Genomic DNA, 56866 nt, shown 5'->3' with positions numbered 1-56866 from the left:
TAGGTCCGGTGCCGCGCGGTCATCAGCGCGGCACCGGAGACCACTAACGGACCGAGAATCCTTGTTCGTTGCCGTACTCGATGCTGCGCTGCTTCCAGGTCTCCAGAACCTCTGCCAGCGTCCCTTGCCGGCTGTCGTACAGGGGAGCGGATACGTCCTCATAGCCTGTGCGTGCCCAGCCAAAGAACGGCGGGTACTGCCAGCCTGTTGCCACGTTTTTTGATGCATCTGCCAAGACCTGGTTGTACTTCTGGTCACCGAAGAAGGGGTTCGTGGCGCTTAGGAACTTCTCGTTATTGAGATTCGAGAGGTTCGGGACGAACGCCCCTGCGTCAATGCGTGACTGCAGTCCATCTCCGTGCGTGAAGTATTCGAGGAAGGCGTAGGCTGCGGCCTTGTTCTGCGCTGCTGCGGGAATGGCCATGGCGCTGCCGCCGTTTTCGGCACCGGAAGTTTCGCCTGCCTCCCACTGGGGGAGCGGCGCCACGCGGAAGTTCCCGGCGGCCTGGGGTGCGCGTTCTGGAAGTGTTGAAGTGAACCAGCCGCCGATGAGTTGCGTGGCAAGGGTTCCCTCGTTCAGGCCGCGGTTCCAATCATCGGACCAGTTGGTGATTTTCGTGTTGACGAGGTCTTCGTCGAGGAGTTTCTGCCAAAAAGCAACGGCGCGGCTGCTGCCTGGGTCTTTGAAGTCAATGGTGACGTCGGTGCCGTTGACCTTGAAGGGACGGCCCCCGCCTTCCCACATCAGTGACATCAGCACGAAGATATCCGCGGAATCATTGGTGATGTAGTGGTCACCGCCCAGTGCGCGCACCTTCTTGGCGGCCTGGTAAAACTCGTCCCACGTTGTTGGTGGCGAGGCTACCCCGGCCTGGGTAAGTACCGACTGGTTGTAGAACATTGCTGCGGGTCCATAATCGGAGGGGAGCGCATAGGGCTTGTCGTCGATTGTTACGTTGCCCCAAGCGGCCTCAACGTAGTCCTTCGCCAGGTCTTTTGCCCCGAACTCGGACAGATCCGTGAGTTTTCCGGGGATGGCGAACAGCGGCAGGGAGAAGTACTCGAACATGGCGATGTCCGGCACACCTGATCCTGCCTGGATGGCATTGTCCAGGGCGGTGTACTGGTCCGTGGAGGACCCGGCATTGACCACGTTGACCGTGATGTTGGGATGGACCTTTTCAAATCCGGGAACGGCTTCCTTGACCGTGCCGTCCCAGCTCCAGACCGTGAGCGTGACGGGTTGGTCGGTGGGAACGTCGGTATTGGGCGACGTGTTTTCTCCGCTAGCGCAGCCGGCCAAGGCCACAATTGACGCCGCAATCGCTGCTGCGGCCCGCATTCTTCTCTTGGGCATTGCATACTCCTTCGTATCGATGTTTCGGTGGCCGGAATTCCTGCAGTCGGCCAGTGCAGCTCGGTGTGTACAACGTTGTACCTTTTGGGTGAAGGCAACCCGGGTAGGCGGCTTGGGTAGGTTTACCCGGCTAAGGCTGCGGCAGCGTTCTTGAATTTCGCAGGAGACCGTAAGCTGGGTACAACGTTGAACCTCATGCTAAAGCGGCCCTCTGTGGACCGTCAAGGAAAAGACACAAAGTTCCTCGGAGCTATGATCAAGGCAACGCCCTAGTCGGAGATGCTGCGGGGCGGGAAGGACGCGGATGAGTGTGAATCCGACGATTCATGACGTCGCACGGGCGGCAGGTGTCTCCATCAAGACGGTTTCCAATGTGCTTAACGACAACCCGAAGGTGGGACCCGAGACCCGGCTGAGGATACGGCGGCTCATGGATGAGATGGGGTACCGGCCCAACCTCTCGGCCCGCGGGCTCCGCTCGGGCAAGACCGGGGTGATCGGCCTTGCCGTCCCTTCTCTTCGTGAGACGTATTTTGCAGAGCTCGCTGATTCGGTGATTCGAGCGGCTGCCAAAAGAGGTCTGCGTGTGGTCATTGAGCAGACCAATGGGGACCGTGAACTGGAGATTGCCACGCTGTCAGGCGGGCAAATGCGATTCATCGACGGACTGCTTTTCAGTCCTGCCGCCATCGGCCAGCAGGACGTGGATGTCCTCACCACAACTGATCCATTGGTCCTCCTCGGCGAACGGATTTTCGGTGGGCCTACGGACCACGTGACCATGCACAACACGTCCTCAGCACGGGCAGCCGTGCAGCACCTGCTGGGTATTGGGCGGACGAAAATCGCCCTGATTGGGGCGCCGGAACAACCAGCTGACGAGGCAAGCTCGGCGAACCTGCGGGAGCGCGGTTACCGTCAGGCATTGGAAAACTCCGGCATCGGGATTGATTCCCGGCTTGTGATCAGGGGCGGGACCTGGCTTCGGGAAACAGGGGTGGACGCAATTCGACGGCTCCGTGCAAGCAACGTGGACTTCGACGCCGTGTTCGCCCTCAACGACACCCTTGCATTGGGTGCGCTGCGTGCACTTGCCCAGTACGGCTTGCGGGTTCCCGAGGACGTTGCCGTTATTGGGTTCGACAACCTTGACGAAGGCCGTTTTTCGCTGCCGTCCCTGACCAGCGTCGATCCCGGCAGGGACGAGATTGCGGAGACCGCTGTGGCTCTGCTCGTGAACAGGATCCAGGAGAAGGATGCCAAGGCGGCACCCATAACCGTGAAATCCGGTTTCAGGATTGTCCAACGGGAGTCCACAGGCTTCGCGGATGAGGATGGCAGGACGCTCCTTAGCACTTGAGGAAGAGTCGCGCCCCTAGCGGCAGGCCTCCAGGTCCTCCCCGTACCGCAACCAGTCCGGCAGGTCCTCAGCGAAGGCGTCACGAATGGCGGGTGATCCAGCGCTCCGCCAGTCGACGTCGTCGTTAATTTCGATCTCGTACTTCTTCCACTCGAACCAGTTGATCATCTTCAGCTGCGGGTACTTTTGATGGGTTTCGTTGGAGAAGACCTGCCGCCACCAGGCCTGCTTGACGTCCAGCTCGGACGCCCCGCCTCGGGCAGGGGTGAAGATGGCCGCCGTCTCCGGGATGGCTACGGGCTTACCATGATCAACGCCGTACACCTGGTAAAAATCCGGGACCGGGCCGTCGTCGCCGGCCGTGCCGCTGTAAGTGCCGGTCAGCATGGCCAGGAACTTCCCGGACTCGGAAATATCGTTGTTACCCCAAGGCCGCTGGTTGCCCCAGTGATACAGGGAAACTCCCACCCAATCCACGGCGTCGTCCCCCGGGTAGTAGGGCGCGTAGGTATCGTCGGCCATGGTGAGGAGGCCGTTGTGGTCTGTGTCCAGCGCGGCGAAATCCGGAGTGCCAGGACGTGCCGCGAACTGGCCGCCGGTAAACGGATAGCCGCCGCCATAGTTGGGGGCCCACATCATGGACGTGCCCGGCGCCCCGGCGTGAATGGCAGCGGCAACTTTGCGGAACACCTCCACATAACGCAGCGGCTGCTGGCCCCAGGAATACCAGGAACCGTTCATCTCATGCGCAAAACGTACGACGACGGGCGTCCCCTGATCGTTGACCGCCCGTAAGTCGGTGGCGAGTTTGGCGATCACTTCCTCACTCATGGTCTCCAAGCCACCATGCGGTTCCAGTGTCAGGAGCAACACGCCGCCGGTGGGACGGACCTGGGTGACGGCATTGGTGGTGTGTGCCCACGTTTCGTCGTCATAGGGGATGTCCGAGAACTGCACTACCACCGCCGGATCATGGCCCAGGTTTTCACGATGCTCGGCCAAGGTCTCCGAGTCCCAATCCAGGTTCACGCCCAGAAGTACACCGTCCTGGGGGATAAGGGTTGAAGCATCTCCGGCCCTGCAGAGGGACAGGGCTTGGACTACCGGCACCACTTCCTTGGAAGCAAAACTCAACCCCGTGGCAGCCAAGGCTGTCACCACCAAGGGGATGAGCAAGCTGGCCCGCCGACGTTTTCCATGTGGGTGCCCGCTGAAAACGGGAGGAGCCTGCGCCACGGTCAGCCCCACCCTATGGAGCGGCGCCGAAGCCTGAGCAGGCTGCGCCACCTGAAGCGAGGCGCAAGCCCGCGCGGCCGTGCGAGTGTTGCACCGCCGTCGATTGCTTCTTGGCGGTTTGCGTAGATACGGGCGATCTGGCCCAGATGGGCCTGGAGGCGGGTCTCCTGCAGGTGGCGGGAATCGCCGTAAAGCCGGAGATCGCCGCCCCGTGATCGGAGCACGTGGAGTACCTCAAGCAGGCCTACCACCCCTGATGCACCCACTGATGTCAGCTCGGCGACATCAAGCACAACAAGGATGGGACCGTCCGCGGCGGCCATTGCGGATGCTTGGCGAATAGCGAGGACGGTAGCGGCGTCCAAGGCGCCGGTCATGGTCAGATCCACGGTACTCAAGGCTGTGGAGGTGGGATTCGGGGCATGGGAAAGCATGTACATGGGGAGTCGCTCCTTGCTGGGGGATGGAACGGCGTTTGGTTGCTGTGCTGTTTTTGGTTGCTGTGCTGTTAAGGCACAGGTTTTGGTGGAGCACCAAGGGCGCTGGTGAGCTCCTTCGGAGCGGGCATCGGTTCCACGAGGTCCTCGCCCGGACCCGCATACCTTGCCGCGCCGATCACCACGCTCAACAGCGCCAGGTCCAGGGCAACCCAGGCCAGCGTGATGAGTGTGGGATACAGTGGCGCATGCCCGGAAGCCACCCGCGCAATGCCGATGAGCGAGGACACAACCAGCAACGCCATGGCTGCCACTTGCAGCCGGACGTGGTGAAACCCGCGTCCCGTGGCCTGCTTGCTCTTGGCCGTCACTGAGAACGTGAGGTGCCTGCCAAGAAAAACCGCGGCCGCACCGGAACACGTGGCAGCAATCCAAGTGGGGAACAGCGCAAAGCACCATTGCTGGCCGCGCCACAGTCCCTTCGACCCGTTGCCCGCCACTTGGAAGAGTACTTGGCACGACAAGAAAAAGGGCAGGAAGAGGCAGAAGAACACCACGGGGCTTGCAGTCAGCGGGTACGTTCCAGCCACAAGGAAGACCACAGGCGCTGCAATGTAGCTCAATGCAGCGAAACCGTTCAGGTAACTGGTCATGGTGCCCAGATACATGAGGCGCTGGGCCAAGGTGAGGCCCCTCAGCCACAGCGGATTGTCGCTGAAAAACACCTGCATGGTGCCCGCCGCCCACCGATGCCGCTGCGAGAGCATGGTGGATACGTCCTCGGGTGCGAGCCCATGGACCAGCACCTCATGGTGATAGACGCTGCCCCACCCCATCGCATGGAGGTGCATTGCCGTTGCCATGTCCTCGGTGATGGTGGTGGTGTCCATGGGATGGATGGCCAGCGCTTGGTCCGTGTGCGCCACATCCACGGACTCCAGCACAGCGTCCAGCTCCGGCATCACGTCATCCATCGCATCGGGGACCTCGAGGGCGGCTGTTTGGAAGGCGACCCGAAGCTCGAACGTGAGCTCGGCCAGGACATCGCCCCTGCGCAGCTGATGCTCCGCACGCGCCACCGCCTCCAACGCCTTCTCTGCGATGATCATCGCGGCGGGATGACGCCTGCCCAGTTCACCATGTAGATCCTGCAAGCGTGAACGGCCCCTGCGCAAGGCCCGCCAGGTCTGTTCAGTGGCAGTCCGCGTATAGCGGGTCAAACCCAGGGCCATGAGGGCTTCCCTGCGAAGGACAGCATTCGAGCCGCAGAAGAAAGCTGCGTCCCAGCCGTCCTTGCCCTGCTGGATGGGGCCGTAAAAAAGTTCCGCCTGGCTTCCCAAGGGATCCCGTTCCGGAACGTTCCAAAAGTGCTGGGGAGTTTGGACGAAGGCCACTTCCTCCGCATCAAAATAGCCCAGAACGCGGTCAAGGAAGCGGGGCTCCGGGACCTGGTCCGCGTCAAAAATGGCTACAAACTCGCCCGTCGTCATGGACAGGGCGTTGTTGACGTTCCCTGCTTTGGCGAACCGTTGCCGGCCGTCCCACTCCGGACCGCGGGTGATGTACCCGACGCCGATCTGCCGGGCTGCGGCGGCAAACCCGGCCCTGTCGCCGTCATCAAGGATCCAGGTTTCATGCGGGTACTCCATGTCCCGGGCCGCCACGGCCGTTGCGAGCACCAAGTCCAATGGCTCGTTGTAAGTGGCGATGAAAACGTCCACCGATCTGCCCGGCAGGGCAGGTGGGGGAGGCGGACGTCGTCGAGCGTTCCACATGGTTACGGCGTATAGCGCCGATTCGCCGAGGCTGTAAGTTTCTGCGACTACCAGGGGAAGCGAGATCCACCAGGCATCCCAGGCGACGGTGCTCGACCAGCGCCAACTGATATAGATCAATCCGAACGAAACCACCAGAACTGCAAGGATCCGTACGAGTATTTGTCGGTAAATGCCCATTTTTAGCCTCCGGTAACTGCTGGGGAAAAGGCCAAAGCGCGCCAGTATGTCCACACGCTCCTTGGAGCGAAATTGGGAGGACACGGCTGACGCGCCTGGAGCTGCATCTTCGATGCTCAAGGGAAGGAATTCGGCTGCGAACGGAATATCCTTGTTCCTGATTCCACTTTCTCCCGCCCACATTTCGTCCCCGTTACGGCATTGAAAAGTAAACTCGCGTTGATTATTTCCGGGGTGTGACGTTTTGGACGCCGCATCAAATAGGCTTGCGCGCAGCCGGGATGCCCCTTCAGAGTGGCATCATGAAGCGAAGACTCATGCCCCTGACGATGCTCGTCGCCGGCCTGACCGTCGCAGCTACGCTCATCGCCCCGGAGCCTTCCGCACTGGCGGCAGCGGGCATGCCGGCCCCGGGTGGGCTGGTGTGGAGTGACGAATTCAATAGCCCGGCCGGCACGGCACCGGACCCGGGAAAATGGACCCAGGACACCGGAGGATCCGGGTGGGGTAACGGAGAGCTTCAGTACTACACGGACGGCACGGCCAATGCTGCAGCAGATGGTCACGGAAACATGGCCATCACTGCCCGCAAGGAGAATCCTGCCGGATATCAGTGCCACTACGGGACGTGCCAGTACACGTCGGCCCGGTTGTTGACTGCAGGCAAGTTCAGCAGGACCCAAGGCCGTTTCGAAGCGCGCCTCAAGGTGCCCAAGGGCCAAGGCATGTGGCCCGCCTTCTGGATGCTCGGCCATAACGTCTTCACCGATGGTTGGCCCGCCAGCGGCGAACTCGACGTCATGGAAAACGTTGGCAAGGAACCCGGGACGATTTGGGGAAGCCTCCACGGACCCGGATACTCGGGCGCCAATGCCTCCAACGCCAGCTACACACTGCCCAGTGGCAAGTCGTTGGGGGACGCCTTCCACACGTTCACCGTGGACTGGGGGCCCGAATCCATCACTTGGAACCTCGACGGAATGGCCTACTCACAAAAGACCAAGGCCACAACTCCTGAACCGTGGGTGTTCGACCACGATTTCTTCCTGCTCCTGAACCTGGCTGTGGGCGGTCACTGGCCGGGAGCACCGGATGCCGGCACTACGTTTCCCCAGTCCCTGCTGGTGGATTACGTCCGTGTGTACGAGCTTGCTTCCGTTCCGGCCAAGCCTGTCTCTGCGTCAAGTACGCGCATACAGGGGTATTCCGGAAAATGCCTTGATGTGGCTGGCCGGCAGGCAGTTGACGGCGCCCCGCTGCAGCTGTGGGACTGCGACACTGCTGCCTCGGAGCAGTGGACGTTCGCTTCCAACGGGACCATCCGCGCATTGGGCAAGTGCATGGACGTGGCGTGGGGATCAACGGCCAACGGTGCACCAATCCAACTCACCAGCTGTAATGGCGGCCCGGCGCAGCAATTCGTCCTGAACAGTACCGGGGATCTGGTGAACCCGCAGGCCAATAAATGCGTGGACGTAACCGACTGGAATTCATCCAATGGCGCCAGGTTGCAGCTGTGGGATTGCGCCGGTTCCACCAACCAAAAGTGGTGGCGGATGGCGTAGAAAACGTCCGACGGCGGCGCGCAGCTTTGCGGGGTCCGGCGGCTATTGCTGGGGCGGCTGGGGAGCTTCCTGGAGTAGCGGGCCGGACCGGCGGTTGCGCGCAGCCGTTGCGGCGGCTGTTGGCCGGACCTGGCAGGAATACATGTGGCCGGGTCCGGCCGATTGTTCGGCTATCTGCAGGGCTCATTGCTGGGCTCTTTGTTGGGCTCTTTATCTGCCTAGGGGGCCGGCTGGCAGCGCGGACAGAAGTAGATGTCCCGTTCTTCTGTGCCGTCCGGTCCTGCCAGGAGGCCGCGGCGGATGGTGGCACCACAGCGCCTGCAGGGTTGGCGTTCCCGGCCATACACCCAATACCCGGGACGCAAGGCGCGCGGGCCCAGGGTGGTCCGCCGGCCGGGGCCCAGGTTTTCGCCGAGCAGGCGTTTTGCGTCCCTGACGGTCTTGGGAAGGTCAGGAACGTCACCAACTGGCATGGAAGGGTGGATACCGGACAGGAAACACGCCTCGCACCGGTAGATGTTGCCGATGCCTGCAAGCTTCCGCTGGTCCAACAGGGCAAATCCCACGGTGACGTCCGGATCGGCGCGAAGCCTGCGCAAGGCCTCTTCCTCGTCCCAGTCAGGGCCGAGGAGGTCGGGCCCAAGATGCCCCACAATCTTCTCTTCCTCAGCTGTGGGCACCACCTCCAGGATTCCCAGCGAGAACCCGACGGCGTCCGCGGAGTCCGTGCGGAGCACGCACCGTGCGGTGTGGCCGGGTTTCGTCCAGCGACCACCCGGCGGGTAGATCATCCAGTTCCCCTCCATCTTGAGGTGGGAGTGGATGGTCAGGGCGCGGGGTTTCCTGCTGGCGCCGGGTTCCTCGTCAACAGGTCCCGTCAGGCGCATGAGCAGGTGCTTGCCTCTGGGGACAACCTCGGTCAGGGTCCAACCTGCAAGGTTCAGGGTGGCAAAGCGGGGGACGCGGAAATCGGTGGCCTTGATGGTTTTCCCGGCCAACGCCTCGTTCAGGCGTGAGGCGGCCCGCCAGATGGAATCGCCTTCAGGCACGGATTCGGAGTCCCTTCGGAGTTGAGTAGGCCCCTGCCGCCGCGAGGGCAACAGCTATGGGAGTTTCCAGGAGATCGTGGCCATTGACCTTCTCCATGAAGAGTTTGTCCACAGCACCGCGGCGCACCACATCCACCAGTGCCTGTGCCGCAACACTCAGAACGGCGTCGTCCTGGCTGAAGGTGAGCAGGGTCTTGCCGCCGCGTTCGACGTAAAGGACCAACGCGCCGTCGACCATCACCACCAATGCTCCCGCCTTGCGCCCGGGACGGTGACCGGACCCGGCGTCGACGGAAAGCGCAGGCCACGGAAGGGCCGCACCGTAGGGGTTGGCCGGGTCAGTCGCGGCAAGGGCAAGCGCGGATGGCTCGGCTTTGGAGATGCGTGCGTCCTCGGTGAAGGACCTGAGGCGGTCCACCGTGGCGGGAACGGCGAACTGGGCAGCCCCCAAGTGCTCAATGAAGTAACCGCGGCGGCAACGGCCGGCCTCCTCCAAACGGGCAAGTACTTTGTACATGAGCCCGAACCCTCCGATGATGTTCTCTGCCATCACCGAGCCCCGGGTCACCACGCCGTATCGGTCCAGCAGGAGCTCAGCGGTGCCTCGGGCGTGGATGGTGGGGTCCAGCTCCGGCGCGGGGAGCGCGGACCAGCGGCCCACTGCCGACGGCGGCGCAGCAGCAATGCCGCCTGTCACCGAACCGTAGCGGCCACCCGTTAGCCCGGGGGAGCCCAACAATCCCGTCCCGTGGGAACGGCCCAGCCGGCTCATGCGAGGCGCCCGGGCCCTGGGAGCCTTGGCCACCTGCCGGTGCGCGGTCTTCCCGCCAGCGATCATGGCCCGCACGGGAGCGAAAGTATCGCCGGTCACGCGGCCGGCCCACACAAGGTCCCACAGTGCGGAGACCACGGCATCGTCACTCAACACCGCATCCATGCCGCCGGCCACGTCCGTGAGTTGCCGGAAGAAGTAGCCACCACCGGCGCTGAAGTGTTCCAGGAGCCGTTGCTGGGCATCGCCGGGCTCGAACTCGGGGTCCGGGTTGAGCGTCAGCTCGGCGGAATCGGCCACGTGGAGGCTGATCCACCCGTCGTTTCCGGGGAGGGACCCTGCCCCGGACCAGAGGAGTTCACCGGCTGCCATGAGTTCATCCAGCATGGCCGGTTTGTAGTCCGCGACTCTACTTGCAAGAACCAGGGGTTCCCATGCGGATGCCGGGATGGGCACGCCGGACAGCTGGTCCACTGCCGTGATGATGCCGTCCAGCCCCCGCAATGCCTGGCTTCGGGACTTGCCCGGCGCAGTCACGTTCTGCCAAGCAGGCAGGAACCGGCCATAGGCGGCCGTGTCCACGGGCTCCACTTCGGCGCGCAGTGCCGCGAGCGAACGACGCCTCAGTTTCCGGAGCACCTCGGCGTCGCACCACTCGCTGGAGGGCGGGGCGTCTACGGTCATGAGCTCTGCGTTGGCTGGTTCCGCGGGCTGCTCTGCCACGGCGTGGGGCCTGAATTCGCCTTCCACCACGCGACCGTCGTCTGCGAGTCGTTTCAAGGCCGTATTGACCACTGCGACACCAAGCCCCAGCCTGGCCGCGGCTTCAGCGGCCGTAAAGGGACCGTGGGTGCGGGCGTACCGGGAAACGAGGTCGCCCAAAGGATCGGTGACAGGCTCAATGAAAGCCAGGGGCACACCCATGGGCAGGGGAACGCCGATTGCGTCGCGGAGCCGGGCAGCGTCCTCAATGGCAGCAAAACGCTCGACGCCGCCGATGGTTACCTTCAATGCGCGGTTGGCTTTCTGCAATGCCGCGAGGTGGGCCCCGGCGTCGGCTGCGCTGCCATGAGAAGCAGGCGCGGTTTCCTCGAAGTGTTCCACATCCCCAGTTTGATCGAGGCCTTGCAGACGTTCCGCCACTTCCTCAACGTTGAGCGGGCCCAGCAGCCGCAGAAGATCCGCCACGCCTTCCATGCCACGGACACGTCGGTCCGGTCTAAGGCGCTGCAGCTCCAATTCCGTTGAGTCGATGACCTCGGCATCCAGAAGTTCGCGCAGTTCCACGCGGCCCAGGAGTTCGTTAAGGAGCGTGGAGTCCAGGGCCAACGCGGCAGCCCGGCGCTCCGCCAAGGGGGAGTCGCCCTCGTAAAGGAACTGAGCCACGTACCCGAACAGCAGCGACTTCGCAAAGGGGGAGGGCTGCTGCGTGGTGGTTTCCACGATCCTGAGCTCCCTGCGTTCCACGGATGCCGCAATGTCTTTGAGCGCGGGGAGATCGTAAACATCCTGCAAGCATTCGCGCACTGTTTCGAGCACGATGGGGAAGGAGGGATACTTCCGGGCGACATCCAGCAATTGGGCTGAGCGTTGGCGTTGCTGCCACAAAGGCTGACGCTTGGCAGGGTTCTGCCGGGGGAGAAGCAAAGCGCGGGCAGCACATTCGCGGAACCGCGAAGCGAACAGTGCGCTGCCGCCCACCTCAGCGGTGACGATTTGTTCGAGTTCCTCGGGGTCGAAGAGGAAAAGCTCGGCCCCGGGCGGCTCATCTTCCATCATGGGCACCCGCAGCACAATGCCGTCGTCGGCTGCCATGGCCGATCCGTCCAAACCATAACGCTGCTGCAGGCGTTGACCCACGGCAAGTGCCCACGGGGCGTGGACCGGCATGCCGAAGGGGCTGTGGAGGACTACGCGCCAGTCACCGAGTTCGTCGTGGAACCGTTCCACCACCAGGGTTCGATCGCTGGGAACAATCTCCGTGGCTTCCTTCTGCTCCCTGAGGTACTGGATCAGGTTGCTTGCGGCGAAGGCATCCAGCCCGCTGGCTTGGCAGCGTTCCATGGCCGGGGCTTCATCTGCGGCCGAGAGTTCACGGATGAAGGCACCCAGTGCGCGGCCCAGATCCACGGGCCTGCCGAGGGAGTCGCCCTTCCAAAAGGGAAGCTTGCCGGGTTGGCCAAACGCGGGGGAGACCAGGACTCGATCGTGGGTGATGTCCTCGATCTTCCAACTGGTGGCACCGAGCGCGAAAACGTCTCCCACCCGGGATTCATAAACCATCTCTTCGTCGAGCTCGCCAACGCGGCGTCCTCCCTTGGCCGCGCGCGCGGAAGCCGTGGGTTCGGAGCCGTCTGCGCTGGCAGGAGAAGCCGAACCCTCGACTTCCGTGCCGATGATGTACACGCCAAACAGGCCCCGGTCAGGGATGGTTCCACCGGAGGTGACGGCGAGGCGTTGGGCTCCGGGCCTGCCTTCAATGGTTCCGGCGTGCCGGTCCCAAATGATTCGGGGCCTCAGCTCGGCGAATTCGTCCGAAGGATATCTGCCGGCCAAGAGGTCAAGGGTGGCTTCGAATGCCGAGCGCGGCAAGCTCGCAAAGGGCGCTGACCTGCGGACAGTGCTGAACCAGTCCTCAACATCTATGCTGCCCAAAGCGGTAGCGGCCACTGTTTGCTGGGCAAGGATATCGAGCGGATTGGCCGGGATGCTCAGGCGCTCAATCTGCCCGCTCAGCATGCGTTCAACGGTGACACTGGTGTGGAGAAGATCAGCCCGGTGCTTGGGGAAGAGGACGCCCTCTGAGATCTCGCCAACCTGGTGCCCGGCACGCCCTACGCGCTGCAGGCCACTGGCCACCGATGGGGGAGACTCCACCTGGACCACCAGATCCACGGCACCCATATCAATGCCGAGTTCCAGGGATGATGTTGCCACCACGCAGCGGAGCCTGCCGGACTTGAGGTCGTCCTCGATCATGGCCCGTTGGTCTTTGGAAACCGAGCCGTGGTGGGCCCGGGCCAGCACGGGATCGGCGCCACTGGTACTGCCGGCTTGGGCCATCATGTGCGCCGGAGTGGCAGTGGAGGCCGGAATACCGGGATTCGCCCCGGGCGCGGACTCGGGACCAGCCCACTCGCTGCCGCCCACTGCCATCAGCTGGCGTTCGGCGTAGATCTCATTCAGCCGGGCTGTGAGGCGTTCAGCAAGCCGACGGGAATTGGCGAAGACAATGGTGGACTGCTTGGACAGGACCAGATCCACAATCTGCTCCTCCACATGCGGCCAAATGGACGCCTGGGGCTGAAGGCCGGATGCCGGCCCGGAGTCGAACGCGCCGGCAGCACCTTGCAGGTCCGACATGTCCTCCACAGGGACCGTGACTGTGAGGTTCCAGTTCTTCTTGGATGGCGGAGCCACGATTTCCACCGGAGCCTGGCCGGCCAGGAATTGGGCCACGAGCTCGCGCGGCTGGACGGTGGCGGAGAGCCCGATTCTCTGGGCAGGCTTCGGTAGCAGGGCATCCAGACGCTCCAAGGAGACGGCCAGGTGCGCCCCGCGCTTGGTGCCGGCTACAGCATGCACTTCATCGATGATGATGGTGTCCACTTCGCTGAGCGTTTCCCGGGCACGGGACGTCAGCATGAGGAACAGGGATTCCGGAGTGGTGATGAGGATGTCCGGCGGGTTGGTCAACAGCGTGCGGCGATCCGCCGCCGTCGTATCTCCTGAACGGACGCCCACCGTCACCAGTGGTGCGGGGAGCCCCAAACGTTTGGCAGTTTGGGTGATGCCGATCAGGGGTGCGCGGAGGTTCCGCTCCACATCCACACCCAGCGCCTTCAACGGCGAGATGTAGAGGACGCGCGTTTTGGTTTTGGGCCGCTTTGCCCGGCCCTTGCCGTTGGCCGGGACAGTCTCAAGACCTGGCAGGGTGTCGCTGGGCGTGGAATGCAAGCGGTCGAGGGCCCAAAGAAAAGCAGCGAGGGTTTTGCCCGAACCCGTAGGTGCAACTACCAGGGCATGGGAGCCTGAGGAGATCGCATTCCAGGCGCCATCCTGTGCTGGCGTGGGCTCGGAAAAAGCGCCGAGGAACCATTCCCTGGTTGCCTGGCTGAAACGGCTGATGGCGCCATCCGACGCCTGCGGCTCCTGCATCACTCCATCATGCCTCACGGCTCCGACAGAATAAGCCGGAGCCGTGGGACGACGGTCAGACCGCCTGGAAAGCCGTGATGGTCAGGAGCTTGATGCCGGCGTTACTGCACGCATCGTGGGGCTCCGGGATGAACAGTGACGCAGTATCGTTCGGCGGGTAGATCCGGAAACCAGCGGCGGGGGCTTTGGTGCAGTCGCCGTAGTTGCCGGCTTGGGTGTAACGGATTTCGGCCCACGCCGACTTCCCCGGAGCCAGCTCGATTTTGGTCACAGGAGTTGTGGTCTCGCGGGTAGCAGGTTCGCCGATCGGTTCACCGTTGGCGTCGGCCGTCAGGGAGACTCCCGCGAAGCCCTCCAGGATGCAGGGGGCGCTGCCGGAGTTGGTCAGGATCAACTTCTCATAGATGCTGCCGGCCGCACCGCCGCCGGTCGCGTCAGTTGCTGCAGTGAGGGAGGCCGCCTTGCACAGCGCCGGTGCTGCGGGCGCAGCGGACGTTGCTGTAGCTGAGGGGGATGGCGCCGAAGTCGCCGTTGGGGAAGGCGGGTTGGACGTCGCTGAGGCCGACGGAGTTGAGGCCGACGGCGTCGACGAGGTTGGCGGGGCACTGCTGGTTCCCGAGGGGCTGGGGCTCGGCCCGCAAGCAGCAAGAAGGAGCAGCGCAGCGGCTGCCGTCGTCGTCACAAGTCCGGTTTTGATGCGCTGAGTCCACATGGGCACCAGCCTTGCCCCGGCCAAGATCGGAGTCAATTCAGCCACGGCTAAGAGCTCGGATTGGCGCCCGGATTGTGATCTTCCGGGCGCCGATCCTGTGGCAAATTACTTGGTGTCAGCCTTGGCCACAGCAGGCTTGGAGGAGCGGCTGCGGAAGAACGCGGCGCCGCCCAGCCCCAAACCAGCAATGCCTGCGATCAGACCGGCCCAGCTACGCGCCTGCGAGCCGTCGTCGGTTACAGCGGAGGCCTGCTCGGTGGATTCTGTAGCTGCAGCATGGTGATCACCTTCAGCGTCGGCCGGAGTGATGGTGATCGACGGCGCCGGAGCCTTGAGATCGTGCGGGTCCTGGCCCTCCTTGGCGATCTCGGACCAGTCAGTCTGGCCCTGCTCGCACGTCTGCAGCGTGGGGAAGTAGATGGTCTTGCCCGCTGCGTCCGGCAGTTTGACTGACAGCACAAGGGCGTCACGCAGGTGCGGATCCAACGGCGCCTTGGCCGTGTACACAATCTGGCTTGTGCGTTTGGTGATGGTGGTTCCGTCGTCCAGTTTCTTGGGCTCTGCGAGGGTCTCGGTGACCTTCTCTACCGTCCAGTTGGGATTGACGGTGGGCTGGGCGTCATTCAGTTCCTCGGGCAGGGAGATGGCCACTTTGGTGGTGCCGAAAGTGTCGCAGCCGTGAGGAATGCCGAACGTCAACAGCGCGTAGGAGCTTGCTGCTGTCTTGTCCGGGGCGACGCCGACGTGGGCCGATGCTCCGGCGATACCAGCCATCATCAGGGCGGCTGTTCCACCAGCGACTGCGGTAGCGGAGAGGGTGCGGCGAATCGAGGATTTCATGGGAAGTGCCTTTCGGGGGCGCCGGTATTTTGCGGCGCGGGATACGGGTTTGAAGCCCGTCACCATGCAAATGCTGTGCTGTTGCAGCGCGTAAATTGTTGCGCGCAGAAGGTGCCGGGCGGAACTAGACAAGTACGACGACGGCGGGCGGGCCGCGTCGGCTGTCTTGCCTCAAGTTCCGCCAGGGGTGGGGGATGAAGACCTTGGGTGCGCCTGCTCCGACAGGCGAGGCGCCGGCGTCGGGCCTGAACACCAAGGTGGGCAGGGCGAGCAGCGGCCGCAGCCACGCAGCAAGTTGCCACAGGGCATCCTCGCCTTTGGCAAGCACAACCGCAGAAGCAAGGGTGGCGATCACGTGGCCAACAAACATCATGGCACCGAAGGTCGTACCGAGCTCATGGGTGTGCGACGCTGCGATATCCAACCCGGGGTTGAACGCTTCAGCGCCGAGGTGGTGGTTCGTTCCCTGCGCATTGGCCGTAATGGGGCTCAAAGCCGTGAAAGCTTCGTGGAGCGCCACCTGTCCTGCGCCCAAGAGCCCTGCCATAGTGACAAGGTTCAGCTTGAACCGTGTGGCGAGCGTGGCAGCCAGGGCAGTCAGTGCAACGAGAGCCAATAGAACGGGTGCAGTGGGAAGTTCTCCGCCACCTACAACGTGGGCTGCTGCAGCGAGCAGAACCACAACGAAGGAAATTAGGCCCGACCGCAACGCATGGAAGGGTGCCCGGGACTGCGATGTGCGCACGGGTCCTCCCTTACTTCTGTTGCTCTTGTTGGCGTCTTGATTCTATCGGGAGTTCGGTGCCATGCAGGACCCGGATGGGTGCTTATGTGGAAAGCTCGGTTTAGCCCCTTGGAGAGCGGACGAACGTTGGTTTTGGCGGCTCGGGGATGTTCGTGGCGGATCCGGAACGCCGACGGCGGAGCTCAAGTTTCAGGCTCTCCTCGCCGCGGGCCATGGCCCAGTGATGATTGGCGGAGAATGCTGGCTTAAGCAGCCAACTCAGGCGGCGAAGCAAGGGCTTGGAGGCACTGACCCGCCAGTCGTAGGTGATAACAACTTCGGGTCCGTCGGTCTCAAAGGTCCATCGGCCTGTGCCGTCGAGGTCCCCTTCAGCGGTGAGCGCGAAGCCGTCGAGGGTTACCGGTTCTGTGACGTTGAGCCGCCACTTGAGTGTGTAGGGGAGCCAGCCCTTGGTATGGAGATCGAAAGTGGCGCCCACGCCATCCGGGCCGCCTGGGGCTACTGGCGTCACTCGGAGGTAAACGGAGGGCCACCACCGCCTGAGAGTGCTTGCATCGCCGAGGATATCCAGCACCTCTTCGCGGGTGCCTGCCACACGCCAGATAGTGACGAACGCGTAGTCCGTGCTCTTGGCTTTTTGCTTGGCCATTGTTGCCTCCGCGGTCCAGCGGGTTTCGAGGATGTCTCACGGCACCCGGGATCAATCTACGCCTGCCTTCGCCGAAGGGTTAGCTCTCACATAAGAAAAGGCCCTGCTTCCCTCATAAACAAAGGGAGGCAGGGCCTTTCTCATTGGCGGTGACGGTGGGATTTGAACCCACGTTGGCTTTTACACCAAACAACATTTCGAGTGTTGCACCTTCGGCCGCTCGGACACGTCACCAACTGAAATAGGGTACCGGAGTTGAGCCCGGTTCCCCAAAACGAGGCCCCGCGGACCAACGGGAAGAACCAGCAAAAACACAGCCAACTTCCGTCCGCAGCGACCCAACGATAGATTCATAATTACCATGACGATTTCGCAGGAACACGAACAAGAACATGAAGCCCGGGCCTACTGGGTCACCGAGACCGGCGATGGGGAGCTGCGCCCGGAAGCCCTGCCACCAAGGCAAGAAGGCGAAGCCCTGGTCCGGACGCTCTACTCAGGTGTCAGCCGTGGCACGGAACGCGTGGTGCACGAGGGCCGCGTCCCGGAACGTGTGGCTGACCTGATGCAGGCCCCGCACCAGGAAGGCGACTTCCCGGGCCCGGTGAAGTACGGCTACCTGAACGTGGGGGTTGTGGAAGAAGGCCCGGAAGAATGGCTGGGGAAAACGGTCTTCAGCCTGCACCCGCATCAGGACTTCTACGTGATCCCCACGAGTCAGCTCACGGCGATCCCCGAAGATGTCCCTGCCCGTCGTGCCGTGCTCACGGGAATCGTTGAGGTTGCCATCAATGCGCTGTGGGAAGCCGGACCCAGGCTGGGTGACCGGGTCGCCGTCGTCGGTGGTGGTCTGGTGGGTGGCGTCCTGGCGACGCTCCTGCGGAAGTATCCGCTGGGCCGCCTGCAGCTGGTGGACGCGGATCCGGAGAAGCGAAAGCTGGCAGAAACCATCAACGTCGAATTCGCCAAACCAGAAGATGCAAAAAGCGATAACGACATCGTCTTCCACTGTTCCGCTTCCAACGAGGGCCTCAAGTTGAGCCTGCAATTGGCCGGTGACGACTCGGACGTTATAGAGCTTTCCTGGTTCGCGGACAAGGAAGTCACCCTGCCGCTCGGCGAAGACTTCCATGCCCGCCGCCTGAATATCCGCTCCAGCCAGGTGGGCGCCGTCGCCCTTCCGCGGCGGCACCGGCGAACCAATGCCCAACGCCTGGAGCAGGCGGCACACGAGCTGAAGGATCCGCTGTTCGACACGTTCCTCACCAGCGAATGCTTGTTCCGGAACCTGCCCACTACGCTTACAAAATTGTTCGAACGGCCCGGCGGTTTCTGCCACGTGGTCGCCTATCCCACCCCGGAGGATTAGTACATGTTCAGCTTGACCGTCCGACGCCACTTCATGATTGCCCACAGCCTGCCCCGCGAAGCTTTCGGGCCTGCGCAGGGTTTGCACGGAGCCACGTTCGTTGCCGAGGTCACCTTCCGACGGCCGAATGTTAACGACGACGCGATCGTTCTGGACATCGGTGCCGCCGGCGGCATTCTTGAGGAGGTGCTCGCCGATCTGAACTACAAGAACCTGGACGAACACCCCGCTTTCAAGGGCAAGCTCTCCACCACGGAGGTCCTTGCCAAGCACATTGCCGACGCCATGGCAGCCCAAATCCAGGACACCGCGGATGGCCCGGCCCTCACCGGCATTGACGTTATCCTCCGTGAAAACCCGGACGCCTGGGCTGGTTACTCGCTGGAGCTTCCGGTCAAGTAAATGCACATCCGCTTTCTGGTCCCGGGCAATGTCCGGCATGGCTCCGGCGGCAACAAGTACAACGCCAAGCTCGCTGAACACCTGACGGCTTTGGGTGCGGATGTTGAGATAGTAACGGTCGACGGCGACTGGCCGGTTGGGAGCCCAGCGGACAGGCAGCGCTTCGCTGACATGCTCGACGGCGGCACTACCGTGATTGCCGATGGGCTGGTGGCGAGTGGGGCGCCGGAGGAGGTCTCCGGTGCCGTGAGCAAAGGAACCCAGGTGTGGATCCTGTCCCACATGGCGTTGGCGGACCACCATGACCTTGAGGCGAAAGCGTTGGCGGCGGCAACCGGGGTCATTTGCCCGAGTGCCCACGCGGCCGAGGAACTGCGAGCAAAGCACGGCCCGCAGAACATCGTCATTGCTAGGCCCGGGGCCGACAAAGCAGACCCCGCCAACGGATCGCAGCAACCGCACATAGTGGCCGTGGCTGCGTTGCTGCCCAACAAGAGCCAGACACTGTTGGTGGAGGCCCTAGCCAGTATGACGGACTTGAAGTGGACCGCCGCCCTGGTCGGCTCGGACGACGCTGACCCGGCGTACGCAGCCGAGGTGAGGGCCGCCGTCGAGCATCACGGGCTCGAAAACCGCATCAACGTCACTGGTGAGTTGACGGGACAGGAGTTCGAGGCCCAGTGGCAAAAAGCCGACCTCAGCATCCTCCTATCGGAGTCCGAATCGTTCGGCATGGTGGTCACGGAGTCGTTGGCCCACGGCGTCCCGGTGATTGTCCGGCAGGGGACCGGGGCAGTCGAAGCCCTCGGCGACACAGGAGCGGGCGCGGCGCTGGACCTCAGCGACCCCCACACCCTGACAACGGCACTCCGGAGTTGGCTCACCAACCCCGAGCTGCAACATCAATGGCACAGGGCAGCCCTCACAGCCCGGGATGGCCTTCAGCGCTGGGACACCACTGCGGCGACCGTCCTTGAGGCAGTCCAACGCCCACCGACATGACATTTAATGACACTCCGGAGCACCCGGACTGTCATCAACTGCCATCTCGCGGGAGAGAAAGAGGCGGCCGGTGAGAGACGAAGAACTCCCTGAGCAGGGCAGCGCACTCCTCCTCGCGAACCCCTGCGTAGACCTCTACCCAGTGATTGAGCCGGCGCTCGCGGAGGATGTCGAACACCGAGCCCACCGCTCCTGCCTTCTCATCCCACGCGCCAAACACAACCCGGGGGATACGGGCCAGGACAATTGCCCCGGCACACATAGCGCAGGGCTCAAGGGTGACCACCAGGGTGCAGTCCTCAAGCCGCCAACCGTCACCCGAGCCGCCCGCAGCCTGGGCGCGCTCCCGCAGGGAAGCAGCCGCCTGGCGGATGGCCACCAACTCAGCATGGGCGGTCGGGTCCCCATGCGCTTCTCGTTCGTTGCGTCCGGAACCCAGCACACCGCCGTCGGGCCCCAACACCACGGCGCCGATCGGTACGTCGTCAGTTTTCAACGCCAACCGGGCCTCGTCCAGGGCAAGGCCCATCCAGGCCATGTGGTCTGCGTGATACGGCTCGGTGGCGCTCATGTCTCAATGATAGTTTTGGGGGATGCGCACACTCGTCGTGGACCACCCGCTGGTCGCTCACAAGCTCACCGTTCTGCGGGATAAGAACACCCCTTCACCGGTCTTCCGGCAACTCACTGAAGAACTCGTCACCCTCCTGGCTTACGAAGCCACCCGCGAGGTCAAGACTCAGCCAGTGGAGATTGAAACCCCGGTCACCACCACCATTGGCACGGCTTTCACCAAGCCCACCCCGCTGGTGGTCCCCATCCTGCGCGCGGGCCTTGGCATGCTGGAGGGCATGACCAAGCTGGTCCCCACCGCCGAAGTGGGCTTCTTGGGCATGGCCCGCGACGAAGAAACCCTGGACATCATTACTTACGCCGAGCGCCTCCCCGAGGACCTCACCGGCCGCCAGATCTTCGTCCTGGACCCCATGCTTGCTACCGGCGGCACCCTTCGGGAGGCCATCAAGTTCCTCTTCAAGCGCGGCGCCTCGGATGTCACCTGCATCTGCCTGCTGGCCGCTCCGGAGGGATTGTCCAAGCTGGAGGAAGAGCTCTCCGACGCCAACGTGAAGATCGTCCTGGCCTCGATTGACGAGAAGCTCAACGAAAAGTCCTACATCGTGCCCGGCCTGGGAGACGCTGGAGACCGCCTCTACGGCGTAGCGGGTTAAGAAAGCCCCCTACCGGTTTCCGGCGCGCCCCATTAGCCTGTGGCGCATGGACTGGAAACTTGAACTGGTGTTTGTCCCTGTGTCCGACGTCGACCGCGCGAAGGACTTCTACGTCAACAAGGTTGGTTTCAACGCAGATTTCGATGAACGTCCCATGGACGGCATCCGCTTCGTGCAACTGACACCGCCGGGTTCGGCATGCTCCATCGCCATCGGGGAGGGTCTCAGCGACGCCCCTCCCGGAACAGCGCCAAGCCTCCAGGTGGTGGTGGCGGATATCAACAAGGCGCACGAGCAGCTCAAGGCCAATGGCGTGGACGTCAGCGACATCGACGTCCAGGACTGGGGTCACTTTGTGTACTTCGCGGACCCTGATGGCAACAAGTGGGCGCTGCAGTACCTGCCGCAGCGGCCGAACGGCTAGGTCACACTGCGGCAAAACCCTATGAGCGTGCGGCAGGATGGAACCATGAGCCATCCTGCCGCAACCGTCTTAACCGTCCGTGCCGTCCTTTTCGACATGGACGGCACCCTGGTGGATTCAACGGCGATCGTTGAGCAGGTATGGCTCGAGTTCGCCGAACGCTACGGCCTGGATTTCGATGAGATCCTCAGGACTTCCCACGGCGTCCAAGCCGGCGATACTGTTCGCCGATACGCGCCGGCCGGCGCTGACTTTGACGCTTTGACTGCTGAGCTCGGGGAGATGGAACGATCCCGGACCGATGGCGTAATTGCCCTTCCCGGAGCGGAGGCGCTGCTGGCGGGACTTCCTGATGAAGCCATTGCGTTGGTCACCTCCGCGGACCGGATCCTTGCCGATATCCGCATGCAGGCCGCCGGGCTCACCATGCCGTCCACCGCGGTCACGGCGGAGTCTGTCACCCGCGGCAAGCCGCACCCGGAGGGGTACCTCAAAGCGGCGGCGCTCCTGGGAGCCGACCCGGCCGACGTCGTGGTTTTCGAAGACGCGCCTGCCGGTATTGCCGCAGCCCGTGCCGCCGGGATGCGGACCGTGGTGGTGGGCGTCGCCGGCGGAGAGCTGGAGCCGGGCATGTGGCGGATCCCGGACTACTCGGCCGTGACGGTCACGGCTGTGAAGGACGACGACGGCGGGCACCTCCTGACGCTCACCCTCTAGTTGTGCCAGGCTCAAGGCTGTTCCAAGAGAGACTAACCGGGCGTAGGCTGTGCGCATGTCTGCGATGCCGGAGGCGTACGGTGCTGCATTGGAGCGGGCCATGGTCCACGCCGGTGAGTGGCTGGCGTCTGTCCCCACACGTTCTGTCCGCCCTTCATCCGATGCAGACCAGGTGGCCAAGACCATCCTGCCGCGTCTCCCGAATGAAGCCACTGATGCGGCCGAGGTAGTTGATGAGCTGGCCGCACTGGCTGAACCGGGTCTCATGGCGATCCAGTCCGGACGCTTCTTCGGGTGGGTCATGGGTGGAACGTTGCCCGCTGCCATGGCCGCCGATTGGCTTGTCTCCGCCTGGGACCAGAACAACGGCCTCCGGTTCGCCACCCCGGCCGCTGCCGCAATTGAGGAATCTGCCGCCGCCTGGCTTCTGGACCTCCTGCACCTGCCCGCCACCGCCGACGTCGGATTTACCACCGGTGCCACCACGGCCAACTTCGTGGGGCTTGCAGCGGGACGCCAATACCTGATGGACGAGGCTGGGTGGGATCTCCAGGCCCTCGGGCTCAGCGGTGCGCCGCGCATTACAACTTTCGCAGGCCGGGAACGGCACGCAGCAGTGGATCTGGCGTTGAGATACCTCGGCTTGGGTGCCTGTGTTCCGGTAGACGCCGATGACCAGGGCCGGATCCTTCCCGACGCCCTGGCTGAGGCCATGGATCAGCAGCCGGGCCCATCCTTGGTTTGCTTGCAGGCCGGCAACCTTCATTCGGGGGCCTTTGACCCCATGGCAGAAGCTATTGCTGTAGCCCACGATCGCGGAGCATGGGTGCACGTGGATGGCGCCTTTGGCTTGTGGGCCGCTGTGAGCCCGACGCTGCGTGAACGGTTGGCCGGTGTGGAGGACGCGGATTCGTGGGCAACCGATGCGCATAAAACCTTGAACGTCCCGTATGACTGCGGGCTGGCAATCGTGGCCCTCCCGGAAGCGTTGAGGCGAGCCTTCAGCGTGCACACGAGTTATCTGATTGCCACTGAAACCGGGTTGGGCGATCCTTTGGAGAAGGTCCCTGAGATGTCCCGCCGTGCCCGTGGAATTCCAGTGTGGGCTGCGCTGAGGCAACTTGGGCGGGACGGAGTGATTTCCATGGTGGAGCGCCTGGCGGCAAATGCCCGGGCCTTGGCTGAAGGACTGGCGGCGATCCCCGGTGTCGAGGTGCTCAACGACGTGGTCTTCACTCAGGTTTCGGTGAGCTTCGGCAGCGATGACCGAACCCATCGGGTCACCCAGCGGCTCATGGCCGAGGGCGCCGTATGGATGTCCGGTTCATCATGGCGTGGGCGGGAAATCCTCCGCATCTCGGTGAGTAACTGGACCACGGATGCGGGGGATGTTGCAGCCTCCATCGCCGCTGTGAGAGGGGCGGTGGAGGCCGAACCGGAGGCGTGAACCGGGTGCCCTTCTGCATATAGTGGCTACTGCGCCCTCGCCTTCTGCAAATAGGACATCAGTCCGAGCATGTCCTCGGCGCTCCAGGGCAGGTCCGCACTGATCGCGTGGCTGTTCTCCTGCCACGCCGCCCGGGCTGCGGCTTTGGTCTCTTCACCCGAATGGAACAGCTCCCCGATCGAGTCCCAGGAATGTACCCAGTCCTGTACTTCGGGGTCCTCTACGGATGTACCGGCGCGAACATAGGACAGGCCTTCCTCCACCAGCTCCGCCCATTGCTGCTTTACGTCCTCGATCTTTTCAGCGCCCAGGTCCTCGCGCTTGTTGGCGAGCTGTTGGCGCTGTTCTGCTGTGAAGTGCTTTTCGAACACTGTGATCATCTCCAAGGTCGACATGAATTGTTCTGCGGTGGGCATCGCGGATGCGTCCAGACGGTTCAGTAGTTCGCCCAGCCGGTCTTGAAGGGACCGGACCTGTTGGGCGTGTTGTTGAACGTGGCGGAGTTGCCGGTCCAACAGCTCACGCACGGAGGCAAGATCGTCCTCAGCGGACCGTTCCAACGCAGCCGCTATGGAAGCAAGGGGAATTCCGAGCATATGAAGGGCCCTGATCCGATACAGTCGGCGAAGCTCGCGCTCCCCGTACCGGCGATGCCCGGAGGGCGTCCTTTGAGTTGAGGTGAGCAGCCCGATCTCATCGTAATGATGGAGCGTCCTGACGGTGATTCCGCAGGCCTTGGCCAGCTCGCCGATGCTCCAGGTTCCGTTCTCCGTTGATCCCATGGGAACAACGCTAAATCCTCACGTGGCGTCAGGAGCAAGGGTTTGTTTTTCGACCAGCCAGATACCCGCCTCCATGGACGGCGATCGAAGCCCCGGCCAGCGCAGCCACCTCAAGCCAGCGGCCCGGCGTCGTGATCAGCGGCAGGACCGCCAGCGCCAGGCTACTCACCAACAGTGTGAGGCCCAGGGTCAACGGCCTTGGGTTGGGAGGTCGGGCGGCAAAAGTGGTGCATGCCAAGGCGGCGAGGTTTGACGTCAACGGATCCATGAAGCTGCGAACCAGAAGGAAGACCACGGCATAGACCGATGTCCAGGCCACCGCTCGAATCCCCTGCCATGGGCTGCCCGCTTGGGGCGTTGTTGGTTCCCGGCCGATTTCCCGGCGAAGCCTGCTCACAGGAACGCGTCCCCTGGCAAGGTCGCGGGTCAGGCGCGCCATGCCGCGCAGGTCTGCCAAGGCAGTGCGTACGACGTCGACACTTGAGTTGGGGTCCTCGGCCCAGTCGACGGGGACCTCATGAACGCGCAAGCCAGAGCGTTCGGCGATCACCAGGAGTTCGGTGTCAAAAAACCATCCATCGTCCTTGACGTAGGGGAGGAGGCGCTGCGCCACGTCCGCGCGGATCGCTTTGAAGCCGGACTGGGCATCGGAGAAACCTGCCCCCAGGACGGTGCGCAGCACGGCGTTGTAACCGCGGGAAATGAACTCCCTCGGGGCACCTCGGTAGGAGTGCGAGGTCCGGGCCAAACGCGTGCCGATTGCCAGGTCCGAGTGGCCTGAGAGCAGCGGAGCAAGAAGGGGAGCCAAAGCGGACAGATCCGTGGATAGGTCCGCTTCCATGTAGGCGAGCACGGGTGCCGGCGAGGAAAGCCACACCCGGCGGAGCGCGTTTCCGCGGGCCCTTTGCTGGAACCGGACCACCATCAGTTCAGGCAGTTCGCGGGCCAGGCGTTCGGCGATCCTCAGGGTTTTGTCCGTGCTGGCGTTGTCCGCCACGGTGATCCGGAAGGTGTGGGGGAAGGTGCTAGTGAGATGCGCGTGGAGCCTTCGCAGGTTCTCTTCCAGACGGATTTCCTCGTTGAAGACGGGCAGGGTGATGTCCAGGACGGGAAGGGACATTCGGGCGTCAATGGGAGAGCGCTGCAACCGCTGGTGCAGTACCGGCCGGGACTCTGTGAGCGTCATGTATCCAGCATGGGGCGGCCGTTTATGAGGGTTTTAGGCGGAAGCTGTGACACCACTGTGAACCGCGCGCAGCACCTTGAAACGGCAAAAGCCCTTGAAACGCCAAAAGCCGCGCCCGTTCCCGCTATCCGCTCCAGTGGGTACTGGTGCGGAGGGCGGTAACGGGCGCGGCAATCAAGCAGGCTGGCTTAGTACCAGTTGTTGGCCAGGTGGAAGGCCAGGGCAGCCGACGGGGATCCGTAGCGCTCCTTGATGTAATTCAGGCCCCACTTGATCTGGGTCTGGTAGTTGGTCTGCCAGTCAGCGCCAGCTGAGGCCATCTTGCCGGCAGGCAGGGACTGGACAATGCCGTAGGCGCCGCTTGAAGCGTTGGTGGCAGTAGTCCTCCAGTTGGATTCCTTCTCCCACAGGGTGTTCAACGCGGTCATCTCAGCTGCACTCCAGCCGTAGCTGCCCAGAATGCTTGCGGCGTAGGCCTTGGCAGCAGCGGGATCGTCAACGGCCTTGGGGGCGGCAGCGGCAGCTGCTGCTTCCGCAGCGGCCGCGGCAGCAGCGGCGTCGGCGGCTTGCTTGGCAGCAGCGTCAGCGGCGGCCTTCTCAGCAGCGGCCTGGGCGGCAGCGGCGTCGGCGGCTTGCTTGGCAGCAGCATCGGCGGCGGCCTTCTCAGCAGCGGCCTGGTCAGCGACAGCCTTATCTGCTGCGGCTTTCTCAGCAGCGGCTTTGTCCGCGGCAGCCCGGTCAGTTGCGCCCTTGGTGGCGGCAGCATCCAGGGAAGCGGAGATTTCAGCTGACTTGTTGTTGCTGACCTGGGCAGCGGCCTGGGTTCCGGCTACGCGGCTCGCCTCGGGGAGGGTCAGTGCGGCGTTTGCTGCGGTTCCGAGCGATGCAACGCCCAGTGCGGCCGCTACAACACCGGCTACAACCGACATGCGGTGGCCGGACTTGCCTTGGCGGGCAGCGTTCTTGAGGACAGCCTGCGACTTGTTCTGCGGAGCATTATCTTCGTCGCGGTGACGCGCGGAAGGGCGCGTCTGATCGTTAAATTCAGACATGTGATTACCTCTCAGCGCCTGCGGAGTTAGCTGTCGGGTTCGGATGAGGTCATCCGGCCGCGCATCATGCTGCGGCTTCACCCCAAGGACCGGCAAATATGCCTGGGTCCGGAGACTCTGGGTCCCCCGTCTCTGCCTCGGAGAAAGAACGGACTCCGGGAAGTGGCAGAGCTCGGCGCATCCCGGATGTGGGCCTGCTAGGGACGACCCACCCTTTCGACGGTACAGGAGGTTTCCCGAGAAGTCACATTTAGGTAACAGAGATCACGATCCCGGTGCGTCGCCTTGCCCGGTTCGTTATGCCCCTTCGCCACTGACGATGGGAAGCCGAAGCGCGAACTCCGTACGTCCTGGCCGCGAAGTCACTTCCACGCTACCGCCATGTGCGGAAACGATGGATTCCACAATGGACAGGCCAAGTCCGGAAGTGCCCTCAGAACCCGATCGTGCGGCATCGGCGCGGGCGAACCGGGAAAAGATCCGGCCCTGGAAATCCTCCGGTATTCCCGGTCCGTTGTCCGTCACAGTGACCACGGCGCTGCCATCGGCAGAGACCATGACGCCCGTGACCACGGTGGTGCCGGGGTCGGTGTGTTTGCGCGCATTGGAGAGCAGATTGGCCAGCACCTGGTGCAGTTGCGTCGCGTCGCCGCGCACCGTGACGGGTTCATCGGGGAGCTGGAGCTGCCAAATGTGGTCCGGTGCCATGACTTTCTCGTCGCTGACTGTCTCGATCACCAGCTGGGTGAGGTCCACGTCCTCAACTTTGACCGGTTGGCCTTCGTCCAGCCGTGCCAGCAGAAGCAGATCCTCCACCAGGGTGGTCATGCGTTCGGATTGGCTTTGCACGCGCGCCAACGACTTCCTGCCGTCCTCGGTGAAATTCTCGGTCATCCGCAGCAGCTCGGTATAGCCACGGATTGCGGTGAGCGGTGTACGGAGTTCGTGCGAGGCATCGGCGACGAACTGGCGGACCTTGGTCTCGCTTTCCTGCCTTGCTTCCAGCGCGTTGGAGACGTTATTCAGCATCTGGTTCAGAGCATGCCCAACGCTGCCCACTTCCGTCCCAGGATGAGAGGCCGACGGCGGTACCCGCACCGCAAGTGCCACCTCTCCGGCGTCGAGAGGGAGGCGCGAAACTTTGGTGGCCACCTCGGAGAGTTGCTCCAACGGCCGCATGGTCCGCCGGATGATCACTGTTCCCGCGAGGCCGATCAGCACGAGTCCGCCCAAGGAAACCAGCACCATGGTCCACACCAGTGAGGCCTCGGCGCTTTGCTTGTCCTTTAGGGGAAGGCCCGTCACGATCACGTCGCCGTCCGCTATTTCCACTGCAACCAGGCGGTAGTCGCCGTTGGAGAGCGAACGGTCCACGGGGCGGTTGTCCTTGGGGAGATCCAGGAGCACCTGTTCGTCCGCGCCGGAGAGGGAGACGCGGTTGCCCTTGGCATCAATCAGGCCCGAACTGCTTACCTCTGAGCCGTCGATCCTGGCGTTCAGTGTTCCCGCGGCCTGACCGCGCGCCTCCAGTGGATCAGGTCTTCCGGAGGGCGAGGAAGGAAAGTTCGACGGCGGCCTGCCGAAGTTAGTGGCCCGGCTGGAGGCCTGCTCTAACTGCATGTCCAGCTGTTTGTTGAAGACCATGTCCATGGAGGCGTAGCTGACAATCCCGATTGCTCCACAGATGGCTACCAGCAGGGCCATGGCTACGAGGACCAAGCGGGTGCGCAAGTGCCAGGTGGAAGGGTTCAGCCAGCTGCGATCCGCTTTCCCGGCAACACCCGAGCGCTTGGCCACTCCTGAAAGTGTGCTCAACGCCTAGTCCGCTGGCTTGATGACGTATCCGGCCCCACGGATGGTGTGGATCATGGGCGGATGGTTGGCTTCAATCTTCTTGCGCAGGTAGGAAATGTAAAGCTCCACAATGTTGGCCTGGCCACCGAAGTCGTAGTCCCACACGCGGTCAAGGATCTGGGCCTTGCTGACCACGCGTTTGGGGTTCTCCATGAGGTAGCGCAAAAGCTCGAACTGCGTCGCAGTGAGCGGGATGTCCTGGCCGGCCCGGGTGACTTCCCGGGTGTCCACGTTCAGGGTGAGATCGCCCACCACAAGCTCCGCGGTGTCCATGGCAGCCACCCCGGAACGCTGGATCAGACGGTGTAGGCGAAGGAGGACTTCCTCCATGCTGAAAGGCTTGGTCACGTAGTCGTCACCACCGGCAGCCAGCCCCACGATTCGGTCCTGGACGGCGTCCTTGGCCGTGAGGAACAGCGCGGGTACTTCAGGGGCGAAGGTACGAATACGATTGAGGACCTCCACGCCGTCGAAGCCGGGGAGCATGACGTCCAGGACCAGCACGTCCGGACGGAAATCCTTGGCAAGCTTCACTGCTTCAGGTCCGTCACCGGCCACGGCTACGGACCATCCCGCCATCCGCAGGCCCATGCTCATGAGCTCAGCGAGGCTGGGTTCGTCATCAACCACCAGGGCGCGGATCGGGGAACCGTCCGGATGAGAGAGCTGGGGGAGATTGTGGGTCATGGAGTGCGAGGAGGCCATGGGACAACTCTCCGTTCTGCTGGTTTGCCAGCGCTTTGCCGGTCCTGTGAGGACGCTGTGAACTCAACACTAGCTTTCACCCTATTTTCGCTCTGATGAGCTGTTTCTACAGCTTGTAGCAGATTTTTCTGAAAAAATTGTCGGGTAAGGCTCCCTGCGATTGGACAGCAACTGTTTCAGATCCTGAGATTCCGCGGTGCGGCGGTTCGGGGGAACGGCGATGCACATCATGCCCTAATCGCCGAAGAAAATTCACTGTATAACGTATATTTCTGGCTTAGGCCGAATGAAATGGCATTCATTTATGCACTCGGCTGAATTGTGATTTGCAGCACAATAGACCTCTGTGTCTCAAAATGTGGACGGTTCGGCGCTTTGTTACTTGCGTGTTGCCATTGTTACGTTGCACACTTCCAATGTGAACAAGAACTCAACAGCACCTGCAGCCGCAGCAACCTGGCCCAGCGCACCCGCTGGCCATGATGACCGCTGTTGTCGAATGCAAGCCTAACTTTCCACCCCAAGAAGTTTCAGGCATTCGCCCCCTAGCCCAGCGTTGGGCGCCCCTCCCCAAACTCATTGCGGGGACAACCAGCATTCGAAGCCGCGATGACGGCTATTCACTTTTGAGGTAAGCACTCCATGTCAGTTGCATCTGGATACGTCCACATTTCCGTCCGTAACGCCAACAAGGCTGCGTCCAACGCAGGGCTTCGTCCCGGCTTCGGTAACCGACCCGGCTACTCTCCGGCTCCCCAAGGGGCAGGTCAGCAGGCCCCCGGTTACGTGCCGCAGGGCTACAACCCCAACTCCTATGGTCAGTTGCGCGCAGTCCCCACTGCAGAGCCGGCTCCCATGACTGCCCCCACCCCTGTGATTGCCCAATCGGACAAGCTCAGGCCCGTGGCCAACGACAATGTGGCCCGCGGATTTGTCCTCTACATGGGCATTGACGAAGACACCGCAGCTGCTGCAGGAACGTCCATTGCCAAGCTCGCCCAGGAAATCCGGGCCTACGCCCAGTCCCTCGTCACCGGCGCGGAGAGCTACGCCGCCGTCGCAGTTGCCCCGGCCGGGGCACCCGGGTCCGCACTCGACGTCGTGCGTTCCACCTTCGGCGACCCCACCGTTGCCGCACGCCAGCGCACCGAAGCTGCCCGCCCGACGCCCCAGCAGGAATCCCGCCCCTCCGGCGTGCTGATCGACCTCGCCCGACGCGAAGTGCACCTCGACGGCGAATCCCTGAACCTCACGTTCAAGGAATTCGAGCTCCTCAACTACCTCGTCGAAAACGGCACCCGCACCGTGGGCCGCGACGAATTGCTTGAGGGCCTGTGGCGCAACGCCGAAGAAGTGCCCAACGAGCGCACCATCGACGTCCACATCCGCCGTCTCCGCTCCAAGCTCGGCCGCCTCGCCAACACCGTCCGCACCGTCCGCGGCCAGGGCTACCGCTTCTACGAGCACCCCGAAGTTATAGTCTGGGCCGCTCCGGAATACTCGATCTAAGCACTGCAGCCGAAAGCGCTCGTCCTTAAGGGCGGGCGCTTTCGCTATCGCGGGGGTGATCCAGTGGTGCTGCAGCTTTCGCGGGACGATCCCTTTGCGCCTGCGCTCATTCTTCGCGCGACAACGGCGCTGTCGGGATGTCCCGCTGCGCTGCAGCGACCGCCCGCCGTCGGAGTTTTCCCCGTCCCTTCGAAGGGGATTGACCTACGCGCCTGAGGGGCCATGGTGTTCGCGTGTGCGGCTGTCACCTACATTGGCCGGGGATGCATCCCGACACGCCTGCTGCCTCGGTGTGTCCCGGGGGCTGGGGTTCAAAGTTGGTGACGGGGGACCGGCGTGCGTGGGGTCCTGACCCTGTTTGATTCGCCGCCAGCCCTGAGACAACCGCATCAGGTTGCTTGGGAGCTGGTCTCCTCACATAGAAGGTCGCGAAGCCCTGGCGGCCGGGCCGGATAGGGTTGGGCTATGAGCGACCATCACATTAAGCGCCTGGTGATCATGCGGCATGCCAAGGCCGATTGGCCTACCGGCGTGCCGGATCACGAGCGGCCTTTGGAGGAGCGCGGGCACCGGGAGGCTCCGCTTGCCGGTAAGTGGTTGCTCCAGCACGGTGTGGTCCCTGACTTTATTCTGTGCTCGTCAGCGTTGAGGACCCGTCAGACCTGCACCTGGGTGTGCGACGAGTTGGGCGACAAAGCGCCGACGCCCAAACTTGAGGACGGCTTGTACTCCGCCTCGGCCAACCGCATGTTGACGGTCATCAACCACGTTCCGGACACCGTGACTACGCTGATGATCATTTCGCACATGCCCGGCGTTCAGGATCTTGCCATGCACCTGGCTTCCCGCGACTCTGACCACGACGCCTACATGGATGCCGCCACCAGGTACCCGACGAGTGCGTTGACGGTGATGGAGACGGAAAAGTCGTGGGCCGAGCTCGATGGTCAGGACGCCCGGCTGACGCACTTTACAGTTCCCCGCCACTAGCTACTGAGAGTCGCCCGGGTCCCCATGGGCCAGCTGCGGCATGCACATGCAACGGATCTCGAAGACCGGCAAGCCTGCAGCTTCTTCGCCGTGCCCGGTAGCGATCAGGTATTCGCCGTCGAACATGTACACCGGCAGCTGGGGTGCCAGGTATTCGTTGTAGCGGCTGGGGTAAACCCACTGACCTCGGATGTCGAACGCCGGAAGTGCGTAGGGGTCCCGCCGATTATGGGCGCTCGGGTAGAGTCCGTCGTCGATCATGATGTAGCTCACCAAGCCATACGTGTGATGGTGGTTCATGTCTGTGGGAAAGAGGATTGCTTCCACAGTGCGGGCCCCTTCAAGAGTCGACGGCCGCGCTCCGGGGCGGCGCGGCAGCTAGGTAAGGTTAGCCTAAGCTAACAGCGAGCGAGCGTCGAATGTTCCACTGTGTGACGTTGATCCCTCCGCACATCAGCCCTGGGGGAGGGGTAGTCCGCCGGCCACCTCGCGAAGCATCTGTACGGCAATCCGGATGTTGGGACTCGCTGTCATCGTCTTCCGGTACACCACCCCCACGGACCGTTGCTGTACGGGGTTGATCACCGGGATGGCAACCACCCCGTTTGGAAGCGCGGGCCTGCCGAGACGCGGCACCAGCGCCACCGCCACACCTTGCTCCACCATGGCTATGTGCGTTGAGAAATCGGGGTCATAAATGCGGATGTCGGGGACCTTGCCCAGTCCCGCAAAGATGTGCAGCAGGGCCTCATTGCAGATGGCACCCGCCGGGGTGCTGATCCACGTCTCGTTGAGCAAGTCTTCAGGCTCGACGGCGGCGCTTCCGGACAGTGCGTGAGTGCTGTTGACGAGGACATCGGCTTGGTCAATGCACAGATCCTCGAGCACCAGGTTCTCCGGGATCACCAAGGGCACTGAGTTCCAGTTATGGACCACTGCAAGTTCCGCTTCACCGGACGCGACTCTTTGCACTGCCTCGCGAGGATCCTCGGCCAGCACGGTGACATCCAAAGTGGAATGGTGGCCGGCCATGCGCCCAAGCATGGGACCCACCAAGCCGCGGCAAGCCGTGGAGAATGCAACGAGCCTCAGCAGGCCGGATGGCTTCGCCGGGTCTGCCAGCAGGGTGGCCTGGAGTTCTTCCAGCTCGCCCATGATCCGACGGCCGTAGCCCGCCAATGCTAGGCCGCGCTCGGTAAGAAGAACCCCCCGGCCATTGCGTTCAAGGACAGTCACGCCGGTCTGCTTCTCGAGCTTCTTGATCTGCTGCGACACCGCGGACGGACTGAAGCCCATGACGTCCGATGCCGCCACAACAGAGCCGTGCTGCTCCACGGCCACTAAAGCCCTTAATGCCGAGATATCAATCATGAAGTAAATCTACGCTGTTGCATGTTGAATTCAACGCTGGTGCTTCAACCAAAAGAGCGTCAGAGTGTACTTGTGAACCTTCGCCACTCCGCCTTAGCCATTGCAGTCGCTGTCCTCTGGGGCATCAACTTCGTTGCCATCGACCTCGGTTTGCACACCAACGGCAGGGAAGTTCCGCCGTTGCTCTTCGTCGCCATGCGCTTCCTGCTCGTCGTTTTTCCCTTCATCCTGTTCATCCGTAAACCGGAGGTGGGCTGGAAGGCGATCGTCGGCGTCGGGCTCTTCATGAGTGCCGGCCAATTCGGCCTTCTGTACTTGGGAATGGCCTTGGGGATGCCAGCAGGATTGGCGTCGCTGGTCCTTCAGGCGCAGGTTCTCTTCACAATTCTGCTTGCGGCGAGATTCCTCGGCGAAAGGCCCAGCCGCCGCCAAATGGCAGGCGTGGCGCTGGGTGTTGCCGGCCTGGGAGTGGTGGCGTTGGGCCGCAGCGCCGTGGCCCCGGTCCTTCCCCTCATGATTGTCCTGGCCGCAGCGTTGTCCTGGGCGGTAGGCAATGTGGTGGCCCGGCACTCCAAAGCAGCCTCCGGGTTGGGTCTGGTGGTGTGGTCCGGTGCGGTGGTTCCGCTCCCGTTGGCTGGGTTGTCCCTGGTGGTGGACGGGCCGGACGTTGTGTGGGGAACTCTCACTGACCTGCAGCCCGCCACTGTCCTGAGCGCCATCTACACGGCTGTGTTCGCGTCCCTGATTGGCTACGGCATCTGGAACCGGTTGTTGTCGCTGTACCCGAGTTCCGACGTCGTGCCTTTCACGCTTTTGGTCCCGGTGGTGGGGATGACGGCCGCGTGGCTGGTGTTGAACGAGATTCCAACACTGACCGAGATCCTGGGCGGGCTGGTCCTCCTCCTGGGGGTAGCCACGGCGGTGCTCGGTGCCGGACGCAAAATACGCCCCGATACTCCCGTTGTGAGGCCCGCTCTGCGGCTCTAAATCCCGCGCAAGCGCGCAAAGCGGGCCCCGCAACGCAAGGAATCAGCGCAAAGCGGGCCCCACAACGCGGCAGAATCAGCGCAGGTTGAAGATGGTCCGGTGCCAGTCCTTCTCGGTGACGCCCTCCAGCTCGAACATCACGTGCTTCACCTGGGTGTACTCCTCAAAGGAGTAGGCGGACATGTCCTTGCCGAAGCCGGATTGCTTGAAGCCGCCGTGGGGCATTTCGGAGATGATCGGGATGTGATCGTTGACCCAGACGCAGCCCGCTTTGATCTCGCGGGTGGCTCGCAGAGCCCGCTGGAGGTTGTTGGTCCAAGCCGAGGCGGCCAGCCCGTAGACGGTGTCGTTGGCGAGGTTGATCGCTTCATCATCGGTGTCGAACGGCAGGACCACAAGGACCGGGCCGAACACCTCGTCTTTGACAATTTCCGAGTCCGGCGCCGCGTCAACCACCAGCGTGGGCCGGTAGAAAGCACCCTTCTCCAAGCCCCCATCGGCAGGCGCATACCCGCCGGCCATCACCTTGCCGTAGCTGCGGGCACGCTCCACCATCCCTGCCACATGATCGCGCTGCTTGAAGGAGACAAGGGGGCCCAGGTCCGCATCAGTATCCCCGGGGACGCCAAGGACGATCCCCTCAAAGCGGGCGGCTACCTTCGCAACGAACTCCTCGTAAATGCTCCGGTGCACTATTGCCCGGGTGGCAGCGGTGCAGTCCTGGCCGGTGTTGATCAGTGAGCCGGCCACCGCGCCGTGGACGGCAGCGTCCAGATTGGCGTCATCAAACACCACGAAGGGAGCCTTGCCACCCAGTTCGAGGTGCACGCGTTTGGCGTTCACCGCAGCAGCCTCCAGGACAGTGCGGCCAATCGCAGTAGAACCCGTGAAAGACACCATGTCCACGTCCGGGTGCCGCATGAGCGCAGCCCCAACAATGGCGCCGTCGCCCACCACCACGTTCACCACGCCGTCGGGCAGGCCTGCATCCGTGAGCGCTTGCGCGAACATCAGGGAGGTCAGCGGAGTGATTTCGGCGGGCTTGAGAACAATGGTGTTGCCCGCCGCGATGGCCGGAAGGATCTTCCACGCCGCCATTTGCAGGGGGTAGTTCCACGGGGCGATGGACCCCACAACGCCCATGGATTCCCGGCGAATGGAGGAGGTGTGCTGGGGGGAGTACTCGGCGGTGGCTTTGCCCTCGAGGTGTCGTGAAGCCCCTGCGAAGAAGTCGATGTTGTCGATGGTCCCGGGGACGTCGAACTCCCTGGTCAACCGTAGAGGTTTGCCCGTCTGCGAACTTTCAACCCGGGCGAATTCCTCTGCGCGCTCTTCCATGATCCTGGCGAACTTTTGCAGGATCCCGGCGCGTTCCCCCGGGGCTGTTCGGGACCATCCCGGGAAGGCTGAACGGGCCGCTGCCACAGCCAACTCCAGATCCTCCAGTGAAGCAAGCTTCACCGTTTCCACCACCTCGGAGGTGGCCGGGTTGATGACGTCCAGGCTGTTTCCGGAGGTGCCGGACAGCCGTTTTCCGTTGATGAACTGGTGCATGGGGGTACCGTGCTTTCCCTGCCGGGCGTCGCTGTCCGGGCAGTACTGAATGAACGACGCCGGGTGGTGGCGTCATGTGGGGGAGGCGGGTTGCGTTGCTGGTAAAGCAGGCGGCCGGGCGGGGAGGCCAGGGCAGCAGGCCGGTCAGGCCTGCTTGGTGCTTTCCCGCTCGGCGCTGTCCAAGATTGCCGCAAGACCGGCTTGGAACGCCTTGAGGGAGTCCAGGTTTTGCAGTGCTGCGTGGTGCTTTTCAAGGAGTGGATGTCCGGAAATGCGTGTGAACACCCGGGGGTTGATCCAGGGATCGTGGCCTTCGGAGTCCGGTAGCCGCTGAATCTCCACCGCGATGCCGGCGCCGAGTGCAAGGGTGTAGCTCTCCAATGCCGCGTAGTAATGCACCACGCGGTCCTCCGCCAGTCCCGCGTCGGTGAGGCATTGCAGAACGAACTCGATCGCCTTCAACTCGCCGGGGCCGTAGGTGTCCGTAGCGAATGACTCGCTCCCCAAGGAGGGATGTTGCATAAAGGCTTTGAGGAGTTCGTCGAGGTACGCCTCCAACCGGGCGCGCCAGTGAAGATCCCGTGCCATGGCCAGAGTGCGTTCCACGGACATCATGAACAGCTGGTCCAGTGCTGCCCTGATGATCGCGTCCCGGTTCCGGAAATGCCGGTAGACGGCGGTGGCGTCTACCTCAAGTTCCTGTCCCAAGCGGCGGACCGTTAGCCGTTCGCCGAGTTCCTGGCGTGAGATCCGCAGGACGGCGTCAATGATGGTGGCCGGGTCAAGGCGCGTGCGGCGGTCCGTCGACTGTGCTGGCTGCACCATCAGTTGTCCGCCTTCCATGCGTTCCCCGGTTGAATATCAACCTACATGATTCATGGCCTCCTCCTTTCCAGTTCACGTCAAACTTTTCAGATCAGTCAAAGACTTTGTCAGCGTTGATGTCAACACTGTTGACTTTAATGTGATCCGGCTCATAGTGTGTCTCGCAGAGTTGAATTTCCCATGAAAGGACTCCACCGTGCATGCAGAGATTTTGTTTGAGAACGGATGGGTGTACACCGGCAACGACGCCGGCCCCCTCCGAGCAAACCTGGCGATCGCCGAAGGCCGCATCATCGCCATCGGTGAACCCGAGGACGTCAGTGCAACCGTCACGCCGGAGACCCGCAGGGTTGACCTCCAGGGCCAACTGGTGGTGCCCGGTTTCCAGGACGCCCACATCCACCCCATCTTCGCCGGGATAGAGCTGCTTCAATGCGACCTGACAGCGGCCACCAGCGCAGAAGATGCCGTGGCGACTGTGGCCCGCTACGCCGAGGAAAACCCTGACGAACCATGGATCCTGGGCGCTGGATGGTCCATGGACTTCTTCCCCGGCGGCACTCCCACCCGTGACCTGCTGGACGCCGTGGTGCCGGACCGCCCCGTCTACCTCATCAACAGGGACCACCACGGGGCATGGGCCAACACCGCTGCCTTCACAGCAGCGGGAATAGGCGCCGAAACCCCCGATCCGGAGGGCGGACGGCTGGAACGCGAAGAAGACGGGACGCCGGCGGGCACAGTCCATGAAGGTGCCATGGACCTGTTCAACGCAGCCAAGCCGGCGGTGCCCTACGAGTTGGCGTACCAAGGCCTGCTTGCATCCCAGAAACTGCTCCTCGCCCAAGGTATTACGGCCTGGCAGGACGCCTGGGTTCCCATCCCTGAAGGCGAACACGCCGATCACTTGGACGTCTACGCGGACGCGGCGAAAAACGGAGACCTCAAAGTCCGGGTCACGGCATGCCAGTGGTGGGACCGTACGGCCGGAATGGGCCAGCTGGAAGCAATTGTGGAACGGCGGGACAGGGTGGCCGGCGCCTTCGATCACACGATGCTCAACGCCAACACCGTCAAAGTGATGGTGGACGGTGTGGCGGAGAACTACACCGCCGCCATGCACCATGTTTACCTTGATCACCACGGTCACCACACGGACAACCGGGGCCTCGAATTCTTCGACCCGGACGAGTTGAAGGAGTTCGTCACGGCCATTGATGATTCAGGCATGCAGGTCCACTTCCACGCACTGGGCGACCGCGCCGTAACCGACTCTCTGGACGCGCTCCAGGCAGCCCGGGACAGCAACGGAATCAACGATCACCGGCACCATCTGGCGCACCTGCAAGTGGTCCGCAGCGAGGACGTTGCACGTTTTGCCGCGCTGAATGCGGCGGCCAATGTGCAGGCTCTCTGGGCCTGCCACGAAGAACAGATGGACACCCTGACGCTCCCGTTCCTTGAACCGGGTGCCGAGGACAGGCACTACCCTTTCGGTGAACTTGCCTCCGCGGGTGCCCGTTTGGTGGCCGGAAGCGACTGGCCGGTCTCCACGGCAGACCCCATCGCGGCCATCCACGTGGCAGTCAACCGCACGGCACCGGGGGAGGACCTGCCCCCGCTCGGTCCCGAATCACAAAAGCTCAGCCTCAAACAGATCCTGGATGCCTACACCCGCGGCTCAGCCTGGATCAACCATCTGGACGCGGAAACGGGAACATTGGAACCGGGCAAACTTGCCGATCTCGCCGTCTTGGACGTCAACATTTTTGATCTCCCTGCGGAGGAACTGCACCGTGCGGTGGTGACGCAGACGTGGATTGGGGGCGAGTGCGTCTATGACCGCGCACTCACCGGCAACACTGAAGCCCGGGACAACCACGTCCAGCCTGCTCCGGTGATGCCATGAGGCCGCCAACACCGCCGTCACCTGCGCCCTCAACTGCGAAGGGTGCCGTGCGCTCAAAACAGCGGACGACGCCGTCGCGCATCACCGCGGTGGGCGTCGCCGCCGTCGTGGCCGGCTTGGTCCTGGGCGGCTGCGGCGTCCGGCCCGCCAGCGTGACTGACGCCGCGGGCGGAGCCAAGTTCACCATGTCCGACTCCACTCCGGCCCCCACTAAGGAGATCGATAACTTCAATTGGGCCATGTACGCGGAGCCGTTCTCCCTGGACTATGCGTACGCCTTCGACTACCCGGACAACACTGTCTTGTCCAATGTGTGTGAGTCGCTGTTCCGTTGGAATGCCGACCTTTCCACGTCGCCGGGCCTGGCCACAAGGGTGGAGAATCCGGACCCGTTGACGTGGGTTTACACCATCCGGGAGGGCGTGAAGTTTCACGACGGCAGCGAGATGACCGCGGATGATGTTGTGGCCTCACTGAGCCGCCATCTGGATCCGGAAGTGGGTTCGTTCTGGGCCTCCGCCTACCAAAATGTGGAGTCAATCGAGAAGACCGGCGATTTTGAGGTCACGGTCACCACCACCCGGCCGGATTACGTCTTCAACAGCTCTTTGGTGGGTGCCACCGGGGTGGTGGAGTCCGCCAAGACGCTGGAAGCGGCGGGCAAGGACTACGGCAACTCGAGTACCGGCGTGAACTGCACCGGCCCCTTCAAGTTCGAGCAATGGGAAGCCGGGGAAAGCATCACGCTCAAACGGTTCGACGACTACTGGGACCCGGAGCTCAAAGCCAAGTCAGGCCAGGTCACTTTCAAGATGCTCCCCGATGCCACGTCCCGGATCAACGCGTTCCAGACCGGCGAGATAGATGGTGGCTTCGCGATCCCGTCCAATGCCATGGACATCCTGAAGGCCAACAAAGACGCCGGAACCTTGTACTTCGGCGAGGACACGTCGGTGCAAAGCATGGTCTTCACCAACCTCGCCGGCACCTTCAAGGACGTCCGGGTGCGCAAGGCGCTGATGATGGCCATCAACCGTGAAGCCTTGATCAAAGCGGCGGAACAGGGCTATGCGAAGAAAACGGACGCGCTGACCATCAAGAGTGTGTGGAAGGACGTTCAACCCCAGACCACGGATGAGGCTTTCGACGGCTTGCTGTCCGCGCCCTATGACCTGGAAGAAGCCAGGAAACTCATCAAGGAAGCAGGGGCCGAGGGCAGCAAGTTTGTCTTCGCCACTGCCTCACTGAACGCCGCTTTCGACATCACGGCACGGGCCATCGCGTCCGCGGCCAAGGAAATTGGCTTGGACCCTGAAATCCAGACCATGTCCAACGACAAATACACCACGCTCTTCTCCGACCCGGAGGCCCGCAAGAACGTGGACCTTCTGGTGACGTCCTGGTACCTCTCCAGCACCGAGCCGTTGGAAATGTACAGCGTGCTGCGCACCGGAGATTTCAGCAACTACGGCGGCTGGAGCAACCCGGAATTCGATGACCTGGTCAATACCGCCTACACCGTGCAGGACCCCGATGCCCGGGGCAAGCTCACGGGCCAGGCCGCCAAGCTGGCCGCCGATGACGTGGTGTGGGGGCCGCTCTATGAGACCGTCACGTCCATGTGGATGGGCAAGCGCATCACCGGGGCGGACCCGTCCATCAACTACATGTACTTCCCGTGGGCAGCCCAGATAGGAGGTCGCTGACATGACCGCTACAGATCACGTACAGGCCTCGGCGCCGGCCGTTCCCACCCGTAAACGGGAAAAAGGCAAGGCAACCCGCCCGGCGATGTACATACTGAAGAAGCTGCTGGCCCTGGTGCTGACATTGTTTGTGGCCTCACTGGCCGTGTTCTTCTCACGCTTCCTGGTTCCCGGCGATCCCGCCCGGTTCCTGCTGAGGGGACGCAGCCCCAAACCCGAGGCACTTGAAGAGATCACCCGGCAATTCGGCCTGGATAAACCAGCTTGGGAACAATACCTGAATTGGCTGGGCGGGATTCTCCAAGGGGATTGGGGACGTTCACTGACCTACCGCCAGGACGTTTCGGACGTCTTGCTCGGACGGCTGCCCACCACTCTGCAACTCGTAGCACTCGCGGCAGTTTTTATTACCGTCCTGGGATTGTTCGCCGGCATTGTGGCCAGCCTGAACAAGGGCTTCGGTGACCGCTTCATCCTCATCACCCTCACCGCAGCCGGCGCCGTTCCGCCGTTCGTGGCAGCCATCGCCTTGGTAGCGCTCTTCTCCGTGGGCTTGGGCTGGTTCCCCTCCTTCGGAAGCGGCGACGGCGGATGGGACCGGATCTGGCATCTCACCCTCCCGGCACTCGCCTTGGGCATCACCTACATCGCCATGGTGGCCAGGGTGACCCGTTCCTCCATGAACGAGCAGCTGCTCCGCGAACACGTTGAGGTGGCCACCAGCCGCGGCCTCACCCGCGGATCGGTGGTGGCACGCCACGTCCTGCGCAACGCCTTGGGACCCATCCTGACCGTGAGTGGTGTTTTGGTGGCCGGACTTTTGGTCTCCAGCGCCATCATCGAACGCACTTTCGGCCTTTCCGGCATCGGACAGCTTTTGGTGCAGTCCATCGACAGGCTCGACTTCGGCGTTGTCCAGGCGATCGTCATGGTGGTGGTTGCAGCGTTCGTCCTGGTCAACACCGTGGTGGACCTCGTCCAACCCCTCATTGATCCGCGCATTGCGGCCGGAACGGAGTCACGATGACGTTAGCCATCCAGCTGCCACAGGCGGGGCTTCGCCGTTACGGCAGCCTCCTGTCACCCATGGCGTGGGGCGCGCTGGCCGTTGCCGCCGTCGTCGTACTTCTTTCACTTTTCGCCCCGGTCCTGGCACCGTACGACCCCGACTATGTGGACCTCAACAACGTTCTTGCCGGACCCGGCGGGCAGCACCTGCTGGGGACCGACGCCCTGGGCCGCGATCTCCTCAGCCGGCTCATGCACGGTGGGCGGACCTCGCTGCTGGGGCCCACCATAGTGGTGATCGGATCCACCGTGCTGGGCCTGCTTCTTGGCCTGGTAGCCGGATGGTCCGAGGGGTGGCTGGGCAAGGTTTTGGGCCGTCTCTTCGATCTTCTCTTCGCTTTTCCCGCGCTGCTCATGGCCATGCTTGCCATCGCGTTGTTCGGCAAGGGGCTTTTCGCGCCCATCCTGGCCATGACCATCGCCTACGTTCCGTACGTTGCCAGGCTGGCGCAGTCCTTGGTGGTGGCTGAGCGGAGCAGGCCGTATGTCCAGGCATACCGGGTGCTCGGATTCCGGACACCCTGGGTGGTGCTGGGACGGGTTCTGCCCAACCTCATTCCTACCGTGGGCGCCCAGTCAACACTGAACTTCGGCTATGTGCTGGCCGACCTCGCGGCGCTCTCCTTCATCGGGCTCGGCGTGCAACCGCCCACCAGCGACTGGGGCGCCATGATCGAGGAATCCCGTGGCGCCCTGCTGGGCGGTTACATCCTCCCCGCCTTCTGGCCCGCGTTGGTAGTGGTCCTGGTGGTGGTGGCCGTGAACGTCATCGGCGAGGAACTCTCAGACCGCATCGGAGGAAAACTTTCATGAGCCAGCTCTTGAAGATCGAAAACTTTACGCTTGGCTTCCCGGGCCGGCCGCCGCTGCTGGATGGCGTCTCCCTTCACGTGAACGACGGCGAAGCTGTAGCCTTGGTGGGGGAGTCCGGCTCGGGTAAGTCGCTGACCACCCGGGCCGCGCTGGGGTTGCTTCCCGGCGGTTCGGAATCCTCCGGGACCGTGGCGGTTCAGGGCCTCGATACCCTCACGGCCAGCAAGCAAAGCCTCATGGAACTGCGCCGGAAACACGCTTCCATGATCTTCCAGGACCCCAGGGCCGGGATCAATCCCGTCCGCACCGTGGGGGACTTCCTCACCGAAACCCTGCTTCGCTTTGATGGGTTGTCCCGTGCGGAGGCCACGGAACGGGCTGTGAAACAGCTGGAGCAGGTTGGGTTGCGGCGGGCAAAAGAGCTCATGGACCAGCACCCGCACCAGCTCTCCGGTGGCATGCTGCAGCGCGTCATGATCGCAGCAGCGCTCCTGAATTCACCGGACCTGTTGCTGTGCGACGAGCCCACCACCGCGCTGGATGTCACAACCCAGGCGGGAATCGTGAAGCTCCTCCGTGAAGAGCAACAGTCGCGGGGGATGGGAATGCTCTTCATCACGCACGACCTCAACCTCGCAGCAAGCTTGTGCGAACGCGTCTATGTGCTCCGACGCGGCGAAGTGGTGGAGCACGGGCCCACCCGCACTGTGTTTCTTACTCCTGAGCAGGACTACACGCGGCAACTGGTAGAGGCGACACCCGTCATTGAGCCACGGGCTGCTTCCTCTGTGGCGGTTTCCGGGCTGGATTCAGCCCCTTTGCTGAAGGTCACTGGTCTATCCAAGACGTACCAGCTTCCCCGCGGCGAGGTCATCACGGCCCTGGAAAGCGCCGATTTCAGCTTGCCGGAGGGCGGCTCCCTGGGCATCGTGGGTGAGTCCGGCTCCGGAAAGTCCACCCTCGCCCGGCTGGTGGTGGCTCTGGAAACCGCCACCGCCGGCGAACTCGCCCTCCGGGACGTACCGCGTCCGCGCCGCGCCTTGAAAGCCTCCGAAAGGAAATTTCTTGCCAAGGACGTCCAGATTGTGTTCCAGGATCCCTACCTGTCTTTGGACCCGCGCATCCCTGTAGGGAACGCCGTAGCCGACGTCTTCCGCCTGCATCAAAAGCAAGGACGCAAGGAAGCCAAGGAAAGTGCCCGCAACCTGCTGGGACGGGTGGGCATCGGAGCGGAACGGGTCGAAGCCCTGCCCCGTGCCCTCTCCGGTGGCCAGCGGCAACGCGTTGCGTTAGCAAAAGCGCTTGCTGCCCGCCCACGCCTGCTGGTCCTGGACGAGGCCACCAGTGCATTGGACGTTTCGGTTCAGGCCCAAGTGCTGGAGCTCGTGGAGGAACTCCGGGACCAGCTCGGGCTGACCATCTTGTTTGTCACCCACGATCTCGCTGTGGTCTCACGCTTGTGCTCGGAGATTCTGGTGATGCATCAGGGAAGGATCGTGGAGCACGGGCCCACAGCGCGAATCCTTGAGGATCCTGGAGATGACTACACGCGGAACCTCATCGCCTCCCGTCCCCGGCCATTGTGGGACGCCGAACCGGTAACTGCCTGAGCAGTAGCGGTCACGAACAGCCCCGGCGCCTCATCAGCGCGCCTAGAAACAGGAGAACCTCCCGTGAAGACCACCGTTTTCGAACGGAATGTCCCGCAGACCGCCGTCGTATCCCATGCGCTGGCAGGTGCGGCCCACCGGCCGTACTGGATCGACCACCTCAAGGACTCAGCCACCCGCTACCCCCAACTCGACGGCGATGCTGCCGCGGACTTAGTGATCGTCGGCGGCGGCTACACCGGATTGTGGACAGCGTTACGCGCCAAGGAACGCGACCCCGGCAGGACAGTGATCCTGCTGGAAGGGGAGCGGGTGGCCTGGGCAGCTTCGGGCCGTAATGGTGGTTTCTGCGAGGCGAGCCTCACCCACGGCCATGAGAACGGAAAGAACCGGTGGCCGGACGAGTTGGAAACCCTGGACCGCTTGGGCATGGAAAACCTGGACCGCATGCAGGAGGCCGTGGAGAAGTACGGCATGGATTGCGAGTGGGAGCGCACCGGAGAGCTCAACGTTGCAGTGGAACCGCATCAAGTGGCGTGGCTCCAGGAGGACGACAGCCCAGGCAGCGTCTTCCTGGACCAGGACGCCGTCCGTGCAGAGGTCAACTCGCCCACTTACCTGGCAGGCCGCTGGCACAAAGACTCCGTGGCCATGGTCCATCCGTACAAACTAGGGCTGGAATTGGCGCGGGTGGCTACTGAGCTGGGTGTGGTGATTTACGAAAGCACACGAGTTCGCGAGTTGAACGATCATGAGCACGGCGTCACGGTTGTCACGGAGCGCGGCATCGTGGAAGCGGGACACGTGGTCCTTGGTACCAACGTGTTTCCTTCACTTCTGAAGCGGAACCAGCTCATGACGGTGCCGGTGTACGACTACGCACTCATGACCGAGCCCCTCACCGCAGAGCAGTTGGAGTCCATCGGTTGGGGGAAGCGGCAGGGCATCGGGGACGTAGCCAACCAGTTCCACTATTACCGCATCACCAAGGACCACCGGATCTTGTTCGGAGGCTACGACGCGCTCTACTTCTGGGGACGCCGCGTTGACCAAAAGCACGAACACCAGCCGGCAACGTGGGAGAAGATCGCCTCGCACTTCTTCACCACGTTCCCGCAGCTCGAAGGCCTGAAGTTCACCCATAAGTGGGCCGGACCCATCGATTCGAGCACCCAGTTCTGCGCGTTCTTCGGCACCGCGCGGAAGGGGCGGGTGGCGTACGCGGCCGGTTTCACAGGGCTGGGAGTGGGAGCCACGGCCTTCGCCGCCGATGTCCTCCTGGACCTGTTGGCCGGCCTCGACACCGAGCGCACCCGGCTGGAGATGGTACGGAAACGCCCCCTGCCCTTCCCGCCTGAGCCGCTGGCATCGCTGGGCATCAACCTGACGCGCTGGTCCATGGACAGGGCCGATCACAACCAGGGCAAACGGAACCTTATCCTCAAAGCCCTCGACGCCGTGGGCCTGGGTTTCGACTCCTGACCCACCCGTTGTGGGGCCCGCTTTGCGCGTTTGGATCACGGGTTGGGGCGCAGAGTGGGCCTCGCAACGCGGGGTGGTTTGTTGTGGGGCCTGTTTTGCGTGTTTGGATCCCGGTTTTGGGGCGCAGAGTGGGCCTCGCAACGCGGGGGGTGGGGCGTTAGCGCTTGGGTACGGGCTTGCGTTGGGTGGAAGCGCTCGACGCCGGACGCTTGGCTTGCGCTGCTGGCGTACGGGGCGCGGGACGCTTGGTGGACGAGGCCTTCGCAGTGCTCGAAGGGCGTTGCATCTGGGCGGCCGGGCGCTTGGCTGGCACGGCCGGTCGGGAAGCCGCGGGTTTGCGGGGAGACGCCGTTCGCTTGGCTGGAGTCGCAGGTCGTCGGACTGGCGCAACAGACCGTGAACCAAACGACGGCACCACTGCCCCAAGGAAGAGCACCGCCAGTGTCCCGACCCCCGCCGCAGCTGCCAAGTAGAAGTAGATGTCCGAATCCTGGGTGCTCACCGCACTGCCCAGAGCGTTGGCATCCTGGTTGAAGGCAATGCCCCACATCCGCAGGAAAGCGATGCTGCAACCTATGAAAACGCTGGTGCCCGCTGCGCCAAGCAGGACCACAAGATAGCGTCGGCGGCTAAAGACTTGCACGAGGGAGGCCAGATAGCAGACCAGCACAGCGCCAAGGAACAAGTACAGGACCAGTTCCTCCAGAACCACGGCGGCCAGCACCAACAGCCCGAGTGAGACGAATGCGGCCACCACCGCAAGCTTCCCGCTGTTCCCCATGTGACGCATGAGGTTAATCATCGCCGACCAAGTGGCCGCGCCACGCCGTCGTACATTGCAGTTGGATACCGTTGCGGGGCCCACTCTGCGCCCCTAACGCCAAGAAGGAGGCGCAGAGCGGGCCTCACAACGCTCGTCCGTTTGCTTGCCGGGCCCACTCTGCGCCCTAAAAGCCAAGAAGGAGGCGCAGAGCGGGCCTCACAACGGGCAAGCCAGGGCTACTTGATGACGTACCCGTGCATGATGGTCATCACGGCGGCCACGCTTTGCTCACGCGTACGTTCAGGGTTGTACGTCTGCCGGTCCAGCCCCACAACGAAAATAGCCCCGAAAATCGCTGCTTCCAACGAGCCGCGAGCAATGCTCTCGTCCACCTTGTATCCCGTCGCGACGCTCTCCACGGCCGAGCCGATAACGGCCAGGAGTTCAGCGCGGAGCTCGGCAAACACGGCACTCCATTCGCCGGGCGTGCGCCAGTTTTCGCTGACCCACAGGCGGGCAAAGGAGGGGTAGTCGTCCATGAATTCCATGGCCTGGCCCACCATGTTGTTCATGGATTCCAGGGGATCGCTGCTCTGCCCGCGGACGTCCTGCAAGCGGACCAGCATGATGTCCACACCGTGCCGCAGCAACTGTGCGATCAGATCGGACTTGCTGCCGAAGTTGTAGTAGACAGTCCCTTTCGACACCCCGGCAGCGGCCGCAATTTCATCCACGGTCACCCCCGCAGCGCCGCGCTCGCCGATCAGCTCCATGGAGGCCTCGAACAGGCGCTGCTTGGTGGCGTTGGTACGGCCGGGGCGGAGTTTCTTGTCTGCGGGACCGGCCGTGCCGGCGGTGGAAGCAGTGCCGGCGGTGGAAGGGACCGGCTCGGTGGTGCTCATACTGCGATCTCCGGCTTCAGCGTCTTGAGGGTCCACACCTTGTGCTTGCGGACGGCGAGCGTTGACAGTGCCGCTCCCAGCAAAGTGTATCCAAGCAGGCCCAGCACGGTGGGCCAGATCATGCTGAGTTCGCCGCCGTAGATCAGGTGCCGCATGCCGGTGACCACGTAGCCCATGGGCAGGACCTCGTGCACAACGTGGAGTGGCATGGGGGTGGTTTGCCACGGGAACGTTCCGCCCGAGGACACAAGTTGCAGGACCAGCAGGATCAGCACCACGAACTTTCCGGGCGTCCCCATGAGCGCTACGATCCCCTGGATGATGGCGCTGAAGGCCATCACCGCGGCCAGCATGAACAACCACATTCCGATGGGGTGGGCAGGGTTCAGGCCCAGGCCTAGGTCCACCACCAGGGTGAGGATGGTGGCCTGCAGCACCGAGACCACGAAGAACGGCAGCCAGCCCCCGACGGCGATTTTCCAGGCGGGGGCGTTAGACGCCAAGGCCCGTTGGGTGATGGGTCGCATGGCCTGGACCAGCATGAACACGCCAATCCACAGTGCAAGGGTCAGGAAGAAGGGAGCCAGGCCTGCACCGTAAGAACCTGCCTTGGCTTGGGAGACGTTGTCCACGGCCACTGGATCAGCGATCACCTTGGACACGCTGTTCTTCTGGTCATCGTTGGGGTTGGGGATCTCTCCCGCACCCTTGGCCAGCTCCGTGGCCAGGGTATGTGAACCGTCGGACGCGGTCACTGCGCCGCTGGCGAGCTGGCCTGCACCGTCGTCAAGTTGATGCGCGCCGTCGTCAAGCATGGCGGCGCCGTCCAAGGCTGTCTGCTGGCCGGCGGCCAACGTTGATGCGCCCGTGCTCAGCTGCCCGGCGCCGTCCGCTGCCTGGGAGATCGCGTCGGTAAGGGCAGGCGTCGCAGCTGCGAGCTGGGATGCTCCGGCGCTCACGGCGGCTGATCCGTCCGAAAGCTGCTGGATCTTGGCAGCGTCGCCAGCAATCTTGGACTTCGCGTCCGTCACCGGGCTCGATGCTGCGGCGGCATCAAAGTCAGCCAGGACGTTATCGGCCTGCTCCTGAGTCAGCACTCCGGCCGTGACCAGCCGAGCGTTCGATTCCACCACGCGGTTGCGGAGGCCCTTGTCCGCCGCGTCGAGTTGCCCGACGACGTCCTGGACTTTCGCGTTCAGCTCGGCATTTCCGGCGGCTACTTGGGCTGCTCCGTCCGCGAGTTTCCGTGAATCGGCGGGAAGGGTAGCGGTCTTGTTTTTGAGCTCGGTCAGGCCCGAGCTCAACTGGCCCGCACCGGCGTTCAGCTGCACAGCGCCGTCGCGCAATTGGGTTTGCCCGGCCACCAGTTGGTCCGCACCGGTGACCAGTTGGCTAGTTCCGCTGTGCAGCGTCGCGGCGCCGTCACTGAGTTTCCCTACACCTGTGGCCAACTCCGAGGCGCCGTCCGCGGCCTTCACGATGGACGCGTGAATGGTGCCGAAACCGGTGAGGAGCTGGTTGGCCGTTTCCTCGCCCACTTCCTTGGCCACCGTTGAATGCACGGCCGTTGTCAGCTTGTCCACGATGGTGCTCAGGAGGTAGTTGTTGGCGTCGTTGGTGGTGACGTGCAGCATGGCCTGGTTGGCGGCGTCGAAACTGCCGGGGGAGACCAAGTTGGCTGAGAAATCCTTGGGAATGCGCAGGGCGAAGGCATATTCACCCGTGCGAACTCCTGCGTCTGCATCCTCAGCGCTGGAGACCTGCTTCCAGTTGAAGACGTGGCCCTCCACCAGGCTGTCCGCCACCTTCTTGCCGGCTTGCAGCTGGGTGCCGTCTTTTGAGGTGGCGCCCGTGTCCTCCACTACCAAAGCGGCGTCGATCTGGTTCAGGTTGCCGTATGGATCCCAGTTCGCGTAAAGGTACACCGCGCCGTACAGCAACGGGACCATGGTGAGGGCGAGGATGGTCAGCTTGGGCAGGAGCCCGCCGGTCATGCGCTTGAGTTCGGAGCGGGCCAGCCGCAGAACAGTCACTTTGCAGTCCTTTGAAGGTTTTCGTGGTCAGGTTGGGCAGCTGCTGTGGTGGCTGCCGGTGCTTCAGGCGCCGCTTGGGCAGCGTGCTTGGCCTTGGGCTCGACGGCGGTTGGGGGCTTTGGCTCGGCAGGCGCGGCTTCGGCCTCCGGTTCAGGGGGATGCGTCACCGAGTTACCGATCACCGCTGCGGAGCCGGTCCAGTTGTCCGCGAGGGCACCTACCACCGCGACGACGGCTAGCGGCCGTCCGGCGTCGGACGCCAAAGCCTGAAGCCGGGGCAACCAAGCGGCGGGATCCGCACTATGCCGGTCAGGGGAGTCCAGCACCAGGAGGTCTGTTGCCGGATCTGCCAAGGCCAGCGCGGTCAGGAGTTCAAGGCGGCGTGCGGCGGGAAGTTGCTCGATCCATAGTCCGGCGATGTCTTCAAAGCTGTTGACCTTCAACCATGGTTTGCTCAGCAGCGCGCCGCGGTAACGGCGGGGGATAAGGGAGAGGTCCTCGGTGACGAGGTCTCGGACGCTGAGGTGTTGCTCGGGCTCGTTGACGCCCGGGGAGTCAACCAGTGCACTGGCGAGGCGGATCTTCTTGGTTTTGGTGGTGGTGTCCCAGCTGAGGACGCCGTTGCTTGGCTTCATGCGGCCGCTCAACGCCAACGCCAGGGCGGTCCGCTGGTCCTGGCCGTCTCCAGCGACGAGCAGGAGTTCACCGCGGCGGACTTGAAGTGACGTTGCCGGAAGGAGATCGCCCCGGCGGCCGTTGATCTGAAGTTGCTGTACGGACAGCACAATGAAGCCTTTCGCAGAAATGGTGTCTGCTGAAAGTCTAACTAAACTGACCAGTCAGTTCAAATAGAGATTTAGAGTCCGTACTGTTCCAGAAGTCGCAGCCATACCTCGCTGATGGTTGGATAGGACGGAACGGCATGCCAGAGCCTGTCCAAGGGAACCTCGCCCACTATGGCGATCGTTGCTGAGTGTAGGAGTTCGGCCACACCTGCACCTACGAAAGTGGCTCCCAGGATGACGTTGCGGTCCTCATCCACCACCATCTGCGCCCAGCCTTTGTAATCAGGGGAGTGGAGTTGGGAACCTGAGACGTTGATGGGCAATTCCACGCCCGTGACGTTCTTGCCCTGCAGGAGTGCCTGTTCAAGGCTCAGGCCCACTGACGCCACTTCGGGATCGGTGAACACGACGCTCGGGACAGCGTGATCGTTGGCGGTATGGGCCCAAGCACTCCACGGCTGGGGCGCGCCTTTGAGCTTTCCGCTGGCCCTTGCTGCGATTGCGTCGCCGGTAGCCCGGGCCTCGTATTTGCCCTGGTGGGTCAACAGCACCTTGCCGGCTGCGTCCCCGGCCGCGTAGAGCCACAATCCGCTGGTGCCATCACTGGCAGGACCCTCCACCAAACCGCTGGCGTCGGTGGTGAGGCGCAGGCGTTTGCCGTCCGGCGCTTCCACGCCCACATTTTCCAAGCCAAGGTTGGCCAAAGCGGGGTGACGTCCCGAGGCGACCAGGAGTTGATCGGCCACCAGTGACTTGCCGTCAAAAGTGACCGTCACCGAGCCGTCGTCGTTCTTCTCCGTCTTTTGTACGTCAGTGTGGACGTGGACAGTCACGCCGTCGGCGCGAAGCCCCGCCAACACCAGATCGGCAGCTTCCTCCGGGTAGCTGCTCAGCAGGCGTCCGCGGGCAATCAACGTGACGTCCGAGCCGAGGCGGGCGAACGCCTGCGCCATTTCCACCCCTGCCACGCCTCCGCCGAGCACCGCAAAACGCTTGGGGATTTCCTTTGCTGCGGTGGCGCCGCGGGTTGTCCAGAAGGGAACGTCGCTGAGGCCGTCAATATCCGGAATGGTGGGAGTTGAACCTGTCGCGATCACCACGGCGTGGTGGGCTTTGAGTGAGTAGTTGTTGCCATCGAGCCCATCCACCTGGACCTCGCGGGGTCCCGTGATGCGGCCCCGGCCGCGGATCAACTCAATGCCGGCACTGTCCAGCCATTCGACCTGGCTGCCGTCCTGCCAATTATTCGTGAACCAATCCCGGTGCTTGAGGGCAGCCTCGGCGTCCACGGTTCCAGTGATCGCTTCCTTGGCCCCGGGTATGACTTGGGCGGCGTGGAGCACATTCCCCGGACGGAGGAGCGCCTTTGAAGGGATGCACGCCCAGTAAGAGCACTCGCCGCCCACCAGCTCGCTTTCGATGATCACCGCCGTCAGGCCGCCACGAACCACCCGGTCCGCTACGTTTTCTCCAACGGCGCCCGCGCCGATCACGATTACATCGAATTCCCGGGAGCTCTCGGCAGTCATGGGGAAAGCCTACAACCGCTCCCTGAGCGTTGTGGGGCCCGCCCTGCGGGGTTGGAGTGGGTTTTGGGGCGCAGAGCGGGCCCCGCAACGCGAGGGTGTTGTGTTGTGGGGCCTGCTCTGCGGGGTTGGAGTGGGTTTTGGGGCGCAGAGTAGGCCCCACAAGGTGTAGGCAGTCCAAATAATGGGATTCGGATCTCAAAATACGGAACCGGCGGATAGGCTGCATGGCATGGGAGAAGAATCAAAGCCTTTTGTCGACTGGAGCTGGTGCGAGGACAACCCGGGAAAATTCGTTCTCGCGGATTCCCGGTGGTACCTCGACGGCTCTTCGGGGCGGGACGCATATCTGAACGGACACCTTCCCGGGGCCGTCTTCATCGACCTGGATCAGTGGCTATCCGGCCCTGCGTCCCCGGAGGTCGGCAGAAACCCGTTGCCTGATCCCGAGGTCTTTGCCCAAGGCATGCGGGAAGCCGGCATCAGCGACGCTGACACAGTAATTGCCTACGACGACGCCGGGGGAGTCATCGCCGCCAGGCTCGTGTGGATGCTCCGATCCACGGGGCACAACGCCGCGATCCTCAACGGCGGCCTGGGCGCTTATCCGGGCGAACTCAGCACCGAGGTGCTTGCGCCGCGGACGGGAGATTTCTCGGTTCGAACTTGGCCCGAGCACCTGCTCTCCGACATTTCCGAGGTATCCGACGGCGAACACACCGTGATCGACGCGCGGAATCGCGACCGTTTCGACGGACTCCAAGATCCCGTGGACCCTCGCCCTGGACACATACCCGGCGCAGTGAACGTCCCGTGCCGCGGAAACCTCGATTCGTCGGGACAACTGCTGCCCGAGCTCGAGATTCGCGCGAACTTCGAGCGCGCCGGCGTCCTGTCGGCAGGGAACGCCCTTTCCTACTGCGGTTCCGGAGTGACGGCCTGCCACAACCTGCTGATGATGGAGCAACTGGGAATGGGCCGGGGCAAGCTGTTCGTGGGCGGGTGGTCCCAGTACTCCCGTGCGCAGGAGAGGCCAGTGGCGAGCGTTTCACCAGGGTTGTGAGGCCTGCTTTGCGGGGTTGGAGTGGGTTTTGGGGCGCAGAGTAGGCCCCGCAACGCGAGGGGTGGTGTGTTGTGAGGCCTGCTTTGCGGGGTTGGAGTGGGTTTTGGGGCGCAGAGTAGGCCCCGCAACGCGAGGGGTGGTGTGTTGTGGGGCCTGCTTTGCGGGCTTGGTGTGGGTTTTGGGGCGCAGAGTGGGCCCCGCAACGCGAGGGGTTACGCGTGCATCGCGCCCTTGAACCAGCCCGTGATGCTGGCCGGGTGGGTGATCGCCGTACCAACAACCACAGCGAACGCGCCGGCGTCGAGGGCTTGCCGGGCGTGGGCAGGGGTATGGATACGGCCTTCCGCAATGAGCGGCTTACCCAACTCAGCGGAAGCGATCTGGGCCAACAGCTCCAAGTCAGGACCATCAGTCTTGGCGCGCTCGCCTGAATAGCCGGACAACGTGGTGCCGATCAGGTCCGCCCCTGCCTCCACGGCTGCAACGGCGTCATCAAACGAACCACAATCGGCCATCACCAGCGCATGTGAGTCGGCGTGGATGCCCGTCACCGTGGCAGACAAGGACAAGCCATCCGGACGTTCCCGCCGCGTTCCATCAATCGCCACAACATGAGCACCGGCATTCGCCACAGCAAGGGCGTGACGCAGCGTGGGGGTGATGAAGACACCGTGGTGCCCGTCCTTCCAGAGGCCAATGACAGGGACCTCGACGGCGGTGCGAGCGAACTGCACGTCGGCCAACCCTTGGACGCGGATCGCCGCAGCCCCGCCGATGACCGCTGACGCGGCCACTTGTGCGGTGGTCCTGGGATCACGCATGGGCTCCCCGGGGTACGCCTGGCAGGAGACGATCAACTGCGAGCGGAGGGCCTCAAGGCCTTCGGGGGTGAGAATCATGATGTCTCCCTATACTTACGGACTACTTAAGGACGAGTTTTGCGGCGCCAACAATGGCAGCGGTGTTGCCGAGGCGTGCCCGAACAACGGGCACGGAAACCAAGGGAGCCAGCAGTTCCTGACGCAAGGCAAACTCCATGGGCTTCCACCAGAGCTCGCCGGCGTCGGCCAGACCACCGGAAATCACGACGGTTTCAGGGTCAAGAATGTTGATGAGTCCGCCCACGGCTTGACCGGCCGCAGCTGCGCATACGTCTATGGCACATAGGGCTGCGGCGCGGTTATCAGCCGAACCTGCGACAGCACCGCCGTCGAGCCCAGCACCGCCGTCGAGCGCCTCAGCAGCGGCCAGTGCAAACACGCCCCGCGTGTCAGCTGCATGGGCAGAAGAGCCGCCAAACCGCAAAAAAGCCTCATAGAGTGCCGGCCCGGAAGCGATGGCCTCGACGTGCCCTGATCCACCGCATACGCACGCCAAGGGAGCCCCATCAAACGCGGCGTAGGGCGAAGCAAAATGCCCCACATGCCCGCCCACAAAGCGGTGCCCCAAGACAGGAGCGCCGTTCAACACAAAACTGCCGCCCACGCCCGTTCCGAACGCAACCATGAGAGAACTTGACGAGCCGGCGGCCGCGCCCAGCCAAGCCTCGCCAAGGGCGTGGGCGTGGACATCGTTGACGGCCTGCACGGCCGAAGGATGAAGTGACAGACGGGAACACAACCCGGAAACAAGAGAAGTCCCCGCCCAACCATGAATCGCATCAGTCGCAGACAGCACCGACCCGGCAACAGCGTCAATAACCCCCGCGGAGCCGACACCGACGCCGGAAACTGAAAGTCCGGCGTCGGCAGCGCGCTCCACCAAGCCCGTGATCAGCGCTGCGGTGGCGTCGAGGATCGCTTCGCCACCGGCCCGGTTCATGGTCGGAATGGTCTCCGACATCAACACGTCGCCGGAAGGGGTAACAACCCCGGCGGCGGTCTTGGTGCCGCCGAGGTCAACGCCGATCGCGTGGGCGGCTTGGGTCAGGGAAGCTGGCATCGAAATTTAGACCAGCCCGTTGCGTTCCAGGATCGAGCGGATCGCAGCCGTCTCGGATTCATTCAAAGACAGCATGGGCGAGCTCATGGTGTTGGACTCGATGACGCCCATCACCTGCAGGGCGGTCTTGAACGCACCCAGGCCGGCAGCGCCACCGGAGACACGTCCGTTGGGGGTGTAGACGATCTCGAAGACGTCGGCCAAGCGGTCCTGCTCCCTTGCTGCAAGAGCCCAGTCGCCGGCCTGCGCGGCGTCGAAGAGGCGGCGGTAGCCGGCCGGATCAACGTTGCCAAGGCCCGGAACAACTCCCTGTGCACCGCCCAGAAGGGCACCGTCCACCACCACTTCGTGACCTGTGAAGATGTCGAAGTTGGGGATGTCCTTGGCTGCAAGGAGCAGTTGGCGGAAGGAGACGTCATCACCGGAGGAGTCCTTGACGCCGGCGATCACGCCGTCGCGTCCAAGGCGGACCAGCAAATCCGTGGGCAGCTTGAAGTGCGTACGGACGGGGACGTCGTAGGCGAAGATCGGCTTCTGGATGGCGGCGTGGATGTCGCGGAAGTGGGTCTCCGTCTCCGCTGCGTTGCCGATCGCGTAGTACATGGAGGTGACCACGATCGCGTCGGCACCCAGGTCAACCACCTTGCGGGCTTCCTCGATCACGCGGGTGGTGGTCTGCTCGTTGGCGCCCACGATCAACGGGACCGCTCCGGCGTTGGCGTCGGCGATGGTGGAGACCACCAGCTCGCGTTCGGCATTGGTCAGGTACGGAACTTCGCCGGAGGAGCCCAGGACGAAAAGTCCGGAGACACCGCCGTCGATCAGGTGCTTGGTGACGTTCTTCAACGACGCGGTGTCGATGCTGCCGTCCGTGTGGCGGGGGGTGATGACCGGGGGGATGACGCCCTGGAACTGAGTGGACACAGAATTCTCCGTTGTTTGTATCTTGTGAAGGGAAAAACTAGATGTGGAGCAGGCTCGGCGCGGCGCCCAGCAGCTTCTTGGTGTAGTCGTTGCTTGGGTTGTCGAAGACCTGGCTGGCTGTGCCTTGCTCCACGATCTTGCCGAAGTACATGACGCAGATGCGGTCGGAAACGTAGCGGACGGTCTGGATGTCGTGGGAAATGAAAACCATGCCCAGGTTCAGCTGCTTCTTCAGATCGGACAACAGGTTCAGGACTTGTGCGCGGACCGAAACGTCCAAGGCAGACGTCGGCTCGTCCGCCACGATGATGTCCGGGTCCAAAGCCAGCGCCCGGGCGATCGCCACGCGTTGGCGCTGGCCGCCGGAAACCTGCGACGGCGTCACTTCGGCTGCCGAATGCGGCAAGCCAACCAGCGCCAACAGTTCCTTGACCTTGGCAGCACGGGAAGCAGCGTTGCCGATCCCGTGGATCTGCAGCGGATCTGTGAGGATGTCCTGGATGGTCATGCGCGGGTTCAATGCCGTTGCAGGGTCCTGGAAGACCACGGAGACGGACCGGCCAAACTCTTTGCGCATGGTCGCGTTCCGCTTGATAGCGGGCTTTCCGTGGAACAACACCTTGCCCGACGTCGGCGGCTGAAGTCCCACAAGCACTGAAGCAAGCGTGGACTTGCCGCAGCCGGACTCACCAACAATGCCTACGGTTTCGCCGCGGCTGATGGTGAAGTCCACGCCGTCCACGGCCTTGACGATGTTCGGACGGAACAGGCCACCGGTCCGTGCGTGGTGGTAGACCTTCACGTCCTTGAGCTCGATGACCGGTTTCGACTCTTGTTGAATTGGTCCACTCATTTCGCATCCTCCTTCAGGTGGCTCGCCCAGTAGTGATCGGCACCGCCGCCGTTGGCCGCGTCAACCGAAGAAACGGAGGTGAGGACCAGTTTCTGGTGGGGATCGGCGTCGGGTCGCAGGGAGCGGGCCGCGAAGCGGTCGCCCGTGGCGAAGTCCCGCGGGGATGGAACAGTGCCGGGGATCTGGTGGAGGCGAACAGCGTCCGCTTCAATGGAGAGGACGGCACCCAGCAGGCCGCGGGTGTACTCGTGCTTGGGGTTCTGCAGGAGCTCCGAAGCCTGCGCAGATTCCACCACCTGGCCCGCGTACATCACGGTGATGCGGTGTGCCAGGGAAGCTACCAGGGCGAGGTCGTGGCTGACGAACACCATGGCAAATCCGAGTTGTTCCCTCAGCTCGTTCAGCAGATCCACAACCTGCTTCTGGACGGTGACATCCAAGGCGGTGGTGGGCTCGTCGGCCACAACAATCTTGGGCGAACGGGACAGGGCCATGGCAATCAACACGCGTTGGCGCTGGCCGCCGGAGAGCTCGTGCGGGTAGCTGGCGAGGGTCCGGACGGGGTCCAGTTTCACCATCTCCAGAAGCTCGGCCGGAGTCTTGCGGCCGCCGCGCTTGGTGAGCTGCTCCATCTGGTCCTTGATCTTCATGGACGGGTTCAGCGAGCTCAGCGCGTCCTGGTAGACCATGGCGATCTGTTCACCACGGAGGCCCACATAGGCCTTGGGGTCGCTGTGCTTAGTGGAGGCGTCCAGGAGTTCCTTGCCATCGAACTTGATGGAACCGGTGACCTGCGCTGTCTTGGGCAAGAGGCCCATCACAGCCAGGGAGGTGATGGACTTACCGCAACCGGATTCACCCACCAAGCCCATGGTTTCGCCCTCGCGGACCGTGAAGGACACGTTGTCCACAATTGCGGTGTCGCCGAAGCGTCCCGGGAAACGGATGGACAGGTTCTTCACTTCGAGCACGTTTCGGGCACCGGGGGAGACCTGCGGGAGGCGGTCGGTGCGCTTCGCTTCGATCGCCGCGAGGAGTTCCAACTCACGGTCCAGCAAAAGGTGCGGGTTCGCGGCCAGTCTCACATCGGTGAGGACGGCTGAGGCGCCCGCCTCGGAAGTGAAGCCGTCAGCGGAAGCCGCACGGACGCCGTCGAGCTCGTGTTCCTCAACCACGGAAGGTTGGGCCACTGAGGTTGCCACCTCGGCGTCAACAGCCACTGCTGCGGAGGAGCCGTCGTCGTCCTTC

Annotated in this window: 49 protein-coding genes, 1 tRNA gene and 1 riboswitch (1 of these 51 running past the window's edge); of the genes, 19 read left to right on the top strand and 31 right to left on the bottom strand. The window is 63.2% G+C overall.

The genetic code is table 11. The features are described from left to right. Positions 1 to 43 precede the first annotated feature (43 nt). Positions 44 to 1357: an ABC transporter substrate-binding protein gene (locus tag BACI9J_RS17605; protein WP_159735503.1), complete on the bottom strand. Its 1314-nt coding sequence runs from the start codon at positions 1355 to 1357 to the stop codon at positions 44 to 46. Positions 1358 to 1661: 304 nt separating this feature from the next. Between BACI9J_RS17605 and BACI9J_RS17600 the strand changes: the two genes are divergently transcribed. Further along, entirely contained in the window at positions 1662 to 2717 is a 1056-nt protein-coding gene (locus BACI9J_RS17600; RefSeq protein WP_159735502.1) for a LacI family DNA-binding transcriptional regulator, read from the top strand. Positions 2718 to 2732: 15 nt separating this feature from the next. Here the strand turns inward: BACI9J_RS17600 and BACI9J_RS17595 are convergent, their stop codons facing one another. The 3 genes from BACI9J_RS17595 to BACI9J_RS17585 form a co-directional block, all read right to left on the bottom strand. Next, complete coding sequence (locus tag BACI9J_RS17595; RefSeq protein WP_159736538.1) at positions 2733 to 3965, bottom strand: glycoside hydrolase family 26 protein; 1233 nt, start codon at positions 3963 to 3965, stop codon at positions 2733 to 2735. Next, positions 3956 to 4393 carry an STAS domain-containing protein gene (locus BACI9J_RS17590; protein ID WP_159735501.1) on the bottom strand — a complete coding sequence of 146 codons (438 nt, stop codon included), beginning with the start codon at positions 4391 to 4393 and terminating at the stop codon, positions 3956 to 3958. Before BACI9J_RS17590 ends, BACI9J_RS17595 begins: the two co-directional genes overlap by 10 nt. A gap of 68 nt (positions 4394 to 4461) precedes the next feature. Beyond that, the gene (locus BACI9J_RS17585; protein WP_201296611.1) at positions 4462 to 6345 is read right to left on the bottom strand and encodes a glycosyltransferase; all 1884 of its coding nucleotides are present in this window, start codon (positions 6343 to 6345) and stop codon (positions 4462 to 4464) included. A gap of 302 nt (positions 6346 to 6647) precedes the next feature. On the opposite strand from BACI9J_RS17585, the gene BACI9J_RS17580 reads away from it, so the two are divergent. Continuing rightward, positions 6648 to 7910, top strand: coding sequence for a ricin-type beta-trefoil lectin domain protein (locus tag BACI9J_RS17580; protein ID WP_159735500.1), 1263 nt, complete (start codon positions 6648 to 6650; stop codon positions 7908 to 7910). A 218-nt stretch (positions 7911 to 8128) separates the two neighbouring features. Here BACI9J_RS17580 and BACI9J_RS17575 read toward each other — a convergent pair whose 3' ends face one another. From BACI9J_RS17575 to BACI9J_RS17545, 7 genes are all read right to left on the bottom strand, one after another. Continuing rightward, positions 8129 to 8959, bottom strand: a complete 831-nt coding sequence (locus BACI9J_RS17575; RefSeq protein ID WP_159735499.1) for a DNA-formamidopyrimidine glycosylase family protein — start codon at positions 8957 to 8959, stop codon at positions 8129 to 8131. Beyond that, complete coding sequence (locus BACI9J_RS17570) at positions 8952 to 13889, bottom strand: ATP-dependent helicase (RefSeq protein WP_159735498.1); 4938 nt, start codon at positions 13887 to 13889, stop codon at positions 8952 to 8954. Before BACI9J_RS17570 ends, BACI9J_RS17575 begins: the two co-directional genes overlap by 8 nt. A 55-nt stretch (positions 13890 to 13944) precedes the next feature. Continuing rightward, entirely contained in the window at positions 13945 to 14601 is a 657-nt protein-coding gene (locus BACI9J_RS17565; RefSeq protein ID WP_201296610.1) for a DUF4232 domain-containing protein, read from the bottom strand. Positions 14602 to 14706: 105 nt separating this feature from the next. Further along, a complete protein-coding gene (locus tag BACI9J_RS17560) occupies positions 14707 to 15441 on the bottom strand; it encodes a YcnI family copper-binding membrane protein (protein WP_159735497.1) in 735 nt (244 codons plus the stop codon). A gap of 124 nt (positions 15442 to 15565) precedes the next feature. Continuing rightward, complete coding sequence (locus BACI9J_RS17555) at positions 15566 to 16186, bottom strand: hypothetical protein (protein ID WP_159735496.1); 621 nt, start codon at positions 16184 to 16186, stop codon at positions 15566 to 15568. A gap of 100 nt (positions 16187 to 16286) precedes the next feature. Continuing rightward, positions 16287 to 16835: an SRPBCC family protein gene (locus BACI9J_RS17550; RefSeq protein WP_159735495.1), complete on the bottom strand. Its 549-nt coding sequence runs from the start codon at positions 16833 to 16835 to the stop codon at positions 16287 to 16289. Between the two features lie 144 nt (positions 16836 to 16979). Further along, a tRNA-Ser gene (locus tag BACI9J_RS17545) sits at positions 16980 to 17069 on the bottom strand. 127 nt (positions 17070 to 17196) lie between these two features. Between BACI9J_RS17545 and BACI9J_RS17540 the strand changes: the two genes are divergently transcribed. Genes BACI9J_RS17540 through BACI9J_RS17530 form a run of 3 tightly spaced genes read left to right on the top strand, consistent with a single transcriptional unit; the run spans position 17197 to position 19608 of the window. After that, positions 17197 to 18204 (top strand): zinc-dependent alcohol dehydrogenase, encoded by a 1008-nt coding sequence (locus tag BACI9J_RS17540; RefSeq protein WP_159735494.1) that lies wholly within the window; start codon positions 17197 to 17199, stop codon positions 18202 to 18204. Between the two features lie 3 nt (positions 18205 to 18207). Further along, positions 18208 to 18606: a 6-pyruvoyl trahydropterin synthase family protein gene (locus tag BACI9J_RS17535; protein ID WP_159735493.1), complete on the top strand. Its 399-nt coding sequence runs from the start codon at positions 18208 to 18210 to the stop codon at positions 18604 to 18606. After that, positions 18607 to 19608, top strand: coding sequence for a glycosyltransferase family 4 protein (locus BACI9J_RS17530; RefSeq protein WP_201296609.1), 1002 nt, complete (start codon positions 18607 to 18609; stop codon positions 19606 to 19608). A 34-nt stretch (positions 19609 to 19642) separates the two neighbouring features. On the opposite strand, the gene BACI9J_RS17525 is transcribed toward BACI9J_RS17530, so the two are convergent. After that, entirely contained in the window at positions 19643 to 20179 is a 537-nt protein-coding gene (locus tag BACI9J_RS17525; RefSeq protein ID WP_159735492.1) for a nucleoside deaminase, read from the bottom strand. A gap of 22 nt (positions 20180 to 20201) precedes the next feature. On the opposite strand from BACI9J_RS17525, the gene upp reads away from it, so the two are divergent. From upp to BACI9J_RS17505, 4 genes are read left to right on the top strand one after another with little or no spacing between them, the layout of a single operon-like run. After that, the gene (gene upp / locus BACI9J_RS17520) at positions 20202 to 20837 is read left to right on the top strand and encodes a uracil phosphoribosyltransferase (protein WP_017198151.1); all 636 of its coding nucleotides are present in this window, start codon (positions 20202 to 20204) and stop codon (positions 20835 to 20837) included. 46 nt (positions 20838 to 20883) lie between these two features. Then, a complete protein-coding gene (locus BACI9J_RS17515) occupies positions 20884 to 21261 on the top strand; it encodes a VOC family protein (protein ID WP_159735491.1) in 378 nt (125 codons plus the stop codon). A gap of 45 nt (positions 21262 to 21306) precedes the next feature. Then, positions 21307 to 21978 (top strand): HAD-IA family hydrolase, encoded by a 672-nt coding sequence (locus tag BACI9J_RS17510; RefSeq protein WP_159735490.1) that lies wholly within the window; start codon positions 21307 to 21309, stop codon positions 21976 to 21978. A 55-nt stretch (positions 21979 to 22033) separates the two neighbouring features. Next, positions 22034 to 23425 (top strand): pyridoxal phosphate-dependent decarboxylase family protein, encoded by a 1392-nt coding sequence (locus tag BACI9J_RS17505; RefSeq protein ID WP_159735489.1) that lies wholly within the window; start codon positions 22034 to 22036, stop codon positions 23423 to 23425. Between the two features lie 26 nt (positions 23426 to 23451). Here the strand turns inward: BACI9J_RS17505 and BACI9J_RS17500 are convergent, their stop codons facing one another. The 5 genes from BACI9J_RS17500 to BACI9J_RS17480 form a co-directional block, all read right to left on the bottom strand. Beyond that, positions 23452 to 24207, bottom strand: coding sequence for a MerR family transcriptional regulator (locus BACI9J_RS17500; RefSeq protein ID WP_159735488.1), 756 nt, complete (start codon positions 24205 to 24207; stop codon positions 23452 to 23454). 28 nt (positions 24208 to 24235) lie between these two features. After that, positions 24236 to 25393: a dolichyl-phosphate beta-glucosyltransferase gene (locus tag BACI9J_RS17495; protein ID WP_159735487.1), complete on the bottom strand. Its 1158-nt coding sequence runs from the start codon at positions 25391 to 25393 to the stop codon at positions 24236 to 24238. Positions 25394 to 25581: 188 nt separating this feature from the next. Then, positions 25582 to 26445, bottom strand: a complete 864-nt coding sequence (locus tag BACI9J_RS17490) for a hypothetical protein (RefSeq protein ID WP_159735486.1) — start codon at positions 26443 to 26445, stop codon at positions 25582 to 25584. A 3-nt stretch (positions 26446 to 26448) separates the two neighbouring features. Beyond that, a riboswitch (cyclic di-AMP (ydaO/yuaA leader) is annotated at positions 26449 to 26609 on the bottom strand. A 133-nt stretch (positions 26610 to 26742) separates the two neighbouring features. Then, entirely contained in the window at positions 26743 to 28242 is a 1500-nt protein-coding gene (locus BACI9J_RS17485; RefSeq protein WP_159736534.1) for a sensor histidine kinase, read from the bottom strand. Positions 28243 to 28263: 21 nt separating this feature from the next. Beyond that, positions 28264 to 29004 carry a response regulator transcription factor gene (locus BACI9J_RS17480; RefSeq protein ID WP_159735485.1) on the bottom strand — a complete coding sequence of 247 codons (741 nt, stop codon included), beginning with the start codon at positions 29002 to 29004 and terminating at the stop codon, positions 28264 to 28266. A gap of 642 nt (positions 29005 to 29646) precedes the next feature. On the opposite strand from BACI9J_RS17480, the gene BACI9J_RS17475 reads away from it, so the two are divergent. Both BACI9J_RS17475 and BACI9J_RS17470 read left to right on the top strand, forming a co-directional pair. Beyond that, positions 29647 to 30513 carry a winged helix-turn-helix domain-containing protein gene (locus BACI9J_RS17475; protein ID WP_159735484.1) on the top strand — a complete coding sequence of 289 codons (867 nt, stop codon included), beginning with the start codon at positions 29647 to 29649 and terminating at the stop codon, positions 30511 to 30513. A gap of 465 nt (positions 30514 to 30978) precedes the next feature. Next, a complete protein-coding gene (locus BACI9J_RS17470; protein WP_159735483.1) occupies positions 30979 to 31503 on the top strand; it encodes a SixA phosphatase family protein in 525 nt (174 codons plus the stop codon). On the opposite strand, the gene BACI9J_RS17465 is transcribed toward BACI9J_RS17470, so the two are convergent. Together BACI9J_RS17465 and BACI9J_RS17460 are read right to left on the bottom strand one after the other, a co-directional pair. Further along, positions 31504 to 31830 carry a hypothetical protein gene (locus tag BACI9J_RS17465; protein WP_236558747.1) on the bottom strand — a complete coding sequence of 109 codons (327 nt, stop codon included), beginning with the start codon at positions 31828 to 31830 and terminating at the stop codon, positions 31504 to 31506. Positions 31831 to 31956: 126 nt separating this feature from the next. After that, entirely contained in the window at positions 31957 to 32874 is a 918-nt protein-coding gene (locus BACI9J_RS17460) for a LysR family transcriptional regulator (protein ID WP_159735482.1), read from the bottom strand. A 72-nt stretch (positions 32875 to 32946) separates the two neighbouring features. Here BACI9J_RS17460 and BACI9J_RS17455 point away from each other — a divergent pair, with 72 nt between their 5' ends. Then, complete coding sequence (locus tag BACI9J_RS17455) at positions 32947 to 33861, top strand: EamA family transporter (RefSeq protein ID WP_442858647.1); 915 nt, start codon at positions 32947 to 32949, stop codon at positions 33859 to 33861. A gap of 75 nt (positions 33862 to 33936) precedes the next feature. Here the strand turns inward: BACI9J_RS17455 and BACI9J_RS17450 are convergent, their stop codons facing one another. Together BACI9J_RS17450 and BACI9J_RS17445 are read right to left on the bottom strand one after the other, a co-directional pair. Continuing rightward, positions 33937 to 35415, bottom strand: coding sequence for a gamma-aminobutyraldehyde dehydrogenase (locus BACI9J_RS17450; RefSeq protein ID WP_159735480.1), 1479 nt, complete (start codon positions 35413 to 35415; stop codon positions 33937 to 33939). 144 nt (positions 35416 to 35559) lie between these two features. Continuing rightward, positions 35560 to 36240, bottom strand: a complete 681-nt coding sequence (locus tag BACI9J_RS17445; protein ID WP_236558746.1) for a TetR/AcrR family transcriptional regulator — start codon at positions 36238 to 36240, stop codon at positions 35560 to 35562. Positions 36241 to 36436: 196 nt separating this feature from the next. Here BACI9J_RS17445 and BACI9J_RS17440 point away from each other — a divergent pair, with 196 nt between their 5' ends. The 6 genes from BACI9J_RS17440 to BACI9J_RS17415 all read left to right on the top strand — a co-directional run bounded on the left by BACI9J_RS17440 (position 36437) and on the right by BACI9J_RS17415 (position 44828). Next, complete coding sequence (locus tag BACI9J_RS17440; protein WP_159735478.1) at positions 36437 to 38149, top strand: amidohydrolase; 1713 nt, start codon at positions 36437 to 36439, stop codon at positions 38147 to 38149. Next, on the top strand, positions 38146 to 39855 hold the full coding sequence (locus BACI9J_RS17435) for an ABC transporter substrate-binding protein (protein ID WP_159735477.1): 1710 nt from the start codon (positions 38146 to 38148) through the stop codon (positions 39853 to 39855). The genes BACI9J_RS17440 and BACI9J_RS17435 overlap by 4 nt, the downstream gene beginning before the upstream one ends. 1 nt (position 39856) lies before the next feature. Next, entirely contained in the window at positions 39857 to 40882 is a 1026-nt protein-coding gene (locus tag BACI9J_RS17430; protein WP_159735476.1) for an ABC transporter permease, read from the top strand. After that, positions 40879 to 41736 (top strand): ABC transporter permease, encoded by an 858-nt coding sequence (locus BACI9J_RS17425; protein ID WP_159735475.1) that lies wholly within the window; start codon positions 40879 to 40881, stop codon positions 41734 to 41736. The genes BACI9J_RS17430 and BACI9J_RS17425 overlap by 4 nt, the downstream gene beginning before the upstream one ends. Continuing rightward, positions 41733 to 43346, top strand: a complete 1614-nt coding sequence (locus BACI9J_RS17420; protein WP_159735474.1) for a dipeptide ABC transporter ATP-binding protein — start codon at positions 41733 to 41735, stop codon at positions 43344 to 43346. The genes BACI9J_RS17425 and BACI9J_RS17420 overlap by 4 nt, the downstream gene beginning before the upstream one ends. Positions 43347 to 43409: 63 nt before the next feature. Then, entirely contained in the window at positions 43410 to 44828 is a 1419-nt protein-coding gene (locus BACI9J_RS17415) for an NAD(P)/FAD-dependent oxidoreductase (RefSeq protein ID WP_159735473.1), read from the top strand. Between the two features lie 157 nt (positions 44829 to 44985). Here the strand turns inward: BACI9J_RS17415 and BACI9J_RS17410 are convergent, their stop codons facing one another. From BACI9J_RS17410 to BACI9J_RS17390, 5 genes are all read right to left on the bottom strand, one after another. Then, a complete protein-coding gene (locus BACI9J_RS17410; RefSeq protein WP_236558744.1) occupies positions 44986 to 45618 on the bottom strand; it encodes a hypothetical protein in 633 nt (210 codons plus the stop codon). Between the two features lie 209 nt (positions 45619 to 45827). After that, entirely contained in the window at positions 45828 to 46493 is a 666-nt protein-coding gene (locus tag BACI9J_RS17405; RefSeq protein WP_159735471.1) for a TetR/AcrR family transcriptional regulator, read from the bottom strand. Beyond that, positions 46490 to 48526, bottom strand: coding sequence for a YhgE/Pip domain-containing protein (locus BACI9J_RS17400; protein WP_159735470.1), 2037 nt, complete (start codon positions 48524 to 48526; stop codon positions 46490 to 46492). Before BACI9J_RS17400 ends, BACI9J_RS17405 begins: the two co-directional genes overlap by 4 nt. After that, a complete protein-coding gene (locus tag BACI9J_RS17395; protein ID WP_159735469.1) occupies positions 48523 to 49311 on the bottom strand; it encodes an ABC transporter ATP-binding protein in 789 nt (262 codons plus the stop codon). The genes BACI9J_RS17400 and BACI9J_RS17395 overlap by 4 nt, the downstream gene beginning before the upstream one ends. A 71-nt stretch (positions 49312 to 49382) precedes the next feature. Beyond that, positions 49383 to 50840, bottom strand: a complete 1458-nt coding sequence (locus BACI9J_RS17390; protein WP_159735468.1) for a dihydrolipoyl dehydrogenase family protein — start codon at positions 50838 to 50840, stop codon at positions 49383 to 49385. Positions 50841 to 51069: 229 nt separating this feature from the next. On the opposite strand from BACI9J_RS17390, the gene BACI9J_RS17385 reads away from it, so the two are divergent. Continuing rightward, complete coding sequence (locus tag BACI9J_RS17385) at positions 51070 to 51900, top strand: sulfurtransferase (protein WP_159735467.1); 831 nt, start codon at positions 51070 to 51072, stop codon at positions 51898 to 51900. Positions 51901 to 52112: 212 nt separating this feature from the next. Here BACI9J_RS17385 and BACI9J_RS17380 read toward each other — a convergent pair whose 3' ends face one another. The 5 genes in view from BACI9J_RS17380 to BACI9J_RS17360 are tightly spaced (at most 37 nt apart) and all read right to left on the bottom strand, a layout consistent with a single transcriptional unit that may run on beyond the window. Beyond that, positions 52113 to 52799: an N-acetylmannosamine-6-phosphate 2-epimerase gene (locus tag BACI9J_RS17380; RefSeq protein ID WP_159735466.1), complete on the bottom strand. Its 687-nt coding sequence runs from the start codon at positions 52797 to 52799 to the stop codon at positions 52113 to 52115. A 22-nt stretch (positions 52800 to 52821) separates the two neighbouring features. Further along, complete coding sequence (locus tag BACI9J_RS17375; protein ID WP_159735465.1) at positions 52822 to 53841, bottom strand: ROK family protein; 1020 nt, start codon at positions 53839 to 53841, stop codon at positions 52822 to 52824. A 6-nt stretch (positions 53842 to 53847) separates the two neighbouring features. Beyond that, positions 53848 to 54765 carry a dihydrodipicolinate synthase family protein gene (locus tag BACI9J_RS17370; protein WP_159735464.1) on the bottom strand — a complete coding sequence of 306 codons (918 nt, stop codon included), beginning with the start codon at positions 54763 to 54765 and terminating at the stop codon, positions 53848 to 53850. A 37-nt stretch (positions 54766 to 54802) separates the two neighbouring features. Continuing rightward, positions 54803 to 55618 carry an ABC transporter ATP-binding protein gene (locus tag BACI9J_RS17365; protein ID WP_159735463.1) on the bottom strand — a complete coding sequence of 272 codons (816 nt, stop codon included), beginning with the start codon at positions 55616 to 55618 and terminating at the stop codon, positions 54803 to 54805. Further along, a protein-coding gene (locus BACI9J_RS17360; RefSeq protein ID WP_159735462.1) for a dipeptide/oligopeptide/nickel ABC transporter permease/ATP-binding protein crosses the window boundary here: on the bottom strand, positions 55615 to 56866 show its 3' portion. Its footprint extends 866 nt past the window's final position; the window shows 1252 of its 2118 coding nt (coding positions 867-2118); the start codon falls outside the window, past its right edge; it ends in the stop codon at positions 55615 to 55617. Before BACI9J_RS17360 ends, BACI9J_RS17365 begins: the two co-directional genes overlap by 4 nt.

It is taken from the genome of Arthrobacter sp. 9V (assembly GCF_902506065.1).
Taxonomy (GTDB): domain Bacteria; phylum Actinomycetota; class Actinomycetes; order Actinomycetales; family Micrococcaceae; genus Arthrobacter.
This window is presented reverse-complemented; position numbering and strand designations above follow the sequence as displayed.

Excerpts from the sequence above, each read along its gene's own strand:
- BACI9J_RS17605 (WP_159735503.1), bottom strand. The coding sequence starts at position 1,357 with ATGCCCAAGAGAAGAATGCGGGCCGCAGCAGCGATTGCGGCGTCAATT.
- BACI9J_RS17600 (WP_159735502.1), top strand. The coding sequence starts at position 1,662 with ATGAGTGTGAATCCGACGATTCATGACGTCGCACGGGCGGCAGGTGTC.
- BACI9J_RS17590 (WP_159735501.1), bottom strand. The coding sequence starts at position 4,393 with ATGTACATGCTTTCCCATGCCCCGAATCCCACCTCCACAGCCTTGAGT.
- BACI9J_RS17585 (WP_201296611.1), bottom strand. The coding sequence starts at position 6,345 with ATGGGCATTTACCGACAAATACTCGTACGGATCCTTGCAGTTCTGGTG.
- BACI9J_RS17580 (WP_159735500.1), top strand. The coding sequence starts at position 6,648 with ATGAAGCGAAGACTCATGCCCCTGACGATGCTCGTCGCCGGCCTGACC.
- BACI9J_RS17570 (WP_159735498.1), bottom strand. The coding sequence starts at position 13,889 with ATGCAGGAGCCGCAGGCGTCGGATGGCGCCATCAGCCGTTTCAGCCAG.
- BACI9J_RS17565 (WP_201296610.1), bottom strand. The coding sequence starts at position 14,601 with ATGTGGACTCAGCGCATCAAAACCGGACTTGTGACGACGACGGCAGCC.
- BACI9J_RS17560 (WP_159735497.1), bottom strand. The coding sequence starts at position 15,441 with ATGAAATCCTCGATTCGCCGCACCCTCTCCGCTACCGCAGTCGCTGGT.
- BACI9J_RS17550 (WP_159735495.1), bottom strand. The coding sequence starts at position 16,835 with ATGGCCAAGCAAAAAGCCAAGAGCACGGACTACGCGTTCGTCACTATC.
- BACI9J_RS17540 (WP_159735494.1), top strand. The coding sequence starts at position 17,197 with ATGACGATTTCGCAGGAACACGAACAAGAACATGAAGCCCGGGCCTAC.
- BACI9J_RS17535 (WP_159735493.1), top strand. The coding sequence starts at position 18,208 with ATGTTCAGCTTGACCGTCCGACGCCACTTCATGATTGCCCACAGCCTG.
- BACI9J_RS17530 (WP_201296609.1), top strand. The coding sequence starts at position 18,607 with ATGCACATCCGCTTTCTGGTCCCGGGCAATGTCCGGCATGGCTCCGGC.
- BACI9J_RS17525 (WP_159735492.1), bottom strand. The coding sequence starts at position 20,179 with ATGAGCGCCACCGAGCCGTATCACGCAGACCACATGGCCTGGATGGGC.
- upp (WP_017198151.1), top strand. The coding sequence starts at position 20,202 with ATGCGCACACTCGTCGTGGACCACCCGCTGGTCGCTCACAAGCTCACC.
- BACI9J_RS17515 (WP_159735491.1), top strand. The coding sequence starts at position 20,884 with ATGGACTGGAAACTTGAACTGGTGTTTGTCCCTGTGTCCGACGTCGAC.
- BACI9J_RS17510 (WP_159735490.1), top strand. The coding sequence starts at position 21,307 with ATGAGCCATCCTGCCGCAACCGTCTTAACCGTCCGTGCCGTCCTTTTC.
- BACI9J_RS17505 (WP_159735489.1), top strand. The coding sequence starts at position 22,034 with ATGTCTGCGATGCCGGAGGCGTACGGTGCTGCATTGGAGCGGGCCATG.
- BACI9J_RS17500 (WP_159735488.1), bottom strand. The coding sequence starts at position 24,207 with ATGGGATCAACGGAGAACGGAACCTGGAGCATCGGCGAGCTGGCCAAG.
- BACI9J_RS17495 (WP_159735487.1), bottom strand. The coding sequence starts at position 25,393 with ATGACGCTCACAGAGTCCCGGCCGGTACTGCACCAGCGGTTGCAGCGC.
- BACI9J_RS17490 (WP_159735486.1), bottom strand. The coding sequence starts at position 26,445 with ATGTCTGAATTTAACGATCAGACGCGCCCTTCCGCGCGTCACCGCGAC.
- BACI9J_RS17480 (WP_159735485.1), bottom strand. The coding sequence starts at position 29,004 with ATGGCCTCCTCGCACTCCATGACCCACAATCTCCCCCAGCTCTCTCAT.
- BACI9J_RS17475 (WP_159735484.1), top strand. The coding sequence starts at position 29,647 with ATGTCAGTTGCATCTGGATACGTCCACATTTCCGTCCGTAACGCCAAC.
- BACI9J_RS17470 (WP_159735483.1), top strand. The coding sequence starts at position 30,979 with ATGAGCGACCATCACATTAAGCGCCTGGTGATCATGCGGCATGCCAAG.
- BACI9J_RS17460 (WP_159735482.1), bottom strand. The coding sequence starts at position 32,874 with ATGATTGATATCTCGGCATTAAGGGCTTTAGTGGCCGTGGAGCAGCAC.
- BACI9J_RS17450 (WP_159735480.1), bottom strand. The coding sequence starts at position 35,415 with ATGCACCAGTTCATCAACGGAAAACGGCTGTCCGGCACCTCCGGAAAC.
- BACI9J_RS17445 (WP_236558746.1), bottom strand. The coding sequence starts at position 36,240 with ATGGTGCAGCCAGCACAGTCGACGGACCGCCGCACGCGCCTTGACCCG.
- BACI9J_RS17435 (WP_159735477.1), top strand. The coding sequence starts at position 38,146 with ATGAGGCCGCCAACACCGCCGTCACCTGCGCCCTCAACTGCGAAGGGT.
- BACI9J_RS17430 (WP_159735476.1), top strand. The coding sequence starts at position 39,857 with ATGACCGCTACAGATCACGTACAGGCCTCGGCGCCGGCCGTTCCCACC.
- BACI9J_RS17425 (WP_159735475.1), top strand. The coding sequence starts at position 40,879 with ATGACGTTAGCCATCCAGCTGCCACAGGCGGGGCTTCGCCGTTACGGC.
- BACI9J_RS17420 (WP_159735474.1), top strand. The coding sequence starts at position 41,733 with ATGAGCCAGCTCTTGAAGATCGAAAACTTTACGCTTGGCTTCCCGGGC.
- BACI9J_RS17410 (WP_236558744.1), bottom strand. The coding sequence starts at position 45,618 with ATGCGTCACATGGGGAACAGCGGGAAGCTTGCGGTGGTGGCCGCATTC.
- BACI9J_RS17405 (WP_159735471.1), bottom strand. The coding sequence starts at position 46,493 with ATGAGCACCACCGAGCCGGTCCCTTCCACCGCCGGCACTGCTTCCACC.
- BACI9J_RS17390 (WP_159735468.1), bottom strand. The coding sequence starts at position 50,840 with ATGACTGCCGAGAGCTCCCGGGAATTCGATGTAATCGTGATCGGCGCG.
- BACI9J_RS17385 (WP_159735467.1), top strand. The coding sequence starts at position 51,070 with ATGGGAGAAGAATCAAAGCCTTTTGTCGACTGGAGCTGGTGCGAGGAC.
- BACI9J_RS17380 (WP_159735466.1), bottom strand. The coding sequence starts at position 52,799 with ATGATTCTCACCCCCGAAGGCCTTGAGGCCCTCCGCTCGCAGTTGATC.
- BACI9J_RS17375 (WP_159735465.1), bottom strand. The coding sequence starts at position 53,841 with ATGCCAGCTTCCCTGACCCAAGCCGCCCACGCGATCGGCGTTGACCTC.
- BACI9J_RS17365 (WP_159735463.1), bottom strand. The coding sequence starts at position 55,618 with ATGAGTGGACCAATTCAACAAGAGTCGAAACCGGTCATCGAGCTCAAG.